50 protein-coding genes, 1 tRNA gene and 1 pseudogene (2 of these 52 cut by a window edge) are annotated in these 56616 nt (G+C 70.3%); 29 read left to right on the top strand and 23 right to left on the bottom strand.

Annotated elements, in window-relative coordinates; genetic code table 11:
- The 4 genes and pseudogenes from ACODT5_RS10985 to ACODT5_RS10970 all read right to left on the bottom strand — a co-directional run.
- Positions 1 to 2656: the 5' portion of an RICIN domain-containing protein gene (locus tag ACODT5_RS10985; protein WP_422518980.1), read on the bottom strand. Its footprint begins 980 nt before the window's first position; the window shows 2656 of its 3636 coding nt (coding positions 1-2656); the start codon lies at positions 2654 to 2656; the stop codon falls past the left edge of the window.
- The gene (locus ACODT5_RS10980; RefSeq protein ID WP_422518979.1) at positions 2599 to 3771 is read right to left on the bottom strand and encodes a hypothetical protein; all 1173 of its coding nucleotides are present in this window, start codon (positions 3769 to 3771) and stop codon (positions 2599 to 2601) included. The genes ACODT5_RS10985 and ACODT5_RS10980 overlap by 58 nt, the downstream gene beginning before the upstream one ends.
- A 913-nt stretch (positions 3772 to 4684) precedes the next feature.
- A pseudogene (locus ACODT5_RS10975) lies at positions 4685 to 4907 on the bottom strand (IS5/IS1182 family transposase); the annotation flags it as partial.
- 620 nt (positions 4908 to 5527) lie between these two features.
- Positions 5528 to 6727, bottom strand: coding sequence for a magnesium and cobalt transport protein CorA (locus tag ACODT5_RS10970; protein ID WP_422518978.1), 1200 nt, complete (start codon positions 6725 to 6727; stop codon positions 5528 to 5530).
- A 153-nt stretch (positions 6728 to 6880) separates the two neighbouring features.
- Between ACODT5_RS10970 and ACODT5_RS10965 the strand changes: the two genes are divergently transcribed.
- Together ACODT5_RS10965 and ACODT5_RS10960 are read left to right on the top strand one after the other, a co-directional pair.
- Complete coding sequence (locus tag ACODT5_RS10965) at positions 6881 to 8059, top strand: winged helix DNA-binding domain-containing protein (protein ID WP_422518977.1); 1179 nt, start codon at positions 6881 to 6883, stop codon at positions 8057 to 8059.
- A 207-nt stretch (positions 8060 to 8266) separates the two neighbouring features.
- Positions 8267 to 9808, top strand: a complete 1542-nt coding sequence (locus tag ACODT5_RS10960) for an AMP-binding protein (RefSeq protein WP_422518976.1) — start codon at positions 8267 to 8269, stop codon at positions 9806 to 9808.
- Between the two features lie 92 nt (positions 9809 to 9900).
- Here ACODT5_RS10960 and ACODT5_RS10955 read toward each other — a convergent pair whose 3' ends face one another.
- Together ACODT5_RS10955 and ACODT5_RS10950 are read right to left on the bottom strand one after the other, a co-directional pair.
- Positions 9901 to 10389 (bottom strand): glutathione peroxidase, encoded by a 489-nt coding sequence (locus ACODT5_RS10955; protein ID WP_422518975.1) that lies wholly within the window; start codon positions 10387 to 10389, stop codon positions 9901 to 9903.
- Between the two features lie 43 nt (positions 10390 to 10432).
- A complete protein-coding gene (locus ACODT5_RS10950; RefSeq protein WP_422519625.1) occupies positions 10433 to 11257 on the bottom strand; it encodes a hypothetical protein in 825 nt (274 codons plus the stop codon).
- Between the two features lie 288 nt (positions 11258 to 11545).
- Here ACODT5_RS10950 and gcl point away from each other — a divergent pair, with 288 nt between their 5' ends.
- Positions 11546 to 13327 carry a glyoxylate carboligase gene (gene gcl, locus ACODT5_RS10945; RefSeq protein WP_422519624.1) on the top strand — a complete coding sequence of 594 codons (1782 nt, stop codon included), beginning with the start codon at positions 11546 to 11548 and terminating at the stop codon, positions 13325 to 13327.
- A gap of 135 nt (positions 13328 to 13462) precedes the next feature.
- On the opposite strand, the gene ACODT5_RS10940 is transcribed toward gcl, so the two are convergent.
- The 4 genes from ACODT5_RS10940 to ACODT5_RS10925 all read right to left on the bottom strand — a co-directional run bounded on the left by ACODT5_RS10940 (position 13463) and on the right by ACODT5_RS10925 (position 18095).
- Positions 13463 to 14026: a DUF4291 domain-containing protein gene (locus ACODT5_RS10940; protein WP_422518974.1), complete on the bottom strand. Its 564-nt coding sequence runs from the start codon at positions 14024 to 14026 to the stop codon at positions 13463 to 13465.
- A 568-nt stretch (positions 14027 to 14594) separates the two neighbouring features.
- The gene (locus ACODT5_RS10935; protein ID WP_266912575.1) at positions 14595 to 16052 is read right to left on the bottom strand and encodes a catalase; all 1458 of its coding nucleotides are present in this window, start codon (positions 16050 to 16052) and stop codon (positions 14595 to 14597) included.
- Between the two features lie 244 nt (positions 16053 to 16296).
- Positions 16297 to 17187 carry a 2-hydroxy-3-oxopropionate reductase gene (locus ACODT5_RS10930; protein WP_388497615.1) on the bottom strand — a complete coding sequence of 297 codons (891 nt, stop codon included), beginning with the start codon at positions 17185 to 17187 and terminating at the stop codon, positions 16297 to 16299.
- A 74-nt stretch (positions 17188 to 17261) separates the two neighbouring features.
- Positions 17262 to 18095: a TIM barrel protein gene (locus ACODT5_RS10925; protein WP_243339126.1), complete on the bottom strand. Its 834-nt coding sequence runs from the start codon at positions 18093 to 18095 to the stop codon at positions 17262 to 17264.
- Positions 18096 to 18276: 181 nt separating this feature from the next.
- On the opposite strand from ACODT5_RS10925, the gene ACODT5_RS10920 reads away from it, so the two are divergent.
- From ACODT5_RS10920 to ACODT5_RS10890, 7 genes are all read left to right on the top strand, one after another.
- The gene (locus ACODT5_RS10920) at positions 18277 to 18534 is read left to right on the top strand and encodes a YkoF family thiamine-binding protein (protein ID WP_385367571.1); all 258 of its coding nucleotides are present in this window, start codon (positions 18277 to 18279) and stop codon (positions 18532 to 18534) included.
- Positions 18531 to 18950, top strand: coding sequence for a helix-turn-helix domain-containing protein (locus ACODT5_RS10915; RefSeq protein ID WP_422518973.1), 420 nt, complete (start codon positions 18531 to 18533; stop codon positions 18948 to 18950). Before ACODT5_RS10920 ends, ACODT5_RS10915 begins: the two co-directional genes overlap by 4 nt.
- A gap of 154 nt (positions 18951 to 19104) precedes the next feature.
- A complete protein-coding gene (uraD, locus tag ACODT5_RS10910; protein ID WP_422518972.1) occupies positions 19105 to 19620 on the top strand; it encodes a 2-oxo-4-hydroxy-4-carboxy-5-ureidoimidazoline decarboxylase in 516 nt (171 codons plus the stop codon).
- Between the two features lie 8 nt (positions 19621 to 19628).
- Positions 19629 to 20036 (top strand): hydroxyisourate hydrolase, encoded by a 408-nt coding sequence (uraH, locus tag ACODT5_RS10905; RefSeq protein ID WP_422518971.1) that lies wholly within the window; start codon positions 19629 to 19631, stop codon positions 20034 to 20036.
- A gap of 1 nt (position 20037) precedes the next feature.
- The gene (gene pucL / locus ACODT5_RS10900) at positions 20038 to 20961 is read left to right on the top strand and encodes a factor-independent urate hydroxylase (protein WP_327303532.1); all 924 of its coding nucleotides are present in this window, start codon (positions 20038 to 20040) and stop codon (positions 20959 to 20961) included.
- Positions 20962 to 21178: 217 nt separating this feature from the next.
- Complete coding sequence (locus ACODT5_RS10895) at positions 21179 to 22582, top strand: 8-oxoguanine deaminase (protein ID WP_243339131.1); 1404 nt, start codon at positions 21179 to 21181, stop codon at positions 22580 to 22582.
- Positions 22583 to 22972: 390 nt separating this feature from the next.
- Positions 22973 to 24394 (top strand): nucleobase:cation symporter-2 family protein, encoded by a 1422-nt coding sequence (locus tag ACODT5_RS10890; RefSeq protein WP_422519623.1) that lies wholly within the window; start codon positions 22973 to 22975, stop codon positions 24392 to 24394.
- Between the two features lie 238 nt (positions 24395 to 24632).
- On the opposite strand, the gene ACODT5_RS10885 is transcribed toward ACODT5_RS10890, so the two are convergent.
- Positions 24633 to 25706: an Lrp/AsnC family transcriptional regulator gene (locus ACODT5_RS10885; protein WP_422518970.1), complete on the bottom strand. Its 1074-nt coding sequence runs from the start codon at positions 25704 to 25706 to the stop codon at positions 24633 to 24635.
- A gap of 103 nt (positions 25707 to 25809) precedes the next feature.
- On the opposite strand from ACODT5_RS10885, the gene ACODT5_RS10880 reads away from it, so the two are divergent.
- Positions 25810 to 27900 carry an ATP-binding protein gene (locus ACODT5_RS10880; RefSeq protein ID WP_422518969.1) on the top strand — a complete coding sequence of 697 codons (2091 nt, stop codon included), beginning with the start codon at positions 25810 to 25812 and terminating at the stop codon, positions 27898 to 27900.
- Between the two features lie 26 nt (positions 27901 to 27926).
- On the opposite strand, the gene ACODT5_RS10875 is transcribed toward ACODT5_RS10880, so the two are convergent.
- A complete protein-coding gene (locus tag ACODT5_RS10875) occupies positions 27927 to 28424 on the bottom strand; it encodes an Mth938-like domain-containing protein (RefSeq protein ID WP_422518968.1) in 498 nt (165 codons plus the stop codon).
- A gap of 86 nt (positions 28425 to 28510) precedes the next feature.
- Here ACODT5_RS10875 and ACODT5_RS10870 point away from each other — a divergent pair, with 86 nt between their 5' ends.
- Together ACODT5_RS10870 and tnpB are read left to right on the top strand one after the other, a co-directional pair.
- Positions 28511 to 29089, top strand: coding sequence for an IS607 family transposase (locus tag ACODT5_RS10870; protein WP_422518967.1), 579 nt, complete (start codon positions 28511 to 28513; stop codon positions 29087 to 29089).
- Positions 29086 to 30543: an IS607 family element RNA-guided endonuclease TnpB gene (gene tnpB / locus ACODT5_RS10865; protein ID WP_422518966.1), complete on the top strand. Its 1458-nt coding sequence runs from the start codon at positions 29086 to 29088 to the stop codon at positions 30541 to 30543. The genes ACODT5_RS10870 and tnpB overlap by 4 nt, the downstream gene beginning before the upstream one ends.
- A 70-nt stretch (positions 30544 to 30613) precedes the next feature.
- Here the strand turns inward: tnpB and ACODT5_RS10860 are convergent, their stop codons facing one another.
- The 5 genes from ACODT5_RS10860 to ACODT5_RS10840 all read right to left on the bottom strand — a co-directional run bounded on the left by ACODT5_RS10860 (position 30614) and on the right by ACODT5_RS10840 (position 35348).
- Positions 30614 to 31045: a 3'-5' exonuclease family protein gene (locus ACODT5_RS10860; RefSeq protein WP_422518965.1), complete on the bottom strand. Its 432-nt coding sequence runs from the start codon at positions 31043 to 31045 to the stop codon at positions 30614 to 30616.
- Between the two features lie 162 nt (positions 31046 to 31207).
- Positions 31208 to 32395: a GDSL-type esterase/lipase family protein gene (locus tag ACODT5_RS10855; protein ID WP_422518964.1), complete on the bottom strand. Its 1188-nt coding sequence runs from the start codon at positions 32393 to 32395 to the stop codon at positions 31208 to 31210.
- Between the two features lie 292 nt (positions 32396 to 32687).
- Positions 32688 to 34307, bottom strand: coding sequence for a malate synthase A (aceB, locus tag ACODT5_RS10850; protein WP_422518963.1), 1620 nt, complete (start codon positions 34305 to 34307; stop codon positions 32688 to 32690).
- A 262-nt stretch (positions 34308 to 34569) separates the two neighbouring features.
- Positions 34570 to 35211, bottom strand: a complete 642-nt coding sequence (locus tag ACODT5_RS10845; protein WP_422518962.1) for a nucleotidyltransferase family protein — start codon at positions 35209 to 35211, stop codon at positions 34570 to 34572.
- Positions 35212 to 35222: 11 nt separating this feature from the next.
- Complete coding sequence (locus ACODT5_RS10840; RefSeq protein WP_422518961.1) at positions 35223 to 35348, bottom strand: hypothetical protein; 126 nt, start codon at positions 35346 to 35348, stop codon at positions 35223 to 35225.
- Positions 35349 to 35436: 88 nt separating this feature from the next.
- Between ACODT5_RS10840 and yczR the strand changes: the two genes are divergently transcribed.
- A complete protein-coding gene (yczR, locus tag ACODT5_RS10835; RefSeq protein WP_422518960.1) occupies positions 35437 to 36927 on the top strand; it encodes a MocR-like transcription factor YczR in 1491 nt (496 codons plus the stop codon).
- On the opposite strand, the gene ACODT5_RS10830 is transcribed toward yczR, so the two are convergent.
- From ACODT5_RS10830 to ACODT5_RS10820, 3 genes are all read right to left on the bottom strand, one after another.
- On the bottom strand, positions 36924 to 37400 hold the full coding sequence (locus ACODT5_RS10830; RefSeq protein ID WP_422518959.1) for a hypothetical protein: 477 nt from the start codon (positions 37398 to 37400) through the stop codon (positions 36924 to 36926). The two genes, yczR and ACODT5_RS10830, sit on opposite strands and share 4 nt — an antisense overlap.
- Before the next feature lie 357 nt (positions 37401 to 37757).
- On the bottom strand, positions 37758 to 38393 hold the full coding sequence (locus ACODT5_RS10825; protein WP_254381158.1) for a response regulator: 636 nt from the start codon (positions 38391 to 38393) through the stop codon (positions 37758 to 37760).
- Positions 38390 to 39577: a sensor histidine kinase gene (locus ACODT5_RS10820; protein ID WP_422519622.1), complete on the bottom strand. Its 1188-nt coding sequence runs from the start codon at positions 39575 to 39577 to the stop codon at positions 38390 to 38392. Before ACODT5_RS10820 ends, ACODT5_RS10825 begins: the two co-directional genes overlap by 4 nt.
- A gap of 182 nt (positions 39578 to 39759) precedes the next feature.
- On the opposite strand from ACODT5_RS10820, the gene ACODT5_RS10815 reads away from it, so the two are divergent.
- On the top strand, positions 39760 to 40848 hold the full coding sequence (locus ACODT5_RS10815; protein WP_422518958.1) for an ABC transporter permease: 1089 nt from the start codon (positions 39760 to 39762) through the stop codon (positions 40846 to 40848).
- Positions 40845 to 41537, top strand: coding sequence for an ABC transporter ATP-binding protein (locus ACODT5_RS10810; RefSeq protein WP_422518957.1), 693 nt, complete (start codon positions 40845 to 40847; stop codon positions 41535 to 41537). Before ACODT5_RS10815 ends, ACODT5_RS10810 begins: the two co-directional genes overlap by 4 nt.
- Before the next feature lie 165 nt (positions 41538 to 41702).
- On the opposite strand, the gene ACODT5_RS10805 is transcribed toward ACODT5_RS10810, so the two are convergent.
- Entirely contained in the window at positions 41703 to 42503 is an 801-nt protein-coding gene (locus ACODT5_RS10805) for an IclR family transcriptional regulator (protein ID WP_385367555.1), read from the bottom strand.
- A gap of 337 nt (positions 42504 to 42840) precedes the next feature.
- Here ACODT5_RS10805 and allB point away from each other — a divergent pair, with 337 nt between their 5' ends.
- The 6 genes from allB (at position 42841) to ACODT5_RS10775 (ending at position 49052) form a co-directional block, all read left to right on the top strand.
- Positions 42841 to 44175: an allantoinase AllB gene (gene allB, locus ACODT5_RS10800; RefSeq protein WP_422519621.1), complete on the top strand. Its 1335-nt coding sequence runs from the start codon at positions 42841 to 42843 to the stop codon at positions 44173 to 44175.
- A gap of 2 nt (positions 44176 to 44177) precedes the next feature.
- The gene (gene alc, locus ACODT5_RS10795) at positions 44178 to 45296 is read left to right on the top strand and encodes an allantoicase (protein WP_266903494.1); all 1119 of its coding nucleotides are present in this window, start codon (positions 44178 to 44180) and stop codon (positions 45294 to 45296) included.
- Between the two features lie 210 nt (positions 45297 to 45506).
- Positions 45507 to 45962: a pyridoxamine 5'-phosphate oxidase family protein gene (locus ACODT5_RS10790; RefSeq protein ID WP_422518956.1), complete on the top strand. Its 456-nt coding sequence runs from the start codon at positions 45507 to 45509 to the stop codon at positions 45960 to 45962.
- Between the two features lie 146 nt (positions 45963 to 46108).
- Positions 46109 to 46723 carry a dihydrofolate reductase family protein gene (locus tag ACODT5_RS10785; protein WP_422518955.1) on the top strand — a complete coding sequence of 205 codons (615 nt, stop codon included), beginning with the start codon at positions 46109 to 46111 and terminating at the stop codon, positions 46721 to 46723.
- Positions 46724 to 46885: 162 nt separating this feature from the next.
- A complete protein-coding gene (locus ACODT5_RS10780) occupies positions 46886 to 47812 on the top strand; it encodes a DMT family transporter (protein WP_422518954.1) in 927 nt (308 codons plus the stop codon).
- Positions 47813 to 47867: 55 nt separating this feature from the next.
- Positions 47868 to 49052 (top strand): cytochrome P450 family protein, encoded by a 1185-nt coding sequence (locus ACODT5_RS10775; protein WP_422518953.1) that lies wholly within the window; start codon positions 47868 to 47870, stop codon positions 49050 to 49052.
- Between the two features lie 98 nt (positions 49053 to 49150).
- On the opposite strand, the gene ACODT5_RS10770 is transcribed toward ACODT5_RS10775, so the two are convergent.
- Positions 49151 to 50155: a Gfo/Idh/MocA family protein gene (locus ACODT5_RS10770; protein ID WP_422518952.1), complete on the bottom strand. Its 1005-nt coding sequence runs from the start codon at positions 50153 to 50155 to the stop codon at positions 49151 to 49153.
- A 181-nt stretch (positions 50156 to 50336) separates the two neighbouring features.
- Between ACODT5_RS10770 and ACODT5_RS10765 the strand changes: the two genes are divergently transcribed.
- From ACODT5_RS10765 to ACODT5_RS10750, 4 genes are read left to right on the top strand one after another with little or no spacing between them, the layout of a single operon-like run.
- A complete protein-coding gene (locus ACODT5_RS10765; RefSeq protein ID WP_479685661.1) occupies positions 50337 to 51356 on the top strand; it encodes a sugar ABC transporter substrate-binding protein in 1020 nt (339 codons plus the stop codon).
- Entirely contained in the window at positions 51353 to 52408 is a 1056-nt protein-coding gene (locus tag ACODT5_RS10760) for an ABC transporter permease (RefSeq protein WP_422518950.1), read from the top strand. Before ACODT5_RS10765 ends, ACODT5_RS10760 begins: the two co-directional genes overlap by 4 nt.
- A 2-nt stretch (positions 52409 to 52410) precedes the next feature.
- Positions 52411 to 53316: an ATP-binding cassette domain-containing protein gene (locus tag ACODT5_RS10755; RefSeq protein ID WP_422518949.1), complete on the top strand. Its 906-nt coding sequence runs from the start codon at positions 52411 to 52413 to the stop codon at positions 53314 to 53316.
- A 16-nt stretch (positions 53317 to 53332) separates the two neighbouring features.
- Positions 53333 to 54496 (top strand): ROK family glucokinase, encoded by a 1164-nt coding sequence (locus ACODT5_RS10750; RefSeq protein ID WP_422518948.1) that lies wholly within the window; start codon positions 53333 to 53335, stop codon positions 54494 to 54496.
- Between the two features lie 12 nt (positions 54497 to 54508).
- Here ACODT5_RS10750 and ACODT5_RS10745 read toward each other — a convergent pair whose 3' ends face one another.
- Positions 54509 to 55618, bottom strand: a complete 1110-nt coding sequence (locus tag ACODT5_RS10745) for an RNA-guided endonuclease InsQ/TnpB family protein (protein WP_422519620.1) — start codon at positions 55616 to 55618, stop codon at positions 54509 to 54511.
- Positions 55619 to 55707: 89 nt separating this feature from the next.
- Here ACODT5_RS10745 and ACODT5_RS10740 point away from each other — a divergent pair, with 89 nt between their 5' ends.
- From ACODT5_RS10740 to ACODT5_RS10730, 3 genes are all read left to right on the top strand, one after another.
- Positions 55708 to 56298, top strand: coding sequence for a hypothetical protein (locus ACODT5_RS10740; protein ID WP_422518947.1), 591 nt, complete (start codon positions 55708 to 55710; stop codon positions 56296 to 56298).
- Between the two features lie 57 nt (positions 56299 to 56355).
- Positions 56356 to 56430, top strand: a tRNA-Trp gene (locus ACODT5_RS10735).
- A gap of 35 nt (positions 56431 to 56465) precedes the next feature.
- A protein-coding gene (locus tag ACODT5_RS10730) for an MBL fold metallo-hydrolase (protein WP_422518946.1) crosses the window boundary here: on the top strand, positions 56466 to 56616 show its beginning. It continues 482 nt past the right edge of the window; only the first 151 of its 633 coding nucleotides appear in the window; its start codon is at positions 56466 to 56468; its stop codon lies beyond the right edge, outside the window.

Raw genomic sequence — 56616 nt, 5'->3', positions numbered from 1 at the left:
AGCGGCCGAAGACGAGGGGCCCGTTCGGTGCCGGACTGTTGGTCTTGCTGTGTTGCCCGGAGCCGATCAGTACGCCGTTCGCATAGAGGCTCATCCTTCCGGTCGTTGCGTTGTAGACGGCGGTGAGTCGCGTCCAGACGTCGGGGTTGACCCGGGCTTGGGCGTTGATGACGTCCGTGTTGTCGTACTGCCAACCGGACGCGGGCTTCGTCGGGTTGGTGAGGGCGAAGCGCCAGGTGCTGCCGTCGGGGTCGGGGTAGAGAAGGAAGTCGCTGCGCTGGGTACTGGTGTTGTCCTGGCTGACGATCACACCGCCCGCGCCCGAGGCCTTTGCCCAGGTACTGATGGTGAAGCTGTTACGGGTGTCGATCACCGACGTGGCTGTGGTGAGCGTCGACTGCGGGCCCTTGAACGCGGCGTAGTTGGTGCGGCGTCCGTCGATGACCCCTGTCGGCCAGCTGAGATTGGCAGCTGTCGCCGGGAAGGAGCCTGAGCTGCTGACCACGGTGCCGTCGGCACTCTGGCCGGTCAGTTCCCAAGCCGCCGACGGCCTGTTCAGATTGCCCTGAGGCGTTACGGCTGTGGCGAGGCTGGTGACATCAGGGTGGGGAGCCTCCGTGGTGGGGGCGACGCCGATGCCCTTCCAGGAGACGAGCTGCCGATTGGTGTCCACGGCCCACAGATCCGGAATACGGTCGCCGGTGAGGTCGCCGTCAGAGCCGACGCGCGGGAAACGCGCGGGATCGATGGTGGCCAGGGCAACGCCCTGGGCGGGGTTCGTGAACCCGGTCAGGTCGGGAGCCGAGGGCGTCCCCTTGACAGGAAGGACGCGGACGGTGCCGCTGGACTTGGAGCGGACCCACAAGGTCGGCAGGTCGGTGCCCTCGGCGCGGCCCGGGGTGATCAGCTCGTAGCCGTCCCACTTCTGGTCGTTCGCGGAGAGCAGGAAAGCCTTGGAAGCGAGCTGGTTGGTGGTGCCTGCCAGGGCGAGCCACAGCCGCCCGTTTTCCACGAACAGTACGGTGGAGCGGTGGAGGACGTACCCGCCGGTGGCGGCCGGTACGGCGGAGTCGCCGTCGAGGGCGCCGAAAGCGGCGATCTGGGTGACCTTCGACCAGTCGGTTCCATAGCCGTGCTCGGTGCAAGGCAGGCTGGTGGTGCCGTCCGATGCGACGCAGTTGGTGGGCTTCGCCACGACGCTCCGGGCTTGGCCGTCAAAACGTCCGCTCTTGGGATCGTTGGGGTAGACATAGAGCTTCTCGCCACCCGGCTGGTGGGCCAGCAGGTCGTCGACGAGGTTCACGAACCCGAGACTGCCGCGATGCGTGATCTGGGTGTTCACCCAGCCGTTCCCGGTCGGAGACGCCTTGAAGCCGGCCCGGGGGTCGGTGTCGTCGGCCGTCTTGAAAGGTGCGTTGGGAGCGGTGTTGGGATCGGTGCCGCCGCCGATCCGGCGCAGATCGCCCGCGGAGTCGGACAGCAGGACATCCGGGAAGTTGTCACCGCTGACGTCGCCGAAGACCGGCTTGGTGGGGTTCTTCGGATTGGACGGTGCGTAGTAGCTGTACACGGCGGGCTGGGACATGTTGCCCGCGTCGTCCTGCGTCTGTAGGTAGAGGAAGTTCGTGCCCCACTGGGCGGGTGTGACACTGATGGCGGCCGTTCCGCCGGTCAGCTTGACGATGCCCGCAGTGGTGTCGGTGCACTTCCAGCCAGTCGCCGCGGCCTTGATCGGGTCGGTGGTCCACCGGGCGCAGGCCAGTCCCGAGGAACGGCCGCCGCCGACGGGGCCGGGATCGGTGCCGGTCAGGGTGAAGGTGCCGGCCTCTCCGGCGTACTTGAGCGGCTTGGCGTTGAGCGTGCCGGAGGCGGGGAAGTCGATGGATGCCACGGCGGCGGTGGGCGGCGTGCGATCGACTTGGACGAAGCAGGGGGTGGTGACGTCACTGGTGAGCGTGTCATCCGTGGTCTTCGCCTGCCAGCCATAGCGATGGCCGTCGGTCAGGGCGCCGGCGTTCACGGTGACGTCGCCGCTGGCCGTCCACCCGGTCACGAAGTTCGACGTGCTGTTGCCGTTGTCGTTGTCCCAGAGCTTGAACGTGGTGCTGAGGGTCTGCTGGGTGGGCGAGTTGGCGTTCACTGTGAGAGCTGTATCGGCGTTGGCGCCGAGCCAGCCGGCACTGTCCCATGGACTGCAGGGGATGAAGCTGCCGGTGCTCGCGAATCCGGGCGTCGGCCTCGTGCGCGGATTGGTCGCGGTGGGCTCGATGTCGTACGTGATGACGAGGTGCGGAGCCTCGCCGCTCTTGGAACTGAAGCGCTGGCGATAGTACTTGTTGTACTCATCGTCGGGGGCGAAGCCAAAGGTGAAGTTGGGCCAGCCATTGGCGACAGCTGTCTTGATGGTGTCGCGGACGCCGTAGTCGATCTCGCCGGTGCCCGACACCCACAGCGTCCCGATGTTCCTACAGCCCGCCATGACGGAACCAGTGCCGCACGGCTGGTGGTTCCAGCTGGTCGGGTTGCTGATGGTGCCGGTGTCGTAGAGACTCATCGGTGTCTGTGTGGACGGGCTGGAGGAGGAGACGATGGTCGCCTTCAGCCGCGCTTCCAACACCACCGCGGATCGGTCGTGGAGGAAACTCTCGATGCCCACCTGGAAGTAGGCGCGGGTACGCCCCGTGGGTGAGCAGGCGGGTTCGGAGTTGATGTAGCCGCAGTAGCCGGTGGCTGGTTTGTCCTGGCCGTACTGCGTGCCGTTGTACTCGTTGGTGGTCGGGTACCCCTCCTGGACCTGAGCCCAGGCCTGCACCCGTTGCTGTCCGTCGTCGGATTCCAGCCCGGGTCGATGAACCACGGACCGTTGCCCTGGCCGAGGAGGCTGATGTCGGGGACGAGATCGATGCCTCGACTGGTGGCGGTGGTAGTGACCTTGGCGACGGTGGCGCCCGCGCCAGGCCCGTCAGAGGTGGATGGGACGGTTTGGTCGTCTGCGGACATAGCGGGGGCGGAGAGACCGGCCGGGCCCTTCTGGGGGGCAGCCTGCGGGGCGGAATCCCACATCACCGGTGTGGGGGCGCTGAACCGGGCTTTCCCGTCGGTGTCGACTGCTCTGAGGTTGCCCGCCGCGTCCGCACTCACCGTCAACCCGTCGGCCACCACGTCGAGGTGCAACTTCCTGACCGTGGGGTTCGCTGCGGCCTGCGCGGTACGGACCACCAGGACCTGGCGCCAGCCGCCGAGCGTGGTGGCGGTCAGTTCCAGGTCGACATCGGGCAGAACGTCCTTGTACAGGGCGCTGTCGCCGTTGAGTACGGGCTTCGGCAGAGCAAACGGTGCCTTGAGGGCCAGCTTCTTGCCGTCACCCGTGGTCATGGTGGCCATCGGCCCGTCACCGCCACCCGAGAACGACAGTTTTGACGGGACGGCAGTCGGCGTGATCGTGCCGTCGGAGTTGGTGGCGAGCGTGGGGTCGACGTCCTGCCATGCGCCATCGGCCTTGCGTACTCGCTGCGGAGCAATCGAGGCATCAGTGCTGAGAGTGCCGTCGGGGTTGGCGACGGTCGCAGAAGTCGCCGTGGTCAGAAAGCCGACGATGACGGGCTTGCCCGTGCTCTTGGCCTGGGTCCGTGCTGCATCGAGGGCGGTTTCGTCGGCGGTCCGAGTCTTGGGGGGTGCGGCGGGCCAGTCGGTATCGGCGGGGCCAAAGGTGCGGTCGCCGGCGGCTGCGGCAGTCGGCACCGCCAGAAGACCAAGGCCCAGGGACAGCACGGCTACACCGGCAACCGGACGCAACCGCGCCCGGAACAGGTGATCGCGTCGCGAGGCCCCCTGTCTGGGTAGCCACGAAGGGGGAAATAGTGGCCTCAAAGTGGAGGTCCTCGCTCTGAGTTATGAACGGATGAAATTCAGACCTACTTTTCCTTCGTGGAGATCTGCTTGTCAACGAATCCAGAAGGCGATCGCCCGATTTGGTCGGTCTTTTGACTGGTATGCCTCCGTGATGCTGATCACTCCTCAATCGAAAGCTCGATGTGTCTAATGAGGGTGCATCGGATGTGGCCTCATGGTATTGGTCGCGAGTGACATGGGGTCGGCGGGTCGGCGTCGACGGAAAACCGATGAGAGAATTGTTCCAAGTTCGGCAGGGACTCGATCATTTGGGAGGATTTAGTCAGGGCCCGCCCTCTCTGAATCGGCTTGAGCTGCGCCGTAGTGTGTGCGGGTGGCTGCCGATCTGTGGCCGGATTTCGACACAGAGCGGGCGCGATGAAACCGGTGGCCAAGAAGTGGAATCGGAGCGACCGGGGCGGCCCCGAATTGGCTGCAGCGGGACCCGGTCAGGGTGCGATTAGTGGTGATAGCTTCCTTCTCCTTGTTCCGGGCGGGTGTGGGGGTTCGTCGGTGGTGAAGTGGCTGTGGGTGCCGGCCGGTTTCTCGGCACACTTTCGGTCCACGATGAAGGGCCATGAGGTGGGAAGGTATCGGTTGTCGCGACCCTCGATGGCTTCTGCGGGCCTGCGTGCGGGTGGGGAATGCAGGTAACCCTTCATGTATTCACCTGCTTTGGTTATGTGGCCTGCTACGGCGGTTGTGGTGAGTCACCGGACGCCAATCGCTGAGGCTAAGGGGCGTTGCAGAAGGTCCGGCGCGGGTAGGCGTGAGCGGTGTTTGACCTTCTCTTTCACCCGGTCAGAGCGAGGTTGTGCAGAGTGGCGAACGACAGCCTGGACAGCGTGGTGAAGGCCGTCGCCCTTCGGGCGGCTGTCGCGGCCGTTCATGCGGGCGAGGGTGTGCTCGACGCGTCGGTGTTCGGCATTGTCCACTTCCTGGCCGCGCAGGAGGGGGCGTCCGGCTCGTCTGCGGTTCGGGACGATCAGACCGGTGCCCAGGTAGGCGCCGTCGGTGCCGGCTCCAACAGCAGCAGTCGCCGAAGGTGTTGGATGACTCGGCAGACGGTGGCCGGGGAGATCCCGAAGAGTTGGGCGAGCTGACTTGATGGCAGTGACCAGTTGGCGCACGTCGTGGATGCGTCGGCCTCCCAGCGGATCAACGGCAGCGTCCGGCCATCCCACTGACATCACTGTCCGTGAGCCTCCACAAGAAATGGACCAGAGCCCCTTGAAGTGAACAAAGCCAGCGTGGCGAGTTACTGAAGCCTCGCGACTGCCGTCGCCGGTACATACGACACGTGAGCCAGGTCGGGCATTCTGACCCCGGGGTCTGGCGGGGACGGCGACCGCATGGAGGCCACTGTCTGTGATGCGCCGCGGGGTCGGCGGCTCGACGGGGGAGCGCTGAACAGGAAGCCGAGCGGGCTCGTTGCGCCGATCACCATCCATTCCTCCCCGGATTCCCCCCAGAGCTTGCCGACGCGCAAAAATGCCTGGTCACAGCCTTGCCGGGAGAGGGCGAGGAGATCACTCGCATCTATTCCCCCCAGGGCCCCCCCATGGCCGCTTCTGGGCCGATCTGTGAGTGATGCGAAAGCGAAGTGCGAAGGGTGACTGAGCGTCACGCGAGGGGCCTAGAGCCAGTCCCGTCGCTTGAAAATTACGTACAAACTGACGCAGACCATCCCCATGAGGCAGATCGCAAGGGGGTATCCGAGGCTCCAACCCAGCTCAGGCATGGACTCAAAGTTCATGCCGTAAATCGTTCCGACGAGTGTGGGTGCAAACAAAATGGCAGCCCATGAGGAAATCTTCTTGATCTCCTCGTTCTGTTCGAAGCCGGCTTCTGCCAGGGCTCGCATTTCGGCGTTCTGTTGTTGGGAGACCAGGGTGGCGTTGACCGTGAGGATCTCTGTGAGGGCCTGGCGGAAGCCGTCGACGCGTTCGCTGGTGTGGGTGACGTGGTCGGCTACGTCGCGGAGGTAGCGCTGGAGTTCCTCGTCCGTGCCGTACTTCGCGAAGCCGGCCATCAGGCTGTGGAGCATGCCGACCAGCGGGCGGGTCGCGCGTTGGAACTCGACCATTTCACGAGAGAGTTCGTAGATGCGGCGGGAGACTTCCGGGTCGCCGCTGAAGACCTCGGTCTCGATCTCGTCCATGTCGATCTGGACGCCCTCGACGACCGGGGCGTAGCCGTCGACCACCGCGTCGAGGATGGCGTACAGGGCGGCTTCCGGGCCGAGGGAGAGGAGTTCGGGGGACTCCTCCATGCGGCGGCGGACCGCCGAGAGGTCCGGGGCCGCGCCGTGGCGGACCGTGATCAGGAAGTCGGGGCCGACGAAGATGTGGAGCTCGCCGAAGTCGACCTCCTCCAGGGCGTCCAGGTAGCGGGCCGCCCGCAGGACCACGAAGAGGGTGTCGCCGTAGCGCTCCAGTTTGGGGCGCTGGTGGGCTTCCAGGGCGTCTTCGATGGAGAGCGGGTGGAGGTTGAACTCGTCGGCCAGGGAGTGGAGTTCCGGTTCCGTTGGGCGGTGCAGGCCGATCCAGGCCATGCCGTCGGGCTGTTCGCGCAGCCGGCGGAAGGTGTCGGCGAGGGTGGCGGGGGAAGCGACCCGGACGCCGTCGCGGTAGACCGCTGAGTCGACCACGCTGCGGTGGTCCGCGGGGGTGGGGGCCGGCGGGGGCGGCTTCGGGGCCCGTGGGGGTGTGGTGGGAGGGGTGGGGGGAGGTGCGGCCGGGCGTCGCCATCCCCCGCGCTTCGCGGGCGCGGAGGCGGGTGTGGGCGCGGAGGCGGACGGGGGCGAGGGGCGGCGGTCGTCTGGTCGCTCCGACATCGCAGGTCAGCTCCCGGTCGAACGGGTGTTTACGGGCAAGGTGCAGGATATCCGGGTGAATGGGCCCAGGGGTCCACGCGGGTCCGGCGCGCGGGTACGACCGGTCCGGAGTTGCGGACAGAAGGTGTCCGCATGGGCCGCTACGTTGCTGTCATGGCCTCCAAGATGACGCGTCCCGTACTCGACACCCGTGCGCTGAACCGTGCCACGCTCGCCCGTCAGCTGCTCCTGACCCGCGCCGAGATGTCCGCGCAGGACGCCACGCAGCACCTGCTGGGACTGCAGGCACAGAACGTGAAGCCGCCCTACTTCCAGCTCCACGCCCGACTCGCCGCATTCGAGCCGGCCGAACTCGCCGGGCTGATGGAGTCCCGTCAGGTGGTCCGGATGGTCACCATGAGGTCCACCATCCACACCCACACCGTCCACGACGCGCTCACCCTGCGCCCGCTCGTCCAGCCCGCCCGCGACCGGGAGATCAACTACTTCCGCAAGGGCCTGGTCGGCGTGGACCTGGACAGGCTGGCCGAGCGGGCGCGGGCGTTCGTGGAGGCCGAGCCGCGGACCATGGCGGAGATACGCGAGGAACTGCTCAAGGAGTGGCCCGGAGCCGACCCGCAGTCGCTGTCCGTCGCCGCGCGCTGCCGGCTGCCGCTCGTCCAGGTCACCCCGCGCGGGGTGTGGGGGAAGAGCGGGCAGGTCCGTCTCACCACCTTGAGCGAGTGGGTCGGAGGGGAGGAGGGAGAGCGTGGGGAGAAGGGAGAGAGTGGGGAGACCCCGGCGATCGATGAGGCCGTGCTGCGGTACCTCGGGGCCTTCGGGCCCGCTTCCGTCAAGGACATGCAGACGTGGGCCGGGCTCACCCGGCTGCGCGAGGCCTTCGAGCGGCTCAGGCCCGGCCTGGAGGTGTTCCAGGACGAGAACGGCGTAGAGCTCTTCGATCTGCCCGACGGGCCCCGCCCCGATGCCGAGCAGCCCGCGCCGCCCCGCTTCCTTCCCGAGTTCGACAACCTGCTCCTCTCCCACGCCGACCGCTCCCGGGTGATCGCGCCCGAGCTGAAGGGCAGCACCTGGTCCGGGAACCAGGCCCACTGCACCCTGCTCCTCGACGGCTTCCTCGCCGGGCTCTGGAAGCTGGACGGTGGGAAAGATGGAGGGAAGGGCGGCGGGAAGGACAGCGGGACGCTCACCGTCGAGCTGTTCTCCTCCGTGTCCAAGGCCGACAAAGCGCAGATCGTGGCCGAGGGGGAGGCGCTTCTCGCGGAGATGGGCGACGGGGTGGGTGCAGGCTCTGCGGGCGGGGCCGTCCGCTTCGGGTCCATCCGCGGCTGAGCCACGCCGCGGCTGAGCCACGGCCCGGGCGACCCCGTCCCGCCGCGCTCTGGTGGCCCGTACGCCGGACACGGCACGATGCCTGGCACGACCGAGATCGCCCGCGATCGTTCTCGTTCGTGGCGGGCCCCTCGGCCATCGGCGGAGCGCGGCGCGTCATCCAGGCAAGGCAGCAGCTGTTCGGGATTCGGGACCTAGGAGAGAGCAATGCGGATTCCCATGACCGTCACGGACTTCCTCGACCGGGCGGAGCTGGGGTTCTCGTCCAGTCCGGGCGTGGTGGACGAGCCGGATCAGCCCGGTCCACCGGTCCCCGATTCGACGTACGGGAGGCTCGGCGAGCGCGTACGGGCCTGGCAGGCCGGATTCGACGCGCTGGGGGTCGGCGAGGGCGAGCGCGTGGCGGTGGTCAGCCACAACTCCGCCCGGATGCTGGAGCTGCTGTTCGCGGTGCCGATGAGCGGGCGCGTCTGCGTACCGGTCAACTTCCGGCTGAAGCCGGAGGAGGTCGACTACGTGGTCCGGCAGAGCGGGGCCTCGGTGCTGCTCGTCGACCCGGAACTGGACGAGGCGCTGTCGGGCGTCAAAGCCCGCCACCGCTTCGTCCTCGGGGCGGAGACGGACGCGGCGCTGATGCGCTTCGGGGTGGAACCGCGCCCCTGGTCGCACCCGGACGAGGACGCGACGGCGACGATCAACTACACCTCGGGCACCACCGCCCGCCCCAAGGGGGTGCAGCTGACCCACCGCAACATCTGGGTGAACGGGCTCACCTTCGGCCTGCACACCCGGGTCTGGGAGCGTGACGTCTACATGCACACGCTGCCGATGTTCCACTGCAACGGCTGGGGCATGCCCTTCGTGATGGCCGGGCTCGGCGTCAAGCAGGTCGTGCTGCGCAAGGTCGACGGCGCCGAGATCCTGCGCCGGGTCGAGGAGCACGGCGTCACGCTGATGTGCGGTGCGCCCGCCGTGTGGAACACGGTGCTGGACGCGGCGGCGACCTGGGAGGGCGGGATCCCTGGCCGCGACCGGGTACGCGTCGTCTGCGCGGGCGCCCCGCCGCCGAGCCGGACGATCCAGCGCATGGGCGAGGAGCTCGGCTGGGAGTTCACGCAGATCTACGGCCTGACCGAGACCTCTCCGCTGCTCACCTTCAACCGGACCCTGCCCGCCGACGCGGAGCTGCCGGCCGGGGAGCGGGCGCACAGGCTGTCGCGCGCGGGGCTGCCCGCGCTCGGGGTCAAGCTGCGGGTGTCCGAGGACGGCGAGGTGCTGGCCCGGTCGAACGTCGTACTGGAGGGGTACTGGGACAAGCCGGAGGAGACCGCGGCCGCACTGCGCGACGGCTGGTTCCACACCGGTGACGGCGGCACGGTCGACGAGGCCGACGGCCACCTGACGATCTCCGACCGGAAGAAGGATGTGATCATCACCGGCGGCGAGAACGTGTCCTCGATCGAGGTGGAGGACGCGATCTTCAGCCATCCGGCGGTCGCGGAGGTCGCCGTCATCGGCGTGCCGCACGAGAAATGGGGCGAGACGATCAAGGCGCTCGTCGTCCTCGCCGAGGGGGAGTCCGTCGAGGAGGCGGAGATCATCGCCCACTGCAAGGAGCGATTGGCCGGGTACAAGGCCCCGACGACGGTCGAGTTCCGCGCCGGCATCCCGCGCACGGCCACCGGCAAGATCCAGAAGTTCAAGCTCCGCGAGCCGTACTGGTCGGGCCAGGATCGGCAGGTGAACTGACAGCAGGGCCCCGGGGAAGGACACGGGGAACGACCGAGGGCCGGTACGGGGCTGCGCGCGCAGCCCCGTACCGGCCCTCGGCCCAGGTGGTGCTAGGCCGGCAGCAGGGCCTCGATCGCCGCGACGACCTCGGCGGCCTCGGGCTCCGTGCGCGGGCGGAAGCGGGCCACGACCTCGCCGGCGGGGGAGATCAGGAACTTCTCGAAGTTCCAGGTGATGTCACCGGCCTCGCCCTCGGCGTCCGGGACCTTCACCAGCTCCTCGTAGAGCGGGTGGCGGTTCTCGCCGTTGACGTCGGACTTCTCCAGCATCGGGAAGGTGACGCCGAAACCGGCCGCGCAGAACGTCTGGATGTCGTCGGCGTTGCCCGGCTCCTGGCCGCCGAACTGGTTGCAGGGCACACCGATGACGGTGAAGCCCTTCTCCTCGTACTTGAACTGCAGACGGGCCAGGCCCGAGTACTGAGGGGTGAGACCGCACTGCGAGGCGGTGTTCACGAGCAGGATCGCCTTGCCCTTGTGCGCGGCGAGGCTGGTGGGCTCGTCGGACAGGGTGGTCAGCGGGATGTCGTACAGGCTCATCAAGCTCTCCTCGGCAGGCAGACGCACGTCATACCCCCCGAGCCTAGGCCCCCATGCCGAGGAGGTCCTCCGCCGGGTCGTTGACCGGCTGGGGCATGCCCGTGAGGTCCATGACGAAGAGGGGTATTCCGAGGTCGTCCGCGCGGTCGCGCGCGTCCTGCGTGTATCCGGCGAGGGCGAAGTAGACGCTGGTCGCGCAGGCCGTGAGCCCGTTCAGCCAGACGCACTCCACCGCCCGCAGCCCGGCCGGGGCCGTGGTCGGGTCCACCTGGGCGACCAGACCGGGGGCCCGCAGGTCCACCGCCGTCGACGGGAGCGGCCGACCGTCGGGCTGGCGCACGTCCTGGAAGCCGAGCCAGCGCAGGTACAGCGCGGCGGTGACCACCGCGTCCCGGGCGGTACGGATGGTCACGGGCCGGAAGGCGGGGCGGGGCACCGCGGGGTCCGGGGCGGCCGGGGCGGCCGGGGAAGCATGAGGAGCCGAGGGGGCAGGGGAAGCAGGGGTCCCAGGCGGCGTAGAGGGAGTGGAGGAAGCAGGGAAGGCCGCCGGCGGCTCCGCCGCACGCGGGGGAGTCCGTACCTCCCCGAGCCCGCCGGCCGGCGCCAGCGGATGCACCGGAACCAGCACCACCGTCCCGCAGGAGGTGCACCCCACCTCCGGATGCGGCCACTCGCTCTCCCGGCCGCAGGCCTCGCACCGCACGGTGACCCAGCTCTCCGTCCAGGTGCGGTGGGTCAGCTCCCGGGGCGGTGACGCCAGGTCCAGGGGAGGGATGACCGGGTTCCCGCAGGCGCAGGGGAAGACCGGGGCGGCGTAGCCGTTCTCGCGCAGGCACGCCGGGCAGCGCACCGGTACCGCATCCGCCATGAGGGCCGGACCCCCTTCGTCGTTCGTCTCGCCGCTCTTCGTCGCTGTGAGTAGGCCCATGGTCCACCACCTGCCACCGGCGGGGTGGGCAGACCCCCGATTTTTGGCCGGGCACTGGATTTTCGTACAACTCACTGCCCCATCGGCGGCTTTTGGTGCGTTCCGGGGTGCCGTACCGCCTTGACGTTGTGGGGAGTCGCCGCTTAGTTTGTTCCGTATAGCAGAACAAAACTTCCGGATTACGGAAAAGCCTGACCGCCAGACCCGCAGGAGAACTCGATGCCTCGTATGACAGCCGCCGCCGCTGCAGTGGAGATCCTCAAGCTCGAGGGTGTCGAACAAGCGTTCGGCGTCCCCGGTGCTGCGATCAACCCGTTCTACCGCGAGCTCAAGAACGTGGGCGGAATCGCACACACCCTGGCCCGCCACGTCGAGGGTGCCTCGCACATGGCCGAGGGTTACACCCGCGCCAAGGCCGGCAACATCGGCGTCTGCATCGGTACCTCGGGCCCGGCCGGCACCGACATGATCACCGGCCTGTACTCCGCGATCGCGGACTCCATCCCGATCCTGTGCATCACCGGTCAGGCTCCGGTCTCGAAGCTCCACAAGGAGGACTTCCAGGCCGTCGACATCGCCTCGATCGCCAAGCCGGTCACCAAGAAGGCGACGACCGTCCTGGAGGCCGCCCAGGTTCCGGGCGTGTTCCAGGAGGCCTTCCACCTGATGCGCTCCGGCCGTCCGGGCCCGGTCCTGATCGACCTCCCGATCGACGTCCAGCTGACCGAGATCGAGTTCGACCCCGAGACCTACTCGCCGCTGCCGGTCTACAAGCCGGCCGCCACCCGCGCCCAGGCCCGCAAGGCCCTGCAGTTCCTGCTCGAGTCCGAGCGTCCGCTGATCGTCGCCGGTGGCGGCATCATCAACGCCGACGCCTCCGACCTGCTGGTCGAGTTCGCCGAGCTGACGAACGTCCCGGTCATCTCCACCCTCATGGGCTGGGGCGTCATTCCGGACGACCACGAGCTGGCCGCCGGCATGGTCGGTGTCCAGACCTCGCACCGCTACGGCAACGCGACGTTCCTCGAGTCGGACTTCGTCTTCGGCATCGGCAACCGCTGGGCCAACCGTCACACCGGTTACAACCTCGACGCCTACACCAAGGGCCGCAAGTTCGTCCACGTCGACATCGAGCCGACCCAGATCGGCAAGATCTTCGCCCCGGACTTCGGCATCGCCTCGGACGCCAAGGCGGCCCTGGAGCTCTTCGTCGAGATCGCCAAGGAGCTCAAGGCCGAGGGCAAGCTGCCCGACTTCAGCGCCTGGGCCGCTTCCGCCCAGGAGCGCAAGGCGACGCTGCTGCGCCGCACGCACTTCGACAACATCCCCATGAAGCCGCAGCGCGTCTACGAGGAGATGAACAAGGCGTTCGGCCCCGAGACCCGCTACGTCACCACCATCGGTCTGTCCCAGATCGCCGGTGCGCAGATGCTGCACGTCTACAAGCCGCGCAACTGGATCAACTGTGGCCAGGCCGGCCCCCTCGGCTGGACCATCCCGGCCGCGATCGGTGCCGCCACCGCGGACCCGGAGACCCCGATCGTCGCCCTGTCCGGCGACTACGACTTCCAGTTCATGATCGAGGAGCTGGCGGTCGCCGCCCAGCACAAGGTCCCCTACGTTCACGTCCTCGTGAACAACGCCTACCTGGGCCTGATCCGTCAGGCGCAGGGCGGCCTGGGCATCAACTTCGAGGTCAACCTCGAGTTCGAGAACATCAACACCCCCGAGCTGGGTGTCTACGGTGTCGACCACGTCAAGGTCGCCGAGGGCCTGGGCGTCAAGGCGATCCGCGTCACCGACCCGGACAAGCTGGGCGAGGCCTTCGAGACGGCCAAGAAGTGGGCCCAGGAGCACCAGGTCCCGGTCGTCGTCGAGGCCATCCTCGAGCGCATCACCAACATCTCGATGAGCAAGACGGTCGACATGAGCGACGTCACCGAGTTCGAAGAGGTCGCGACCGAGCTGGGTCACGCCCCCACCGCGCTCCGCAACACCCTGCCCGCCTAGTCCCATCAGGCTGGTCTAGCACCACCGAACGGCCCCCGTCCCTCCGCCAGGAGGAACGGGGGCCGTTCCGCGCCCCCTACGGGCCCCGGGTCCCGCAGCCGTTCCACCAGGCGGCACGGCGCACGGGTCGGAGGCCTACATCGGCGAAAGGTGCTCTTCCATGCTCCGGCTCAGCGGGTAGACGCGCTCTGCCGGCATAAGTCGCCGAGCCTGGGCGGCGTGTCCGTTCCGGACCAGCGTCGCGGCCTTGTGGACCTGCGGCGTGAGGTCGGTGAGGCTGACGACCCAGTCCTCGGCGAACGCGCGGATCAGGTGGCGACCGATGCCGACCTGGATGCTGTAGTGGTTCAGAGCCGCGCCACGTACCGAGCGCTCGGGGTCCCACTGGAGGTGCACGGCGGCTCGAGCCACCGCCGTCGGGATCGCGGTCGTCCGTACGGCCTGGGACAGAATCTGCTCCCAGCCTTCTCGTGTCATCCGCACTGCGAGTACGCGCTCCTGCCCCGGCTTGCGGGCCCAGTTGCTGCGGTGCATCAGCCACGGGAACGAGGGCTTGATCCACGTCATCCGCTGGAACGAGAACGGCGGGACGAAGCGCCCCGCCCGCAGTGCGGCGTCAGCGATCGCGGACGAGTACGCCTGGTAGACCACGATGGTACGGGCGTCGTAGTCGGCGCGGATCTGGTACTGCGGCGTCATGCACCGCACCCTGTCATCCGCCGTGCCGGTGCCGCCAACGGTTTCCCACCGCATGACAAAGAGCCGAGTCACGGGACCGTCCGTGACTCGGCTCTTTGAGTGTGTGTTGCTTGTTACCGCCCGACGGTACGAGGCTGGCGCGACAGGACGTTCGCACCGCCGGGCGGAGTTGTGGTGGCGTCGGGCGGAACCCGACGGCCGGAGGCCGGCGCAGCCGGCCCGATGCCCGCGCAGCGGTGTGAGGACGGCGTCCAGGAGAGGACGTTCGCACCGCCGGGCGGAGAGGGTGGGGGAGGTTCTCTTCTCCGTACAGGGGGCTCTGTGCGTGGCCCCTGTATATAGAGGAGAGGATTTGGCTGGGACCGTGGCGAACGGCGACGAGAACTTCGGCTTCGTCTCCCTCAGGTCAAGAGACGGGCCTCGGAACCCATTACCACCGCACTGGCTCGCACGCTCGCCACGGTCCTCGTCCTGCCCGCACCGCGTACCACCCCTCATCCGGGTCCGCAGTGTGGGCTCAGCACCCGGATCCTGACCTCCCGTCAGGATCCCGGCGCAGCTTGTGGGCTCAGGCGTCGCGCAGGGCGCGGACGGCCTCCTCGACGCGCTTGCCGTAGTCGGCGTCCGCGGCGTGGAAGTGAGCCAGGTTCTTCTCGATGACGTCCTCGAGGGTGACCTGAGACAGGCCGCCGGCGATGGTCGCCACCAGACGCTGCTTCTCGGCTTCCGACATCAGGCGGTAGAGCTCACCGGCCTGGAAGAAGTCGTCGTCCTTGGTGTGGGCCGGAGCCTCGTGGGTGCCCGTGTAGCCGGAGACGGCCTTCGGGGCGCCCAGCGCCAGACCGGTCTCGGCCGGACCCTGGTGCGAGTTGGGCTCGTAGTTCTTGTCGTAGCGCGAGCCGTTGCGCAGCGCCATGACACCGTCGCGGCCGTAGTTGTCGGCCTTCGTCGCCTTCGGAGCGTTGACCGGGATCAGGGTGTGGTTCACACCGAGGCGGTAGCGCTGGGCGTCGGCGTACGCGAAGAGGCGGCCCTGGAGCATCTTGTCCGGCGAGGCGGTGATGCCCGGGACGAAGTTGTTCGGGGAGAACGCGGCCTGCTCGACCTCGGCGAAGACGTTGTCCGGGTTGCGGTCGAGGACCAGACGGCCCACGCGCTGCAGCGGGTAGTCGCTGTGCGGCCACACCTTGGTGAGGTCGAACGGGTTGAAGCGGTAGTCCGCGGCCTCGGAGGCCGGCATGACCTGGACGTACAGGGTCCAGCTCGGGTTCACACCGCGCTCGATGGCCTGCAGCAGGTCGGTCTGGTGCGAGTTGGCGTCGGAGCCGACGAGCTCGGCGGCCTGCTCGCCCGACAGGCAGCGGATGCCCTGGTTCGTCTTGAAGTGGTACTTGACGAAGAAGGCCTCGCCCTGGGCGTTGGTCCACTGGTACGTGTGGGAGCCGTAGCCGTTCATGTGACGGTACGACGCCGGGATGCCGCGGTCACCCATCAGCCAGGTGATCTGGTGCGTCGCCTCGGGGGCGTGCGCCCAGAAGTCCCAGACGTTGTCCGCTTCCTGCTTGCCCGTGAAGGGGTCGCGCTTCTGGGAGTGGATGAAGTCGGGGAACTTGATCGGGTCCTTGATGAAGAACACCGGGGTGTTGTTGCCGACGAGGTCGTAGTTGCCCTCTTCGGTGTAGAACTTCAGCGCGAAGCCGCGCGGGTCGCGGACGGCGTCCGCGCCACCCAGCGAGTCGGCGACGGTGGAGAACCGCAGGAAGGTCTCGGTCTTCTTGCCGACCGTGTTCAGGAACGCGGCGCTGGTGTACGCGGTGACGTCGTCGGTCACCTCGAAGTGGCCGTACGCGGCGGAACCGCGGGCGTGCACCACGCGCTCCGGGATGCGCTCGCGGTTGAAGCGGGCGAGCTTCTCCAGGAGCTGCTGGTCCTGGATCAGCAGGGGGCCACCGACGCCGGCGGTAGCGGAGTTCTGGTTGTCGGCGACCGGGGCGCCAGACTCGGTCGTCAGCGTGCGCTTCGACATGGTGACCTTCCGTACGGGGAACTGCTGACGGAATTCGTCTTCCGTCATGCGGAACAGCCTAATTTCGGCATGAACTCGACGTCAACGGTTTGTTGAAAGAAAGAGTGGAGGAGAGGTGATCCGGACGGTGCCGGCACTTGGGCGCGACAGGACAGGTGTCAGCACCGGCACCATCCGGAAACTCAGGGCCCCGAGAGCGGGGCGGGTGGCGGCCCGGTGAGCGGGCCGCCTATCCGAGCGGAGCTCAGATCTGGGCGCCGGAGAGGCGCTCGACCGCGCGGAGCAGCGCGGAGTGGTCCAGGCCACCGTCACCCTGGGCGCGCAGCGAGGCGACCAGCTGGGCGACGACCGCGCCGACCGGGAGGGCCGCACCGACGTTGCGGGCGGCGTCGGTGACGATGCCCATGTCCTTGTGGTGCAGGTCGATCCGGAAACCGGGCTTGAAGTCGCGGTTCAGGAAGTTGGCCTTCTTGCGGGTCAGGACCGTGGAGCCGGCCAGACCGCCGTTGAGCACGTCCAGAGCGGCTTCGAGGTTCACGCCCGACTTCTCGAGGAAGACGACGGCCTCGGCGCACGCCTGGATGTTCACCGCGACGATGAGCTGGTTGGCAGCCTTCACCGTCTGGCCGGAGCCGTGCGGGCCGCACAGGACGATGACCTTGCCGAGGGCCTCGAGGATCGGGAGGGCCTCGTCGAAGTCGGCCTGCTCGCCACCCACCATGATCGACAGGACGGCCTCGATGGCACCGGCCTCGCCACCGGACACCGGGGCGTCGATGACGCGGATGCCCTTGGCGGCGGCGTTCTTCGCCAGGTCGATCGAGGTCTGCGGGGTGATCGACGACATGTCGATGATCAGCGCGCCGGACTTGGCGTTCTCGAGGATGCCGTTCTCACCGTAGGAGATGGCCTCGACCTGCGGGGAGGCGGGCACCATCGTGATGATGACGTCGGCGTCCTTGACGGCCTCGGCGATCGAACCGGCGGCGCCGCCACCGGCCGCGGCCAGGCGGTCCAGCTTGTCCTGCTCCAGCGTGAAGCCGGTGACCGAGTAGCCGGCCTTCAGGAGGTTCTCGGCCATGGGGGAGCCCATGATGCCGAGACCGATCCACGCGATCTTGGGGAGGTTGCTCATGATGAGGGTCCTTCTCTTAATGCTTCGTACGAAAAGTTCGTCAGGTGCCTGGCTGTTCGCCCGGACTTTTCCGCTTACTTCGCGGCGCGGGCCTCGGCCGGCAGCCATGCGAAGGAGGCGGCGGCGTCGGCGGCCTTGTACTCGAGACCGACAAAGCCCTGGTAGCCGGCCTTCTGGAGCTGGTCGAGCAGCTCTTCGAGGGGCAGCTCGCCGGTGCCGGGGGCACCTCGTCCCGGCTTGTCCGCAATCTGGACGTGTCCGGTCTTGGCGGCGTACTTTTCGATGACCTCGGAGAGGTCCTCATCGTTCATCGCCAGGTGGTACAGGTCGAGCAGGAACTTGGCGTTCCCGAGGCCGGTGGCCTCGTTCACCTTGTCCACTACCTCGATGCCGGCCGGGGCGCTCACCAGGGGGTAGAGCGGCGACTCGGGCTTGTTCAGGGTCTCGATCAGGAGGATCGCGCCGACGCGGTCCGCGGCCTGAGCCGCCACGACCAGGTTCTTCAGCGCGAGCTCGTCCTGAACGGCCGGGTCCACGCCTTCGACGCGGTTGCCGTACAGGGCGTTGAGCGCCTTGCAGCCGACCGAGGCGGCGAAGTCCGCAGCCACGTTGATGTTGGCGTTGAAGCGCTCCGACTCCTCACCGGGAACCGAGACCGCACCGCGGTCCGGACCCGGCAGCTGGCCGGCGTAGAAGTTCAGGCCCACCAGCTGGGTGCCGGCGTCCTCAAGAGCGGTCTTGAGGGCGTCGAGCTCCTCCTGAGCGGGGGTGGGGGTCTCGATCCAGGGCCACCACAGCTCGACCGCCGTGAAGCCCGCTGCGGCGGCAGCCGCGGGACGCTCCAGGAGCGGGAGTTCCGTGAAGAGGATCGAAAGATTTACATCGAAGCGCTGGTCCGTGTATCCCATGAGGGGTGTGCGCTCCTTCCGTATTGCGGAAGTTAGTTTCTGCCTGATGGAAGACTGCAAGCAGGGCGGCCCGGTTGTCAAGTACCGCCTCCCGAAAAGTCCGGCCCGCCCGTCGCCCGACCGCCACCCCTCAAGGGGGCGCTATCGCGCCACTCCTTCTGGTCCGGGTAGCTTGAGCGGCGTGCGATTGAGAGTGGAGTTCACGACCGAGCCCTTCGATCTAGAAGAGGCCCCTGCCCATGCCGTAGCCGCTCGCGAGGTCATCCAGACGGCCCAGCTGGACGCGGTGGATGTCGGCCCGTTCGGCAACACGGCCGAAGGGGAGTCCGAAGCGGTGCTGACCGCGGTCGCCGCGCTGCTGCGCAACTCCCTGGAAGCCGGAGCCACGCGCGTCTCGCTCCAGGTCAATGTGATCGGGACCGGGGAGGACACGCCATGACCGAGCCCAGGGATCACCCGTTCGTCGCCGCGGTCAAGCCGCTGGTGGACGCGATGGGCGGCGAGCTGATGGATCCGTCCCTGGCCCAGCCCGACGACGTCGTGCTCGCCTGGGAGGGTCAGGACCTGCTCGCTGTACGGCTTCCGCAGCTCTCCGACTCGCTGGACCACATCCTGGCGGCGCTGGAGCGCCGGCACGGCGTGCCGTTGTCCCAGCTCGACCGGAAGTCCAAGCAGGACGTCGTGCGGATACTGGAGGCGCGCGGCGCCTTCTCGGTCCGGCACGGTGTGGAAACGGTCGCCGGCGCCCTGGGCGTAAGCCGCTTCACGGTCTACAACTACCTGAACAGGGACTCAAGCACTCCGAAGGGCTCCGGTGAGGCTCCCAAAGGGTCCGCCGGGACCAACCCGGAGTGAATCCTGAGTGACCCACCGTGACGAGCCGCCGCCCAATTCACCCGGGCGGCGGCTTTTGTGTACGGGAAGTTTCAACAAAGTGTTGACGCCGTGTTGTCGAAGGCGTTAGCTATGCGCAGCCCGTCAAAGCAACAACAGGCCACGGAGGCCTACCGTGACTTCGAGTCCGACCCCGGGTCTCACCCGGTTCAACGCCTTGGACGACAGCGCGGCCACGGCCGAGCTGCACGAGGTGTGTGCCAGCTCGGCATGGGGCAGCAAGCTGCTCGCCCAGCGCCCCTTCACCAGCGTCGACACCCTGTTCTCCGCGAACGAGGCCGCCATGGCCGAGCTCACCGCGGAGGACCTGGGCGAGGCGATGGGTGGACACGCGCCGATCGGCCGGCCGAAGCCGGGAGACCCGACCTCCGCCCGCGAGCAGCGCGGCATGGCCGGTGCCTCTGAGGAGCTCAAGACCGAGCTCCTCGAACTGAACCTGGCCTACCAGGACAAGTTCGGCCACGTCTTCCTCATCTGCGCCACCGGTGCGACCGGTGAGTTCATGCGGGACGCGGTCAAGGTCCGGATCGAGAACTCGCCGGAACAGGAGCGGGAAACCGCTCGTGGCGAGCTCGTCAAGATCAACCGGATTCGCCTGACCCGCCTCGTGGAATCCGTAGAAGGAGAGTAAGACCGAGCATGAGCACTGAGACCACCGCGTCGGTGTCCACGCACATCCTGGACACCAGCATCGGAAAGCCCGCCGAAGGCGTCGCGATCTCCCTGTCGGCCCGTACGGGTCTCGACGGCGAGTGGGCGGCCCTGGGCGGATCCGCCACCGATGCCGACGGGCGCTGCAAGGACCTGCCGGCGCTGCCGGAGGGCATCACCCACGTGCGCCTCGACTTCGAGACCGAGACGTACTTCTTGAATAAGCACAGTTCCAAGAAGCAAGCCGCCGAGGCACAGCAGGACGCCCCCCGCGTAAGGGACAGCGGTGCGTTCTTCCCCGAGGTCACCATCACCTTCGCGGTGAACCCGGGCGAGCACTATCACGTACCGCTGCTGCTCAACCCGTTCGGCTACTCCGTTTACCGAGGGAGCTAGCATGGCCACCATTCTGGGCCAGAACCAGTACGGCAAAGCAGAGAACCGCGTAGTCAAGATCACGCGGGACGGCGACACCCACCACATCAAGGACCTGAACGTCTCGGTCGCCCTCTCGGGCGACATGGACGACGTCCACTACTCCGGCTCGAACGCCAACGTCCTTCCGACGGACACCACCAAGAACACGGTGTACGCGTTCGCCAAGGAGTACGGCATCGAGTCCGCCGAGCAGTTCGGCATCCACCTGGCGCGCTGGTTCGTCAACAGCCAGGAGCCGATCCAGAAGGCCCGCATCCGGATCGAGGAGTACTCCTGGTCCCGGATCGCGACCTCGGACGCGAACTCCAAGTTCATCGGCTCCGACGAGGTGAACCACTCCTTCGTCCGCGAGGGCATGGAGACCCGCGTCACCCAGATCACGTACGACGGCAAGAACTGGGAGGTCATCTCCGGCCTCAAGGACCTCGTCGTCATGAACTCCACGAACTCCGAGTTCTGGGGTTACGTGAAGGACAAGTACACGACCCTGAAGGAGGCCTACGACCGCATCCTGGCGACCCAGGTTTCGGCTCGCTGGCGCTTCAACTGGTCGGATGACGAGCAGCGCATGCCCAACTGGGAGAAGTCCTACGCCGAGACCCGGAAGCACATGCTCCAGGCCTTCGCGGAGACCTACTCCCTGTCGCTGCAGCAGACCCTGTACCAGATGGGTTCGCGCATCATCAACCACCGTTCGGAGATCGACGAGGTCCGCTTCTCGCTCCCGAACAAGCACCACTTCCTCGTCGACCTCGAGCCCTTCGGTCTCAAGAACGACAACGAGGTGTACTTCGCCGCGGACCGTCCCTACGGTCTGATCGAGGCGACGGTCCTCCGCGACGGCGTAGACGCCCAGATCCCCGTGGACATGACCAACCTCTGATGTGGCACGCCCGTCCCGGGGCTCCGCAGTGGCCCCGGGGCGGCGCGACACCTGTCAGCACCCTCCACACCCGCAACACTCTGAACTTCCTGAATCGGCACCCGGACGCACCACACGGGGCGGCAGTACTGTCAGCTGTCAAGGCCCCCGGCTCCGGCACTCAAATCCCCTGGGTTTTGCCGTGCCCGCACCGCCACTGAAAGCACGAGGAAGTCCCATGGCAGCATCGGCAGCCAATGACAGCGCCGTAGAGCGCATCGTCATCGAAAACTGTGCGATTGCGACCGTCGACGCCAACGACACCGAGTACGCCTCGGGTCACGTGGTGCTCGCCGGTAACAAGATCGAGTTCGTCGGCGCGGGCAAGGCCCCCGAGAACCTCGAGAACGTCGTCCGCCGCATCGACGGCACCGGGCACCTCGTGACCCCCGGTCTGGTCAACACGCACCACCACTTCTACCAGTGGATCACGCGTGGCCTGGCCACCGACCACAACCTCTTCAACTGGCTGGTCGCGCTGTACCCGACGTGGGCGCGCATCGACGAGCAGATGACGTACACGGCCGCGCAGGGCTCCCTCGCCGCGATGGCCAAGGGTGGCGTCACCACCGCGATGGACCACCACTACGTCTTCCCCAAGGGCTCGGGCGACCTCTCCGGGTCGATCATCCGCGCCGCGTCCGAGATGGGCGTCCGCTTCACCCTCGCCCGCGGCTCGATGGACCGCAGCGAGAAGGACGGCGGCCTGCCGCCGGACCACGCGGTCGAGACCCTCGAAGGTGCCCTCGCGGACACCGAGGCGACCGTGAAGAAGTACCACGACGCCTCCTTCGACGCGATGACCCAGGTCGCCGTCGCCCCCTGCTCCCCCTTCTCGGTCTCCACCGAGCTGCTGAAGCAGGGCGCCGAGATGGCCCGCCGCCTGGGTGTGCGCATGCACACGCACGGCTCGGAGACCGTCGAGGAAGAGCAGTTCTGCAAGGAACTGTTCGGCATGGGCCCGACCGACTACTTCGAGTCGACCGGCTGGCTCGGCGAGGACGTGTGGATGGCGCACAGCGTCCACATGAACGACTCCGACATCGCCGCGTTCGCCCGTACCAAGACCGGTGTCGCGCACTGCCCGTCCTCCAACGCCCGTCTGGCCGCCGGCATCGCCCGCGTCCCGGACATGCTGGCCGCCGGTGTACCGGTCGGCCTCGGCGTGGACGGCACCGCCTCGAACGAGTCCGGTGAGCTGCACACCGAGCTGCGCAACGCGCTGCTCATCAACCGCCTGAACCCGGTCCACCGCGAGCGTGCCCTGAACGCCCGCCAGGCCCTGCGCCTCGGTACGTTCGGTGGCGCCCAGGTCCTCGGCCGCGCCTCGAACATCGGTTCGCTGGAGGTCGGCAAGTGCGCCGACCTGGTGCTCTGGAACCTGAACACCCTCCTGCACTCCTCGATCGCCGACCCGGTCACCGCGCTGGTCTTCGGCGCGGCGGCTCCGGTCACCGCGTCGTTCGTCAACGGCAAGCAGATCGTCGAGAACAACCGTCTCCTCTTCGCCGACGAGGACGCCATCGCCGTGTCCACGCGGGAAGAGGCCCAGCGCCTCGCGCGGATCTCCGCGCAGGCCTGATCCCACGGAGTCCGGCCGGGGGGGACGGCCCCCGGCCGGCGGCCGCGGACCCGAGCGGGGTCCGCGGCAGCTGTTCCCGGGTAGCGCCCGAGGATTCTTCCTCGGGCGCCCCGGGGGCGGTGACTCGTGCAGGCTGCTCCGCAGCTCGTGCCACCGGCCCCGCAGCTCGTGTCATTCGCTCGGCAGCCCATGTACCGCGCCACTGCTACGGCACCGCCAGCTCATTTTCCGATTTCAGCGTGGAACGACTCGGGCGAACCGTTTCCGCACCCCTTGGGACAAGCATTCGCAGCACCCACAACTCCATAACGGCTCGACTCGTACAGCTTTCGCATCACCTCCCAGACACATCACGTCCCTGCCGGCGTGTTAAACAGTTCGGAGGAAGCCGTGGCCCAGGCGCCCAGGTTTCGCAAAGACGCAGACGCAGTCGCAGTACCGCAGGTCGCAGACGACTCAGACGACTCAGGGGTGAAGCACCCGGTCGACGAGACCCTGCCGCCGCTGAAAATGTTCACCAGCGGTCTCCAGCACGTAGCCGCCATGTACGCGGGTGTGGTTGCCCCGCCCATGATCGTCGGCCCGGCCGTGGGACTCTCCGCCACCGAGACCGCCTTCCTGATGGGCGCCTCGCTCTTCACCGCAGGGCTCGCCACCCTCCTCCAGACCCTCGGGTTCTGGAAGATCGGCGCCAAGCTCCCCTTCGTCAACGGCGTCTCCTTCGCCGGCGTGACCCCGATGATCGCCATCGGAAAGGGTGAGGGCGACAACGCCATCCCGATCATCTTCGGCGCGATCATCGTCGCCGGAATCCTCGGCTTCTTCGCCGCCCCGTACTTCGGGAAACTGGTCCGGTTCTTCCCCCCGGTCGTCACCGGTACGGTCATCACCCTCATCGGCGTCTCGCTGCTCCCCGTGGCCTTCAACTGGTCGCAGGGCGGGAACAGCACCGCCACCGACTACGGCTCGATGAAGAACATCGCCATGGCCGCGGTCACCCTCGCGATCGTCCTGCTGATGCGCAAGTTCCTGCGCGGCTTCCTCCAGCAGATCTCCATCCTCCTCGGCTTGGTCGTCGGCACGCTCATAGCGCTGCCCCTGGGCATGACGAACTTCGACGCCGTCCGGAACGCCGACATCATCGGCTTCCCCACGCCGTTCCACTTCGGGGCGCCGCAGTTCCAGGTCGCCGCGATCATCTCCATGTGCATCGTGATGCTGGTGTGCATGACCGAGTCCACCGCCGACATCCTCGCCCTGGGCAAGATCGTCGGCCGTCCGGCGGACGCGAAGACCATCGAGGGCGGCCTGCGCGCCGACACCCTGGGCAGCGCGCTCAGCCCGCTGTTCAACGGGTTCATGTGCAGTGCCTTCGCGCAGAACATCGGGCTGGTCGCCATGACCAAGGTCCGCAGCAGGTTCGTCGTCGCGGCCGGCGGCGGCATCCTGATCCTGCTCGGCCTGTGTCCCCTCGCCGCCTCCGTCATCGGAGTCGTACCGCTGCCGGTCCTCGGCGGCGCGGGCATCGTCCTCTTCGGCTCGGTCGCCGCCAGCGGCATCCAGACCCTGGCCGGCGCGGCCATGGAGAAGGGCGAGAACGCCCTGATCGTCGCCGCCTCGCTCGGCATCGGCCTGATCCCGATCGCGGCGCCCGGCTTCTACCACGCCTTCCCCGAGGACCTGTTGGTCGTCCTCGACTCCGGCATCAGCACCGGCTGCGTCGTGGCCATCCTGCTGAACCTCGCCTTCAACCACCTCGGTGCCAGGAAGGGATCGGCCCCGGCCGCCCCGGATCCGGTACTGGTGCACTGACCGGGCTGGTCCCGGTCCGTGCGCGGGATGCGGCGGTGCGTACGTCACCCACTGCGGGGTTGGCGTCCGCACCGCCGTACGCGTTTCCGCGCTGCTGCAACTGCCCTGCGGGCAGGCTCCGGCCGAGGTTCCCGGGGCTCCGCCCCGGACCCCGCGCCTCAAACGCCGGCGGGGCTGGAAATGTCCAGGACTCCGCGCCTTGCATGCCGGCGGGGCGGAAATGCCCGGATCCCGTGCCCTACACGCCGGCGGGGCTGGACATGTCCAGGACCGGGTCCGACCAGATGTCCGGGCAGACCGTACGGACCCGGTGGCCGCGGCGGTCCAGTTCCTGGGCTTCCGCCTTGCGGACCTGCAGGGCCACCGCCGAGTCCGTGATGCGCAGGCCCGGCAGGCGCCGGGTGAGCTCCGCCGTGTAGCGGGAGAGGTCCTCCACCGTGCGCAGCCGGGCGCTGATCATGAAGTTCCAGGGGCCGCTGACGGACATGCAGATACGGGTCTCGCGCAGCCCCGCGGCGACCGCCGCGCAGTCGGCGAGCTCGAACTCGGACGCTTCCGCCCACAGCGTCGCCGACACCGGCCAGCCCGACAGCCCGGAGGCCAGCGCGCAGCTGTAGCGCAGGCTCAGCCCGGCCTCCAGCCGCGCCAGCCGGCGCCGTACGGTCGACTCGCTCATCGCGAACTCCCGGGCCAGCGAGGCCACGCTGCGCCGCGCGTCCGAGGCCAGGGCCAGGACCAGCGGCCGGTCCTCCTGCTGGAGCGGGGCCACCGCCGGCCGGTCCGGGCCGGCGGAAGCCGCCGGCCGCCGGGTCCGCCTGTTCAGCAGGCCGATCTGAGCCGGGGTCAGCTGGTCCAGGCGCCAGCGGTCGGGGGCGTAGTGCACCGCCGTCACCATCGAGGTGCGGGTGCCGAGCACGCCGGGGATCCGCTGCACCCGGGAGGACAGGTAGGAGTACAGCGTGGGCAGGTCGGGGACGGCCACGAAGACGAGGAGGTCCCGGCTTCCGGTGGTGTGCTCGACCCCCAGCGCGTGCGGATCCGCCACGAGGACGTCCCCGACCGAGGACGAGGTGCCCGCGGTGCACGTGACCTCCACCCACGCCATGCAGGGCTTCGTGACGCCGGTCCGCAGCCCGAGTCCGCTCAGCCACGCCTCGCCGGACCCGGTGAGCCGCTCCCAGCGGCGCGCCAGGGTGTCCGGGCGCGCGCCGAGGACCGGACCCAGCAGCTCCCAGCTCGCGCGGGGTGCGAGCTGGAGTGCGTGGACCAGCGCCCGGTCCGTGTCGTCGATGGCGGAAATGGCCGAGTTCATACCCTCCCCTTGGTGGATCTCCCGGTCGGTGACGGGACAACGGGATTATGAGCCGATCATCTCTCTTTGTGCGTTCAACTGTTGACCACATGACGGTGCGCACGTGTCGGACACAGCAGGAGGACGTGTGGGGGAGGCCGGCTCGGGCGTGCGGCAGGCGGTGCCCGCCGAACTGTCGAGCTTCATCGGGCGGGAGCGGGAACTGACCGCCCTCGCCTCCCTGCTCGCGACGCAGCGCCTGGTCACGCTCACCGGACCGGCCGGCATCGGCAAGACCCGGCTCGCGGTGCGCACCGTCCGCACCCTGGGCGACCGGGACGGCCTGGACGCCGTCTGGGCGGATCTCGGGACCCTGCCCGAGCACTGCTGGGACCGTCTCGCAGGAGAGCTCTCGGACCGCCTCGCGGGCCGTGAGGCACTGCTCGTGCTCGACGGCTGCGAACAGCTCGGGGAGGCCGGAGCGGGACTCGCGGCCGAGCTGCTGCGGCGCCTGCCCGGGCTGCGCATTCTGGCCACGTCGCAGCGGCGGCTGCGGCTCGCCGGGGAAGCGGTGCTCGCCGTACCGCCGCTGTCGGTGCCGACCGAGCCCTCCTTGCAGCCGCTGTCCGCGGAGCCGTCGGCCTTGCCGGGGCAGGCCGTGCCCGACCCGCCCCGGCGGTTCCCGGTGGCCGACGTCGCCGGCTACGCGGCCGTACGGCTCTTCGAGGAGCGGGCGCGCGGCGCGGACCCCTTCTTCGAGCTGACCGACCGCAACGCGGGCGCCGTGGCCGCGCTGTGCCGGGCGCTCGACGGGATCCCCGGGGCCCTGGAGCTCGCGGCGGGGCGCTCGCACCAGTACGCGCCCGCGCAGGCGCTCCGCAGACTCGGCTCCGACCCGCTGGGCTTCCTCGCCGGCGGCGCCGGCCGCAGCACCCGGGTCGACGCCGAACGCTCGCTGCGCCTGGCCTCGCCCGCCGAACGGCTGCTCTGGGAGCGGCTCTCCGTCTTCGCGGGCTCCTTCGACAGGGCGGCCGTGGCCGAGGTGTGCGGCTTCGGGGCGCTCACCCCGGACACCGCAGTCGAGGCACTGCTCCGACTGGCCCCGGGCCTGCTCGCGGACGCCGGGCCGGGCCGCTACCGACTGCCCCTGTCCGTACGGGCGTACGCGGCCCGGAGGCTCGCGCACGGACCCGCCGGGGACGGCGCGACGACGGCCCGGCGCCACCGCGAGCGCTGCCGGGTGGTGGCGGAGCGGGCCGCGCGGCTGTGGCACGCCGGCGCGCAGCGGGAAGCGCGCGCCCTCGCCCTGCGGGAACTCCCCGAGCTGCGCGCGGCGATGAACCCGCTCGCCGCCGGGGGGCCGGGCGCCGCCCTGGAGATCGCGGTGTCCCTGTGGTTCCTGTGGTCCGCGTGCGGGATGGCGGCGGAGGGGCGCAAGCACGTGGAGCGCGCCCTGGCCGTGCACCCCGCGCCCCGGCCCGCGCGGGCACTGTGGCTCGCGGCGTGGCTGGTCGCCGCCTTCGGGGAGGCCGACGGCGCCGACCCCCTGCTGGTGGAGGCGTGGACCGAGGCCGTGCACGAGGGGGAGGACGCCTGCCTGGCGTACCTCGCGCACCTGCGCGGCACGATCGCACTGTGGGAGGACCGGTACGAGGACGCCGCGGCGGAGTACCGGGAGGGTCTGGAACTCCTCCCGGCGGATCCCGGGTTCGGCCCCGGCCGGGAGGCCCTGCGGGCCGCGCAGACCCTGGCGGCCGCCCGTACGGACCCGGCCTCGGTCCCGGTCTCGGTCTCGGTCTCGGCCGAGGAGGCCCCGCCGGGCGGCCCGCCGAGTGGCCCGCCGGACGGGCCGGCAGACCTGTGGGCCCGCTCCTGGGTGAGCTACGCCCACGCCCTGGTCCGGCGGCACGAGGGCCGGCCGGCGGCGGCCCGCAGCGAACTGCTCGGCGCGCTGCGGACCCAGTTCGCGCTGGACGACACGCTCGGGCAGGCCTTCTCGGTGGAACTCCTGGCCGAACTGGAGGCGGACCAGGGCCGCTACGCCGAGGCCGCCCGGCTCCTCGGCGCCGTCTCCCGCACCCGCCCGCGCGCGGCCGCGGCCCCCCGCGTCCAGCACACGGTCCGCACCCGCCTCACCCCGCAGGCCTTCCGCGCGGCCTACACCTCCGGCGCCCGGACACCACTGCGCGAACTGCTGCCGGAACTGGCGGGCTGAGGCGCGGAGTCCACGGGGTCGTTCCCTCAGCAGGTCGAGTGGAAGAGCCCGCCGACGCGCTCGGTCGCGGCCAGCCGGTTGTAGAGCGCGACCGCGGCGGGCGTCTCCTCGACGTGCACCTCCACCCCGGCGTCCCGGAGCAGCCGCAGCGTCTGCGGCATGACGCCGAGCCGCAGCGCCATTCCGCGGCTGAGGACGGCCACCGTGCACCCCCGGTCCAGGAGTTCGGCCACGTCGGCGGGCTGGATGCCCGGCTCGTGCCGGGTGCCGTGCTCGCCCCAGTCCCAGGAGCGGCCGCCACCCGGGTACAGCACGAAGTCCTTCCCGGCCGGGAGGCCCTCCACCTCCATGCGGCCCCAGTCGAGATGCGTGACCAGAGGGGAGCGGACGGGCGGCACCCACGCCATCAGGTTGCTCATCAGCTCGGCCTGCTCGACCGCGTCGTCCAGCGCGTGATGGGTGTGCGGTCGGCGGGAGAGCAGCTCGCGCGGCATGCGCCCCTTGACGACGGCGCGGAGCGGCACCCGCGCCTTGGCCGCGTAGAGGATTGAACAGCAGTTCCTATTTCTTTCAGTGGATATCCAATATCCTCAGCGAATAACTTGGCGTCGTGAAGCTTTCCGAGTGGGCGGCGCGTAACGGCGTGCATTACCAGACCGCGTGGACTTGGGCGAAAGAGGGCCGTATGCCGGTCCCGGTCGTCCAGACGCCGTCGGGTACATGGCTCGTGACCGAGCCCGCCCCGCGGGTCGCTGGGCGGGTCGTGGTGTACTGCCGTGTCTCGTCCGGTGACCAGAAAGCGGATTTGGAGCGCCAGGTCGCCCGGACCGTACAGGGTGCAACGTCCCAGGGTCTCACGGTTGCTGACGTGGTGACGGAGGTCGGCTCCGGCTTGAACGGGCGCTGCCGCGAACTTCGCCGGCTGCTTGCCGACCAGGGTGTGGGCACGATCGTGGTCGAGCACCGCGACCGCCTTGCCCGGTTCGGCTTCGAGTACCTCGAAGCCGCCCTCTCGGCCTCGGGGCGACGCCTGGTCGTCCTTGACCCGGCGGAGAGCGCCGACGACCTCGTACGGGACATCACCGAGGTCCTGACCTCGATGTGCGCACGCTTGTACGGCCGCCGCGCCGCGAGGAATCGCGCGGCCCGGGCCATTGCCGTCGCCACCGGCCCGGAGACGGCTGGATGAAGAAGTTCAAGCCGCGGCCGGGGTTCGCCGTCCTTGCGTACAAGCTCGCGCTGGACCCGAACGCCACGGCCAACCGTCATCTGCACTCGCACGGAGGGGCCGCGCGGACCGCGTACAACTGGGCGGTTGCGTACATCACCGCCGTGTGGTGGCAGCGCAAGGCCGAGCAGTCGTACGGCATCCCCGAGGACCAGCTCACCGAGTGGCGGTCGTGGTCGCTGCCCTCGCTGCGGAAGGCGTTCAACGGGGACAAGCGCACCAACGCGCGCTTCACCTGCTGGTGGGGGGAGAACTCCAAGGAGGCGTACAACACCGGCCTGGCCAACGCATCGGCGGCGTTCGAAAACTATGCGAAGTCGAAGAACGGTAAGCGCAAGGGCCCAAAGATGGGTATCCCGCGCTTCAAGTCGAAACGGAAAACGCGCCTGACCTGCCGGTTCACCACTGGCACGATCCGCATCGAGCCTGACGGCAGGCACATCACCCTGCCCAGGATCGGCACGGTCCGCATCCACGAGAACCGAGCCGACCTGCGAGCCCTCATCGACACGGGGAACATGCGGATTCTCTCCGCGACCGCATGCCTGGACCGGGGCCGCTGGTTCGTGTCCCTCCAGGTCGAGCAGAAGCACCAGCTGGTGAAAGTGGCCCGTCCGGACGCGGCGGTCGGCATCGACCTCGGCATCAAAACGCTGGCCGTCCTCGCGGACAGCGACGGCATCCTCAGCGAGGAACCCAACCCACGCCACCTCGACCGCGCACAGAAACAGCTGCGCCGCGCCAGCCGGATCGTCTCCCGTCGCCAGGGCCCCGACCGGCAGACCGGGCAGCAGGCGTCGAAGCGCTGGGAGAAGGCCAACCAGGCTCGGAACGTGATCCATCACCGGGTCACGAACCTTCGCGAGGACACCCTCCACAAGATGACGACCCGCCTCGCCTCCGAATACGGCACGATCGTCGTCGAAGACCTCAACGTCGCCGGCATGGGTCGCAACCGCCGCCTGTCCCGCCGCGTGGCGGACGCCGCGTTCGGCGAGATCCGACGCCAGCTCACCTACAAGACCCGTCGGCACGGCACGCGACTCATCGTGGCCGACCGCTGGTACCCCTCCTCGAAGACCTGCTCACGCTGCGGTGTGGTGAAAGCCAAGCTGCCCCTCAGCATGCGCGTCTTCGAGTGCGACAACTGCGGCCTCGTCCTTGACCGGGACGCGAACGCCGGACACAACCTGGTCGCCCTCGCGACCCGTACGACAGGTACCGGAGTGGCCGGAGACCTGGACCTCGCCAAGGCGGAGTCGAAGCCCCGTGGAGCCGACCGTAAGACCCGCACGACCCGCCCGCGCCGCAAGGCCGGGCCGGGGCGGGCAGGTGGCACAATTCCCAACCCCCGGGCTGGGAAGGAAACGGGAGACCGTCAACAGGCCACCAGGATGCAACTCACGCTCTGGTGACACTGATACGGACCATCCTGGCCGAAACGCCGGGATTGCCGAGATCACTTGATGATCAAAGCAACGGTCTTCATGTCCAGGCAGCCCGGCCCGAGTGCCCGAAGGGGCTGTCGCCGCCGAAGCTCATCAAGTACCAGTACAGGAAGGTCCAGTCGAAGGAGGCCGGATAGGCGCACATCACCGGCTGTGCCCCCGCCGAGACCTCCCGCACCCACGCGCGGAACTCCGCCATGGCGACGGCCGGTTCGGCCCCCTCGCGGAGCAGCCGGTCCCGGTCCAGCCCGCTGACGGCGAGCGCCTCCGGTACGTACGCCTCGCTGATCGGGCGCAACTCCCGGTAGAAGGTGTCCTGTTCCGGATCGGCGGCCGTATACGAAGCCCCGTCCTGCCGCCCCGCCACGGCGGCCCCGAAGCTGATCATCGAATACGGCCCGGGGATGGGCCCGTCGGCCTCGACGTCGACGGAGATGTAGAGACTGGGACGCGCACTGCGGACTGTCATGCGCGAGAGCATGCCAGCCCGCGGCCGGGACGATCACCCGATTTCCCGGCCCTCGACGAGTCCGCGCAGTACGGCACCCCGCCGCGGCGAGGCCGGAGGGGCCAGGCCGCGGCGGATCACCACGACGGAGCTACGGAGCTACAGAACTAGGGAGATTCGGAACTAGGGAGCCGGGGTCAGGTACATCCCGCTCTGGTCGGACCCGGCGGTGTTCTTGCAGCCGAAGCCGCTGCTCGCCGGCTGGGCCACGGCCAGGGCCAGGCAGCGCCCGGCCGCGAGCTGCCCGAAGTAGTTCGGGTGCATGGACTCCTGCACCAGCCCCTGCGTCTCGCTGCTGTCGATCCAGCGCGCCCACTCGCTGGTCTTCGCCGAGGCCGGCACCGTGGTGGTCACCTGCTTGCTCGCCTTCGCGCACACCTCGCGCCCCTGCATCATGTCCTTCAGGTCCAGGAACTGCGCGCCCTTGGCCGCGGCGACCGCCTTGAGCCGCCCGGCGATCTGCGGCACGAGGGAGTCGCGCGCCCAGTCGGAGTCCCTGTTCCAGAAGGGGCACCCGCCGGTGTTGAGTCGGCTCCAGTCGCTCTGGGTGTACCGGTTCTCCGCGCCGCGCGGGATCGGCGACGGGTAGGACTGCAGCACGATCCGGTACGAGGAGTCCGCGTACCCGGCGCCGCGCATGACGGCCCGTACCTCGTCGACGGACTTGCCGACGTTGGCCATGACCCCGTCGATCTTCTGGTCCACGTCCCACTGCTGATCGTCGTAGCAGTAGGAGTTCCAGAGCACGAAGTCGTACGCGCACTCCTTGATGATGTCGGCGAAGCCGAGGTCGTTGCCGCCGATGGACAGCGCGATGACCTTGACGTCGTGGCTCGCGGCCACGGCGGCGAGCTGATCGGCCTGCGGGGCCTCGCCCTTGAAGGCGACGCCTCCGTTGGAGGCGCGGAACACGTTCTGCGAGACCGCCCCGGAGCAGGCCAGGTTGATCGCGACGTCGGCGATGGGCCCGGCGCTCTTCACCTCGGCGGAGTCCGAGCGGTGGCAGCCGCCGGCGGTGGCCCCGTAGACCTTGCCGGGGTCGTAGCTGCTGCCGCTCACCCAGGCCCGGTCGGTCCCGGTCCGGTTCCCGCTGTTGGTCAGGCTGTTGCCCTTCCAGCGTCCGGCCTCGCCGGAGATGTAGCTGTCGCCGAGCGACACCACGGCGGTGGGCCCGTTCCCCGGCCCGGCCACGGCCGTCCCGGCCCCTCCGGTGACCAGGGCCCCGGCGCCGAGCGCCGCCGCCGTCCCGATCCCGGCCAGTCGTCGCACCCGACGGGCCCGGTCCATGCTGTCGTTGCGGAATCCGATCACTGCGGAACTCCTGCGGTCGGCCATGCGGGAGCCAGGAACAACTCCGTCGCATGGCTGGGTAAGTGGGGGTTACCTCCGGCCGGTGGCAATCGGAAAGGTGCCATCCCGCGCGTTGTTACCGCTAGGTACAGGGAAGTTACGAACAAGTAACAACCGATCGGTCGTTCGGCTGGAAGCTGCCGGAGCAGGCCGGGGCCGGCCCGGCGCACGACAGCGCCCCCGGAGCCGGAAGGCTTCGGGGGCGCTGTCGTGGATGTTTCGGCTGCTGTGCGTTTCAGCCGAAGACGGGGTGTCAGCCGATGAGCTGGTCGTACGCGGGGAGGGTCAGGAAGTCCGCGTAGTCCGCGTCCAGGGAGACCTGGAGGAGGAGGTCGTGGGCCTGCTGCCACTTGCCGGAGGTGAAGGCCTCCTCGCCGACCTCGGCGCGGATCGCGGCGAGTTCGGCGGTGGCGACCTCGCGGGCCAGGTCGGCGGTGGCGAGCTTGCCGTTCTCGAAGACCACGCCGGCGTTGATCCACTGCCAGATCTGCGAGCGCGAGATCTCGGCGGTGGCGGCGTCCTCCATCAGGCCGAAGATGCCGACGGCGCCGAGGCCGCGCAGCCACGCCTCGATGTAGCGGATGCCGACCTGGACGGCGTTGCGCAGGCCGTCGTACGTGGGCTTCGCGTCGAGGGAATCGATCGCGATGAGCTCGCCCGGGGCCACGTGCACGTCCTCGCGGAGGCGGTCCTTCTGGTTGGGCTTCTCGCCCAGGACGGCGTCGAAGGAGGCCATCGCGATCGGGACCAGGTCGGGGTGGGCGACCCAGGAGCCGTCGAAGCCGTCGCCGGCCTCGCGGTCCTTGTCGGCCTTGACCTTCTCGAAGGCGACCTTGTTGACCTCGGCGTCCTTGCGGGACGGGATGAAGGCCGCCATGCCGCCGATGGCGTGCGCGCCGCGCTTGTGGCAGGTCTTGACCAGCAGCTCGGTGTACGCCCGCATGAAGGGCGCCGTCATCGTCACAGCGTTGCGGTCCGGCAGGACGAACTTCTCGCCGCCGTCACGGAAGTTCTTGACGATGGAGAAGAGGTAGTCCCAGCGGCCGGCGTTCAGGCCCGCCGCGTGGTCGCGCAGCTCGAAGAGGATCTCGTCCATCTCGTACGCGGCCGTGATCGTCTCGATCAGGACGGTCGCGCGGACGGTGCCCTGCGGGATGCCGACGTAGTCCTGGGAGAAGACGAAGATCTCGTTCCAGAGGCGCGCCTCCAGGTGGGACTCGGTCTTCGGCAGGTAGAAGTACGGGCCCTTGCCGAGCTCGATGAGGCGCTTGGCGTTGTGGAAGAAGTACAGGCCGAAGTCCACGAGCGAGCCGGAGGCCGGGCCGCCCTCGAACTGCAGGTGGCGCTCCTCCAGGTGCCAGCCGCGGGGGCGCATCACGACGGTGGCGAGCTCCTCGGCGGGCTTGAGGGCGTACGCCTTGCCCGTGCGGGCGTCGGTGAAGTCGATGCGGCGCTCGTAGGCGTCGATCAGGTTGAGCTGGCCGAGGACCACGTTCTCCCAGGTGGGAGCCGAGGCGTCCTCGAAGTCGGCGAGCCAGACCCTGGCGCCCGAGTTCAGGGCGTTGATGGTCATCTTGCGGTCGGTGGGACCGGTGATCTCCACACGGCGGTCGTTCAGCGCGGCCGGGGCCGGCGCCACCTTCCAGTCGCCCTCGCGGACCTGTGCGGTGTCCGGGAGGAAGTCGAGCGTGGAAGTACGGGCGATCTCGGCGCGGCGCACGGAGCGGCGGGCGAGGAGCTCGGCACGGCGCGGGGCGAACCGCCGGTGGAGCTCGGCCACGAAGGCGAGAGCCGCTTCCGTGAGTACCTCGTCCTGCCGGGGCAGGGGCTCGGCGTCGACGATGGCCAGCGATGACGGCGCTGGTGCGGACATATCTGTCACTCCTTCAGCGGCGGTGCCTGGCGGCCGCGGGGAATGCTCGCGCTGGACGGCACGCAGTGCCGTCGGGTGTGGAGAGTTCCGGGATACGGTCGCGGGCGCCGTCTGGGGGTTCAGGGCGCTTCTGACCAGTGGATAGTAATTTCCTCATGGTGGAAGTTCAATGGTTTGTTGATGTCGAGATTCTCTGAGTCGACAGATTCCGCTTCCCAGGCGCTTCCTCGTGGCCCTCAGTGCCATCGTGGTCACTGCCCGCTCAGGCGAGTCGTGCCAGGTCGGGAGGGGTGTCGATGTCGAAGGCCTCGGCGATGTCGCCGCACTCGACCAGCGTGAGCTCCGCCGCGTGCGCCGCGAGGTGCACCCGCGCGCCCTTGTCGCCCGTGGCCGTCGCCACGATGTCCGGCCAGCGGTCCGCCCCGAAGAGCACCGGGTGCCCGCGCTCGCCGTCGTAGGCCGCCGCCACCAGGCTCGCCGGGGAACGGTAGGCGGCCCGGACCCGGGCCACCGCCTCCGGGCCGATGCCCGGCTGGTCCACCAGGGAGACCAGGGCCGCGCCCGCGCCCGTACCGGCCAGCGAGGCGAGGCCGACCCGCAGGGAGGAGCCCATGCCCTCGGCCCAGTCCGGGTTGTCGGTCACCACGCAGCCGCTCAGGTCGGCGCGCTCGCGCACCTCGGCCGCGGAGGCGCCGAGCACCACGTGCAGCGGGCCGCAGCCCGCCTCGCGCAGGACCCGTACGGCGTTCTCCACCAGCGGGCGGCCCCGGTAGGTCAGCAGGGCCTTCGGGCGGCCGCCCAGGCGACGGCCGCCGCCGGCCGCGAGGAGCAGGCCCGCGATCACCGGGGGAGCGGAGCGGTCGGCTGCCGCTGGTGTGCTGTGGTGGCTTGTGTGGCGTGACATGTCACCGATTCTCACTCGCGCCGCAGGAGGCGTCGTACGGCGGCCAGCGCCGCCCCCACGCGCAGGGGCCGGGCGATCCGGTTCTCGGCGGCGGCGAGCAGGGCCCGTTCGTCACGGTCGGTCAGCCTCGTCAACATTGCGGCATCTCCTTGCCAATCGGCGGCCAATGCAGCGAGTCTGGACCTTGATTGGCCTGGCAGGCAGAGCCAATCAGGGGAGGTTGGCATGGCAAACGGGCGAGTGGTCCACACGGCGGACAGGATGATCGGCAGCCGCCAGCTCGCGGCCCTGCTCCCGGCGGAGGTACTGGCCCGCCCCGGCTACCGGGCCCTGGCCGACGCCGTCCGCACCCTGATCCTCGACGGCCGGATCGCCCTGCACGTGCGCCTGCCCGCCGAACGCGAGCTCGCCGAGGCGGTCGGCGCCAGCCGGGCCACCGTCACCGGCGCCTACGACCTCCTGCGCGAGAGCGGCTACGTCCGCAGCCGCCGCGGTTCCGGGACCTGGACCGAGCTCCCCGAAGGCCACCGCCCGGTCGGCGCGCACGCCATCGTCGGCGGCGGCTACAGCGCCGACGGCGACCCCGGCATCGACCTCGCCATCGCCGCCATGGGCGCCCCCGAGGACAGCCTCACCGACGCGGTGGCCTGGGCCGCGCCCAGACTCCCGGCCTTCGCCCGCAGCCCCGGCTACCACCCCTTCGGACTGCCCGACCTGCGGACCGCCATCGCCGAGCGGTTCACCCGGCGCGGACTGGCGACCCGCCCGGAGCAGATCCTCGTCACGGCGGGCGCGCAGCAGGCGTTCGCTCTGGTGGTGAGCCTGCTGTGCCGGCCCGGGGATCGGGTGATGACCGAGAACCCGACCTACGCCAACGCCCTGGACGCCCTGCGCCACGCGCGGCTTCGCACCGGGTCGATCGCCGTCTCCGACGCGGGCTGGGACCTGGAGATCGCCGAGTCCGCGCTGCGCCAGACCGTGCCGAGGCTCGCGTACGTGATCCCCGACTTCCACAACCCGACGGGCGCGCTGATGCCGGAGGAGCAGCGGCTGCGGCTGCTGGCGGCGACCCGGCGGACCGGTACCTGGCTGGTGGTCGACGAGACCATCGCCGACATCGCGCTCGACGTGCCGGCGCCCGCCCCGCTGGCCTCGCTGGCGCCGGGCGGGGCCGGCGGAGCCGATCACGTGATGACCATCGGCTCGCTGAGCAAGACGCACTGGGGCGGGCTGCGGGTCGGCTGGATCCGGGCCACCGCCAAGATGATCACGGAGCTCACGGCGGTACGGGTCGCGGCCGACATGACCGGCTCGGTCCTGGACCAGCTGGTGGCGCTGCCGCTGCTGGAGGGGCTGGAACGGACGCTGCCCGGCCGCCTGGAGCGGCTGCGCGAGCAGCGGGCCGCGCTGATCGCCTCGCTGGAGCGGCACACGCCGGAGTGGACCTGGCAGGTGGCGCCGGGCGGCCTCTCGCTCTGGGTGGACCTGGGCGAACCGGTCAGCTCCGCGCTCGCGGACCGGGCGGCGGCGGCCGGGGTCAACATCGGTCGGGGCGCGCGGTTCGGAGTGGACCCCGGGACCTTCGAGCACCGGCTGAGGATCCCGTACACCCTGACGGCGGACCGGCTGGACGAGGGCGTACGGAGGCTGGCGGAGGCCTTCCACGGGGGCGTGCCGCTGCCTTCGGCGGTGGAGCGGCCGTACTGGGTCGCCTAGGCCGTGGCCTGTGTCCTCCGGCGGAAGTAGGCGTTCGACGCCGGTCGGAACATCAGGAACACGGCCGTGAGGACGGCGGCCACATGGACGGCCCGGCTCGCGCCGAAGACCCAGTCCAGGGCGCCGGCCCGGGCGGCCGCGGCCGAGAGGGAGCCGCCGTCGAGTAGGTACCCGAGCGGCTGGAGCACCATCGAGGCCGTGCCGAGGACACCGAGGCCGAGCGCGAGGGCGAGGCGGGCCCATCGGGCGCCGCCGCGCATGCGGCGGGCGACGAGGACGGCGGCCGTGAAGACGGTGAGGCGGACGGCGAGGCCGGTGGCGATCTCCCCGGGGGAGCCGGTGCCGTCGGCGGTCGTCCTGCCGATCGCCAGGACGGTCTCGAACGCTCCGGCGGCGATGGCGGTGAGCCAGAGGGCGTGGGCGGTACGGGTCGCCCGCGGCGCGGTGGCGGCTGGGGCCGTGGTGGTGGTCATGGTGGCTCGCCTTCGGGGGTCGGTTGCTGCGACACCTCGAATGCTGGCGATTTCTGGGCGTGGGCACGCGCCGGGGGGCCGGTGGGGGCGGGCTGGGGGTATCCCCCCGGGTGGGCGGGGGCCAGTGGGTGGGTGCGGGTGGTCGGCCCTGCGGGGCGGAGTCCCCTACCCGCCCTTCCTCCGTTCCCAGGGCTCTGCCCTGACCCGGTCCTCAAGCGCCGGACGGGCTGGAGGGGTACCGGGCTGCGCCCGGACCCCCTGGGGCTCCGCCCCGGACCCCGGTCCTCAAACGCCGGACGGCTGAAAAGCCTCACCTGCCGGACGGCTTGAAAAGCCTCACCCGCCGGACGGCTGGATTTACGGCGTGCGGATCAGGCGGCGGGTTGCTGCCGCGGCTACGGCCGAGGTGCGGGAGTCGACGCCCAGTTTTGCGTAGATGTGGACCAGGTGGGATTTGACGGTGGCCTGGCTGAGGAAGAGCTGTTTGGAGATCTGCTGGTTCGACAGGCCGTCCGCGACCAGTTGGAGGACCTCCAGCTCGCGCTTGGTCAGGGCCTCCGCAGGGGTCCGCATGCGGTCCATCAGGCGCAGCGCCACCGCCGGGGCCAGCGCGGACTGGCCGGCCGCGGCGGTGCGGACCGCCGCCGCCAGTTCCTCCGGCGGGGCGTCCTTGAGGAGGTAGCCCGAGGCGCCCGCCTCCACCGCCGCCAGGATGTCCGCGTCCGTGTCGTACGTGGTCAGGACCAGCACCCGGGGGGACGGGGACCCGGCCGTGATCAGGGCCGTGGCCGCCGAGCCGTGCATGCCTCCGCCGGGTCCGAACTGGAGGTCCATCAGGACCACGTCGACCCCGGCGGAGCCGGCCAGCTCCACCGCGCGTTCCGCCGTCGCCGCCTCCGCCACCACCTCGAAGTCCGGCTCGGTGTCCAGCACCGCGCGCAGCCCGGCCCGGACCACCGGGTGGTCGTCGGCGAGGAGCAGCCGGATCGTCATGACAGGGCCTCCGCGGGCAGGGGAAGGGTGACGGCCACGGCGGTGCCCTGGCCCGGGGCGGATTCGACCGTGAACAGGCCGCTGAGGGTTTCGGCGCGCGAGCGCATCGCGGGCAGCCCGAAGCCGCCGTCACCGGAGGGCGCGGACGTGGGGTCGAAGCCCTTGCCGTCGTCGACGATGTCCAGGGTCACCGAGGAGTCCATGAAGGTCAGGGTGATCTCGGCGCGCCCGGCCCCCGCGTGCCGCACCACATTGGCCAGCGCCGACTGCGCGATCCGCAGCAGCGCCACCTCGTAGGGCGTGGGGAGGGGGCGCGCGGTGCCGCTCAGGGAGAAGCGGACCCGGGGGCCCGGCGCCCCCGAGCACAAGCGTTCCAGCGCGGCCGGCAGCGACCCGTGCTCCAGGTCCGGAGGCGTGAGGGCCCGTACGAAGCGACGCGCCTCGGCGAGGTTGTCCTGGGCGGCTTCCCGGGCCCGGCCGATGTGCGGGAGGGCCGCCGAGTCCCCGGGCAGGCTGCGCTCGGCGGCCCGCAGGAGGAGCTGGATGGAGGACAGGCCCTGCGCCAGGGTGTCGTGGATCTCCCTGGCCAGGCGCTCCCGCTCCGCCAGGATCCCGGCGCTCCGCTCGGCCGCGGCCAGCTCGGCCCGGGTGGTGATGAGCTCCTCGATCAGCTCGCGGCGCCGCTCGCTCTCCCGGTACAGCGCCTGGTAGCCCAGTACGGTCGCCACCGCCACGGCCCCGCCCAGCAGCGGCCCCAGGAAGGCCCCCGGGGTCACCGCGCCGCTGTGCGCGAGGAAGCCGCCGATCGCGGCCGCCGCCGTCACCGCGACGGCGGTCACGCCCCACCGCAGCCGCAGCAGGTGCAGCTCCAGGAAGTACAGCGGGAAGGCGATCCACAGCCCTTCGGGGGAGACCACGAGCAGCGCGGCCCAGGCCGCGCCCAGGGCGGCCAGCCACACCGCCCCGGCGCGCGCCGAGCTGTGCACCGCGGGGGTCCGTACGCCCGCCAGGTACACGGCGGCCAGCACCGCGCAGGCCGCGACCACCCAGCCCGCGCGCGGCGCGGAGTCGGCGACGGCCCGGCCGGCGGCGAGGGCGAGCAGGCCGAAGAGCAGCGCGTGCAGGCACAGCCGCAGGACGCGGGAGACGGGGGTGAGGGCGCGGGCGCCGGGGGCACCGGGCATGGCGGGCGGGGGGAGGGCGGGCGCCGGGGGCGGGAAGGGAGCAGTCATGGCCTGACCAGCGTAAGTCCGGGCCCGGAGGCCCCGGTCAACCAAAGGATTGATGTCTTGGTGCGTCCTTCGATACGAGGATCACTACTGTGGCGCGATGCCTTGTGTCCACGCGGAAGACCAAGGTGGGGAACATGTTCGTCGCATGGAGAGATCTACGGTTCGCGAAGGGCCGCTTCGCCCTGATGGGCTCGGTGGTGCTGCTGATCACGCTGCTGGTCGGCCTGTTGTCCGGGCTCACCGCCGGCCTGGCCCGGGAGAACATCTCGGCCATCACCGGCCTGCCCGCCACCACCCGCCTCGCGTTCGCCGCGCCCACCGGGGACCAGAAGGTCTCCTTCACCAACTCCCAGGTGCCCGAGAAGGCCTGGCTGGCCTGGCGGGAACAGCCGGGGGTCACCTCGGCGCATCCGCTGGGCATCCGCACCACCAACGTCGTCTCGGGTGAGCGCACGGCCGGCGTGTCCGTCTTCGGCGTGGATCCCGCGGGCTCCCTCGCGCCCCGGGGGAGCGGGCTCGCCCAGGGACAGGTGGTCCTCACGGAGAAGGCCGCCAAGGAGCTCGGCGGGCTGACCGCCGGGGGCAAGCTCAGGATCGGCCAGGTCGAGCTGACCGTCGCCGCGGTCTCCGGCACCGCCGCCTACAGCCACACCCCGGTCGTCTGGATGGACCTCAACGACTGGCAGCGCGTCGGGAACCCCGGCACCTCCATCGACACCCTCGCCACCGTCGTCGCCCTGGACGGCTCCGGCGTCGACTGGGCAGCCGGGGACGAGGCCACGGGCACCGAGGCCCAGACCATCGACGGGGCGCTGAGCGCGATCGGCTCCTACACCTCGGAGAACGGCTCGCTCCAGCTGATGCGCGGGTTCCTCTTCGCCATCTCGGCCCTGGTCATAGGGGCCTTCTTCACCGTGTGGACCATCCAGCGCAGCGGGGACATCGCCGTGCTGAAGGCACTGGGTGCCTCCACCCCGTACCTGCTCAAGGACGCCCTCGGGCAGGCCGTGGTGATGCTGGCGCTCGGCACCGGTGCGGGCACCGCGCTCGCGGCCGGCTTCGGAGCGCTGATCAGCGGCGGTGACGTGCCCTTCGTCCTCGACGCCGCCACCGTGCTGGTCCCGGCCGCCGTCATGATCGCGCTCGGCGCGCTGGGCGCCGCCCTGTCCATCCGGCGGATCACCGCCGTAGACCCCCTGACCGCTCTCGGGAGCGCCCGATGACCCTGCTCGTGCACGACGTGACGCTCACCTACCCGGACGGCGACGGCCGCCTCACCGCGCTGGACGCGGTCGGCCTGGAGGTGCCGGCCGGCACCCTGACGGCCGTGGTCGGACCCTCCGGATCCGGGAAGTCCAGCCTGCTGGCGGTCGCCGCCACCCTCGTCACGCCCGACGCGGGACGGGTGGTCGTGGCCGGGCAGGACACCTCGGCGCTCGGCGCGGGCGAGAAGTCGGCGCTGCGCCGGGAGAAGATCGGCATCGTCTTCCAGCAGCCGAACCTGCTGGCCTCGCTCACCGCCGCCGAACAGCTCCAGGTCATGGCCCACCTGTCCGGCCGGCCCGCGCGCACCCTGCGCCGGCGGGCCCTGGAGCTGCTGGACGCGGTGGGACTGGCCGACAAGGCCGACAAGCGGCCGCACCAGCTCTCCGGGGGGCAGCGCCAGCGGATCAACATTGCCCGCGCCCTGATGAACGACCCCGCCGTGCTGCTGGTCGACGAGCCCACCAGCGCCCTCGACCACGAGCGCGGCGCCGCGATCCTGGACCTGCTGGTCACCCTCACCCGGGAGCGCTCCACCGCCACCGTCCTGGTCACCCACGACCACGCGCACCTGGAGCGGATGGACGCCACGGCGACGATGACCGACGGCCGCCTCACGCAGGGTGCGCGGTCCGTCCCGGCGGCCTGACCGGCGAGATCTCCTCCTCAGCCCCTCCGGCGGCCCGGCCGGAGGGGCTCCCCTACGTAGCCCGGGCGGTCCCGGCCGCCGGAGGGCCGGGGGAGTACGCGAGAGCCCGGCGCCCCCCTGGAGGGGGCGCCGGGCTCTTTCTCGGGTCTACCGCCCGGCCAGGGCCTACGCCGGGTTCTGGCTCTGCAGGGCCACCGACAGCTCGGCCGCGACGCCCTGGAGGATCGGCACGAAGGACTCGGCCACGGCCTCGGTCACCCGGCCGGCCGGGCCGGAGATGGAGATCGCGGCGGCGGTCGGCGAGTTCGGCACGGAGACCGCCAGGCAGCGGACTCCTATTTCCTGCTCGTTGTCGTCGACCGCGTAGCCCACCCGCCGGACGACCTCCAGGGCCTCCAGGAAGCCCTCGGGCGTGGTGATGGTCTTCTCGGTCGCGGCCGGCATCCCGGTGCGCGAGAGCAGGGCCCGTACCTCGTCCGCGGGGGTGTAGGCGAGCAGCGCCTTGCCCACGCCGGTGGAGTGCGGCAGCACGCGGCGGCCGACCTCGGTGAACATGCGCATGGAGTGCTTGGACGGCACCTGGGCGACGTAGACGATCTCGTCCCCGTCGAGCAGGGCCATGTTCGCGGTCTCGCCGGTCTCCTCCACCAGGCGTGCCAGGTAGGGGCGGGCCCAGGTGCCCAGCAGACGCGACGCGGACTCGCCGAGGCGGATCAGCCGGGGTCCGAGGGAGTAACGTCGGTTGGGCTGCTGCCGGACGTAGCCGCACGCCACGAGGGTGCGCATGAGGCGATGGATGGTGGGCAGCGGCAGACCGCTGGCGGCGGAGAGCTCGCTGAGGCCGACTTCGCCTCCGGCATCGGCCATGCGTTCGAGCAGATCGAAGGCGCGCTCAAGGGACTGGACGCCACCGCTGGCGGTGGGCTTGGTGGAGGCGTCGGTGGTGCTGGCGCTGGACGTCGGCACGGGCGCGGTCCTTTCGGTGCTGGCAGGCAAGCAAGCAGCCTACCGGTCGGTCTGCGTCGGCCCTAGAGCCGGGGCAATGCCGTCCCCGCCGGTCAGAGGCGGTTTGTCCTGGTGGTGGACGTCCTCGGGAAGTCGCCCGTCCGGTTCCCGGTGGCGGTAGCTACATTCTGCATAGCGAAATCTTAATTCCATCCTGTGGAAACCTCCAATTGCGATACGCCGCCGTCAGTGGTCCGTCCGGGCGCTCTTGACTGGTTCCGGATCGACGGGAAGACTCCGTCAACAGAACGTTGAATTTCGCTCTGTGGAAGTAGATGGGGAGGTTCCGGTGTCCGACCTGGCTGTGGAACTGGTACTGCGCTCGACGCGCGTCATCACCCCCGAGGGGACGCGTGCCGCTTCGGTGGCCGTCGCCGGCGGGAAGATCGCGGCCGTGCTGCCGTACGAGGCCGACGTACCGGCCGGTGCCCGGCTGGAGGACTTCGGCGACGACGTGCTCCTCCCCGGCCTGGTCGACACCCACGTCCACGTGAACGACCCCGGTCGCACGGAGTGGGAAGGCTTCTGGACGGCCACCCGCGCCGCCGCGGCCGGTGGCATCACCACCATCCTCGACATGCCGCTGAACTCCCTGCCGCCGACCACGACCACCGCCAACCTGGTGGTCAAGCAGGACGTCGCCCGGACCAAGGCGCACGTGGACGTCGGCTTCTGGGGCGGTGCGCTGCCGGACAACGTCAAGGACCTGCGCCCGCTGCACGACGCCGGCGTCTTCGGCTTCAAGTGCTTCCTGTCGCCCTCCGGCGTCGACGAGTTCCCCCTGCTCGACCAGGAGCAGCTGGCCGCCTCGCTCGCCGAGATCACCGGCTTCGGCGGCCTGCTGATCGTGCACGCCGAGGACCCGCACCACCTGGAGTCCGCGCCGCAGAACGCGGGCCCCAAGTACGCCGACTTCCTGGCCTCCCGCCCCCAGGACGCCGAGAACACCGCGATCCAGAACCTGATCGACCAGGCGAAGCGACTGAACGCGCGCGTCCACGTCCTGCACCTGTCCTCCGCCTCCGCGCTGCCGCTGATCGCCGCGGCCAAGGCCGAGGGCGTGCAGATCACCGTCGAGTCCTGCCCGCACTTCCTCACCCTCACGGCCGAGGAAGTCCCGGACGGCGCGACCGAGTTCAAGTGCTGCCCGCCCATCCGCGAGTCCGCCAACCAGGACGTCCTGTGGGACGCGCTCGCCGACGGCACGATCGACTGCATCGTCTCCGACCACTCCCCCTCCACCGCGGACCTCAAGACCGGCGACTTCGCCACCGCGTGGGGCGGCATCTCCTCCCTCCAGCTCGGCCTGCCGGCCATCTGGACCGAGGCCAAGAAGCGCGGCCGCACCCTCGAGGACGTCGTCCGCTGGATGTCCGCCGCCCCGGCCGCCCTCGCCGGTCTGGCGAGCAAGGGCGCGATCGAGGCCGGCCGCGACGCCGACTTCGCCGTCCTGGCCCCCGAAGAGACCTTCACCGTGGACCCCGCGGAACTGCACCACCGCAACCAGGTCACGGCGTACGCGGGCAAGACCCTGCACGGCGTCGTGAAGTCCACCTGGCTGCGCGGCGCGCAGATCGCCGACCACGGCACCCCGTCCGAGCCCACCGGCCGACTCCTTGAAAGGCAGAACTGACAGTGGCGATTGAATCCTTCACCGGCAACGCGAACCCGTACGGAGGCGGCGACCCGTACGCGGACTACCGCAGCGCGGACTTCCCGTTCACCCAGTACGCGAACCTCGCCGCCCGTGAGCTCGGCGCCGGTGTCATCGAGGCCAACGACGAGTTCTTCGCCCAGCGCGAGAACCTGCTGATCTCCGAGGCCGCGCACTTCGACCCCGAGGACTTCGGTCACAAGGGCAAGGTCATGGACGGCTGGGAGACCCGCCGCCGCCGCGGCATCTCCGCCACCCAGCCCTGGCCGACCCCCGAGGACCACGACTGGGCGCTCGTCCGCCTGGGCGCCCCCGGCGTCATCCGCGGCATCGTCGTGGACACCGCCCACTTCCGCGGCAACATGCCGCAGGCCGTCTCCGTAGAGGCCACCAACTGGGAGGGCGCCCTCGCGCCGACCCCGGCGGAGCTCCAGGGCGACGACATCAAGTGGACGACCATCGTCGCCCGCACCACCGTCGGCGGCCACGCGGCCAACGGCTTCGAGATCGACGCCGAGCAGCGCTTCACGCACCTGCGCGTCAACCAGCACCCCGACGGCGGCATCGCCCGCCTGCGCGTCTACGGCGAGGTCGTCCCCGACCCCAAGTGGCTCGCGGCGCTCGGCTCCTTCGACGTGGTGGCCCTGGAGAACGGCGGCTCCGTCCAGGACGCCTCCAACCGCTTCTACTCCCCGCCGACCAACACCATCAACCCGGGCCGCTCCCGCAAGATGGACGACGGCTGGGAGACCGCCCGCCGCCGCGACAACGGCAACGACTGGATCCGCTACCAGCTCGTCGCCGAGTCCGAGATCCGCGCCGTCGAGATCGACACCGCGTACCTCAAGGGCAACTCGGCCGGCTGGGCCTCGCTGTCGATCAAGACGGGCGAGGAGGGCGAGTGGACGGAGTTCCTGCCGCGCACCCGCCTGCAGCCCGACACCAACCACCGCTTCGTGCTCGACGCCCCGGCGGTCGGCACGCACGTGCGCATCGACATCTTCCCGGACGGCGGCTTCTCCCGCCTGCGCCTCTTCGGCGCGCTGACGGAGGCCGGCACCGCCGCGCACACCGCCCGTCACCAGGAGCTGGGCGGCTGACGCCACCCTCGTGACCGCCCCGGGAGCCGACACTCCCGGGGCATGCCCGAACACCCCGCAGGGGCGCACCGTTTCGACGGCGCGCCCCTGCGGGCTTCGTGCCCAGCGGCCTTCGTACCCGGCGGACTCGATGCCTCCGCGGGGTCCGCGCCCCGGCCGGACGCGCGCCCGGCTAGCCTGCCGCTACGGCGATCACCCAGGGGGGCCACGATGGCGCAGAGCACACCACGCACGACGGAGCAGCGGCGCAAGGACGCGCTGGCCCGGTTCGAGAGCGACATCGACGTCTGGGTCGCCACCGCGGACGCCGAGGGCGTCGCCTGTCTCGTGCCCCTCTCGTTCCGGTGGGACGGCGAGGCCTTCCTGCTGTCGACCGGACGCACCCTGCCCACCGGACGCAACCTCGCGGCGAGCGGCCGTGCGCGCCTCGCCTTCGGCACGACCCGCGACGTGGTCCTCGTCGGGGGCTCCGTGACCCGGCTGGAGGCGGCGGAGCTCGCGCCCGGCGAGATCGAGGCCTTCGCGGCGCACTCCGGCTTCGACCCGAGCAGCCTCAAGACGCCCTATCCGTACTTCCGGGTCACGCCCGTGTGGATCCAGGCCTGGCGAGAGGTGAACGAGATCGCCGGACGCGACCTGATGAAGGCCGGCTCCTGGCTGACCTGACGGCCCAGGGGGTGTCTTGCCGATCGGAAACGGACCCGTCGTTCGGGCGCGCCGGACCGATGAGTTCCGGGCGGCCCGGGAGTCTGAACCCGTGACAGCCGGCGTACCGGAGTCGTCGGCGTACCGGAGCCAAGGAGCGCAGAGCCATGGGCAAGCTGACCCTCACCACCTTCCTGACCCTCGACGGTGTGATGCAGGCCCCCGGCGGGCCGGAGGAGGACACCAGCGGCGGGTTCTCGTACGGCGGGTGGCTCGTGCCCTTCGCCGACGAGGGCATGGGGGAGTTCGTCACCGAGGTCTTCGACCGGGCCGGGGCCTTCCTGCTCGGGCGCCGGACCTACGAGATCTTCGCCTCGTACTGGCCGCAGCACGCCGACTCCGCCGACCCGGTCGCGAGCAGGCTCAACCGGCTGCCCAAGTACGTGGCCTCGACCACGCTCAAGGAGCCGGCCTGGGGCCCCGCCGCCGTGATCGACGGGGAGCAGCTGCAGAGCGAGGTAGTACGGGTCAAGGACGCGACCGAGGGGGAGCTGCAAGTGCACGGCAGCGGCGCGCTCGCGCAGTGGCTGCTGGCACGGGACCTGGTGGACGAGCTGAACCTGCTGGTCTTCCCGGTCTTCCTGGGCGGCGGACGGCGGCTGTTCCCGACGGGCGGGCTGCCGACGGCCTTCGAGCTGAAGGACTCCCGGACCACCTCGGCCGGCACGGCCATCCACACCTACCGGCCGAAGGGACGCGCCGCGTTCGGCACCTTCGCCTGACACGGGCCCTGGCCTGCGGCTCCACGGGTCCGCGGGCCCGCCGGCGGGCGGCGGCGCCCGGGGATCAAAAGGCTCGACCGGCCGATCACGCTCGGGTAGCTTGGGCCCTTCCCCCGTGCGAGCCGCCGAAGTCTCCACCTGCCTTCTGCCGTTGGAGAACCGGTGTCCACCGTCGCCGCCCCCACCCCCACCCCCGCTCCCGTCGCCTCGCCCCGCAGGGCCTGGCTCGCCGATCTGCCGGTGCTGCTCGTCGCCGTCGTCTGGGGCGGCAGCTACCTCGCCGCCAAGGGCGTCACCACCACGCACACCGTGATCGCGGTGCTCGTCCTGCGCTTCGCGCTGGTCCTGCCCGTCCTCGTCATCGCGGGCCGGCGCCGGCTGCGCGCGCTCACCCCCGCTCAACTGCGCGGCGCCGGAGCGCTGGGACTCGTACTCGGCGGAATCTTCCTGCTGGAGACCTACGGGGTCGTCCACACCTCCGCCACCAACGCCGGGCTCATCATCAGCCTGACCATGATCTTCACCCCGCTCGCCGAGTCCGCCGTCCGCCGCGAAGCGCCCTCGCCCGCCTTCCTCGGCGCCGCGGCCGTCTCCGTCTGCGGAGTCGTCCTGCTCACCCAGGGCGCGGGCTTCACCACCCCGAGCCTCGGCGACCTGCTCATCCTCGGCGCCGCGCTCGCGCGGACGGTGCACGTCCTGCTCATGGCCCGGATCAAGGCCGTGCAGGAGGCGGACTCGCTCTCCCTGACCACCGTCCAGCTCGGGACCGCGGTCGCCGTGTTCGCCGTACTGGCCCTGCTGCCCGGCACCGGCGCGAGCCCGTGGGCCGCCGCCGCCGACTTCGGCCCGGCCGAGTGGGCGGGACTCGCCTTCCTCTCCGTCTTCTGCACCCTGTTCGCCTTCTTCGTGCAGATGTGGGCCGTCCGCCGCACCTCCCCCTCCCGCGTCAGCCTGCTGCTCGGCACCGAACCCCTGTGGGCCGCGGCGGCGGGCATCGCCATCGGCGGCGAGCAGCTCGGCGCGGCCGGGTTCGCGGGGGTCGCGCTCGTACTCGCGGGTACCGCCTGGGGACGGCGCGCGGCTGGCTGAGCAAATGGCCGAAACCCGCTCCGGAGTAGATCAACTCCCGGTCTAGGGTGGCCACATGCCGGTCCTGGACCTCAGTACGATCGCCGAAGACTTCAACGAGAATCCGTACCCCCACTACGCGCGCCTGCGTGCGGAGGGGCCCGTCCACCGCGTGAAGGCGGCCGACGGCCAGGAGGTCTGGCTGATCGTCGGCCACCAGGAGGCCCGCCAGGCCCTCACGCACCCCGCGGTGTCCAAGAACTGGCTGACCGCCGGGCTCTACACCGACCGGGAGCGGACCGAGTCCAGCGCCAACATGATGCGCGCCGACCCGCCGGACCACACCCGGCTGCGCCGACTGGTCTCCCGCTCCTTCGCACCCGGCCGGATCGAGACGCTGCGCCCGCGCATCCAGGAGATCGTCGACGGGCTCCTCGACGGGATGGAGGCCCTCCCGGAGCGCCGCGCCGACCTGATCGAGGCCTTCGCCCAGCCGCTGCCCATGACCGTGATCTGCGAGCTCCTCGGGGTCGGGGTGGCCGACCGCGACGCCTTCCACGGCTGGATCACCGAGATGGTCTCGCCCACCGGGGTCGAGTCCGAGAACGCGGCCGTGCGCGCCATGACCGCCTACACGGCCGGGCTCGTCGACGCCAAGATCGCCGATCCGGGCGAGGACCTGCTCAGCGACTGGGTGACCAGCCGGGGGGACGGGGGAGACCGGCTCTCCCGCCAGGAACTGGTCGCCATGGCCGTCCTGATGATGGTCGGCGGGCACGAGACCACCGTGCACCTGGTCTCCAACGGGATGCGGGCGCTCCTGACCCACCCCGACCAGCTCGCCGCCCTGCGCGCCGACCCGGACGGACTGATCGACGGCGCCGTCGAGGAGATCCTGCGCTACGACGGCCCGGTGGAGACGGCCACGTTCCGCTTCGCCGCCACGGACCTGGAGATCGGCGGCACCTTCATCGAGGCCGGCTCCGGCGTCCTCGTCTGCCTGGCCGCCGCGGACCGGGACCCCGCCCGCTTCGACCGCCCCGACACCTTCGACATCCACCGCACCTGCCGCGGCGGGCACATCGCCTTCGGACACGGCATCCACCACTGCGTCGCCGCCCCGCTCGGCCGGCTGGAGGGCCGGATCGCGATCCGGTCCCTGGTGGAGCGCTTCCCGGACCTCCGGGAGGAGCCGGCCGTCCTCGCATGGTCGCCGGGGACCCTGATCCGCGGGACGACCCGGCACCCGGTGTCCTGGTAGCCGGCGTGGACGGGACGGGAGCCTCGGACGGCTCGGACGGCTCGGACGGCTCGGACGCCTCGGACGGCTTACGGGCCCCGGGGATCCGCCCGCGGCCCTCAGAGGTCCGGGAGCTCCTCCAGGGCCACCCTGCGCCGCTCCCGCCGCGAGAGCTCGCAGGCCTCCGCCACGCGGAACGCGGCGAGCGCCTCGACGCCGTCGCACGGATTGGGGCCCTCGCCCCGCACCAGCCGGACGAAGGCCGCCAGCTCGGCCTCGTAGGCGGGAGCGAAGCGTTCCAGGAACCCGGCCCAGGGCTTGGTCGCCGGGGGCGGTCCCTGCGGTTCGGTCGAGGCGATCGGCGTACGGTCGTCCAGCCCGGTGGAGACCTGGTCCAGCTCCCCGGCCAGCTCCATCCGTACGTCGTACCCGGCGCCGTTGCACCGCGTACCGGTACTGGAGACCAGCGTCCCGTCGTCCAGGGTGAGGACGGCGGAGGCCGTGTCGATGTCACCCGCCTCCCGGAACCGCGGCGGCCCCGCGTCCGACCCCGTCGCGTACACCTCGCTCACCTCGTGCCCGGTCACCCAGCGGACCATGTCGAAGTCGTGCACCAGGCAGTCCCGGTACAGCCCGCCCGAGGTCCGCAGGTACTCGGCGCCCGGCGGCGAGGGATCCGCGGTCGTGGTCCGTACGGTGTGCAGCCGGCCCAGGGCTCCGGAGCGGACCAGCTCGCGCGCCGTCGTGTAGCCCGCGTCGAACCGGCGCATGAAGCCGATCTGGAGCACTCCGCCGGCCGAGGCCACCTCGCGCAGCACCGCCAGGGTCCGCTCCAGGTCCGGGGCGACCGGCTTCTCGCAGAACACCGGCAGCCCGCCGCGGACGGCCCGTACGACGAGGTCCGCGTGCCCCTCGGTGGCGCAGGACACCACGAGGGCGTCCACGCCCCAGGTGAAGATCTGCTCGACGGTGGGCGCGGCGGTGGCCCCGAGCCGGTCGGCGAGGCGCGCCGCCCGCGCGGGGTCGGCGTCGGCGAGCAGGAGCGAGCTCGCGTCCGCCTGGCGGGCCAGTGCCGACGCGTGGAAGGAACCGATCCGGCCCGTGCCGATGATCCCGATGCGCATGCACTCAACGTGGCCCCGTCCGGGGGAGCTGTCAATCTGCCCCGCTGTGTCCGGCACGGTCCGCAATGGCCCCGATGACCTTGCATGGTGCACTGTGACGGATACTGGGCGGCTGCGACTCGAAAGAAACGACCGTTCGGGCGAGCGGGTAGGGCGCGACAAACGAAAGGCACGGGCAGACGTGGCCAGGATTCGGACAGGGGTACGCCTCGTGGGCGCGGTGCTCGCGGCGGTACTGGGTGCCTCCCTCGTGGGCTGCAGCAGTACGGGGGGCAAGCGCGCCGAGGACCGCGCGAAGGCCGATGCGGCGGGCCGCCCCGCCGTTTCCACCCCGCGCTGGACCTTCGCGATGGTCACCCACGCGGGAGACGGCGACACCTTCTGGGACATCGTGCAGAAGGGCGCCAAGGAGGCCGCGGCGAAGGACAACATCAACTTCGTCTACGCCCACGACGACCAGGCGCAGCAGCAGGCCCAGTTCGTCCAGAACGCCATCGACCAGAAGGTCGACGGGCTGATCGTCTCCCTGGCCAAGCCCGAGGCCCTCAAGGACGTCCTCGCCAAGGCCGTCAAGGCCGGCATCCCGGTGATCACGGTCAACTCCGGATCCGCCCAGTCCGCCGAGTACGGGGCGCTCACCCACATCGGCCAGGACGAGGTGATCGCCGGCGAGGCGGTCGGCACCGAGCTGGGCAAGCGCGGCCGCAAGAAGGCCGTCTGCGTCCTGCACGAGCAGGGCAACGTGGGCCACGAGCAGCGCTGCGCCGGAGCGAAGAAGACCTTCGGCGAGTCCGGCGGGACCATGGAGAACCTGTACGTCGAGGGCACCAACATGCCGTCCGTCCAGGCCGCCCTCCAGGCCAAGCTCCAGGCCGACCCCTCCGTCGACGCGATCGTCACCCTCGGCGCGCCCTTCGCCCCCACGGCCGCCAAGGCCAAGGACGCGGCGGGCAGCAAGGCCGAGGTCGACACCTTCGACCTGAACGCCTCCGTCGCCCGCGACCTGAAGTCCGGCGCCCTCGGATTCGCCGTCGACCAGCAGCCCTACCTCCAGGGTTACGAGGCCGTCGACCTGCTCTGGCTCTACCGCTACAACGCCGACGTGCTCGGCGGCGGCCGGCCCGTGCTCACCGGGCCGCAGATCGTCACGGGGGCCGAGGCGGCCACCCTGGAGAAGTTCATCAACCGGGGCAGCCGATGACCACCGCCACCAAGGCCCCCGCTCCCGCCCCCGCCCCGCGCGACGAGCGCCTCGCCCCCACCTCGCTGCTGCGCCGCCTGCTCGGCCGCCCCGAGCTCGGCGCGGTGGTCGGCGCGATCGCCGTCTTCGTCTTCTTCTCCTTCGCCGCCGACAGCTTCCTGCGGGCCTCCAGCCTGAGCACGATCCTGTACTCGGCCTCCACCATCGGCATCATGGCCGTCCCAGTGGCCCTGCTCATGATCGGCGGTGAGTTCGACCTGTCCGCCGGGGTCATGGTCACCTCCTCGGCGCTGCTCAGCTCGATGTTCAGCTACCAGATGACCGCCAACGTCTGGGTGGGCGTCCTCGTATCGCTGCTGGTCACCCTGGGGATCGGGTTCTTCAACGGGTTCATGCTGACCCGCACGAAGCTGCCCAGCTTCATCATCACGCTCGGCACCTTCCTGATGCTGACCGGCCTGAACCTCGGCTTCACCAAGCTGATCAGCGGCTCGGTCTCCACCAAGACCATCGCCGACATGGAGGGCTTCTCCTCCGCCCGCGCGCTCTTCGCCTCGCAGTGGACCTTCGGCTCGGTCACCCTCAAGGTCACCATCCTGTGGTGGCTGGTCCTGGTCGCCGTGGCCACCTGGATCCTGCTGCGCACCCGCGCCGGGAACTGGATCTTCGCCGTCGGCGGTGGCGCGGACGCGGCCCGCGCGACCGGCGTGCCGGTCGTGAAGACCCGTATCGGCCTGTACATGGGCGTCGCGCTGTGCGCCTGGATCTCCGGGCAGCACATCCTCTTCTCGTTCGACGTGGTCCAGTCGGGCGAGGGCGTCGGCAACGAGTTCCTGTACATCATCGCGGCCGTCATCGGCGGCTGTCTGATGACCGGCGGCTACGGCTCGGCCATCGGCTCCGCCGTGGGCGCCTTCATCTTCGGCATGACCAGCAACGGCATCGTGTACGCCCAGTGGAACCCGGACTGGTTCAAGTTCTTCCTCGGCGCGATGCTGCTGGTGGCCACGCTGCTCAACGCATGGGTCCGCAAGCGGGCGGAGGCGAAGTGACGATGACCGAGACCGAGAACGGGCCCGAAGGACCCCAGGCGGGCGCACCCGCCCTGGTGAAGCTGACCGGCGTCAGCAAGTACTACGGCAACATCCGCGCCCTCCAGGACGTCTCCCTGGAGGTCTCGGCCGGCGAGATCACCTGTGTCCTCGGCGACAACGGCGCCGGCAAGTCCACCCTCATCAAGATCATTGCGGGGCTGCACCGGCACGACGCCGGCACCTTCGAGATCGAGGGCGAGGAGACCGTGCTCGCCAACCCGCGCGCCGCCCTCGACCACGGCATCGCCACCGTCTACCAGGACCTCGCCGTGGTCCCGCTCATGCCCGTCTGGCGCAACTTCTTCCTCGGCTCCGAGCCCACGAAGGGCCGCGGCCCCTTCCGCCGCCTCGACGTGGACCTCATGCGCGCCACCACCCGCGCCGAGCTGCTGCGCATGGGCATCGACCTGCGGGACGTGGACCAGCCCATCGGCACCCTGTCCGGCGGCGAGCGGCAGTGCGTGGCCATCGCCCGCGCCGTCCACTTCGGCGCGAAGGTCCTCGTACTCGACGAGCCCACGGCCGCCCTCGGAGTCAAGCAGTCCGGGGTGGTCCTCAAGTACGTGGCCGCGGCCCGTGACGCGGGCCTCGGCGTGGTCCTGATCACACACAACCCCCACCACGCCCACCTGGTCGGAGACCGGTTCGTGCTGCTCAAACGCGGCACCATGGCGGGCAGCCACACCCGCGACTCGATCACCCTGGACGAGCTCACCCGGCAGATGGCGGGCGGCTCGGAGCTCGACGAACTGAGCCACGAACTGGAGCGAGTGGCAGAATCAGGTCCTGACAGCGCATCCGCCTCCCCACCGGCCACTCCATCCGATCCGGCATCCGGCCCCACCCCGGGCCCCGCCGCACCATGAGGGACGACACGACTCGATGAGCACGTACCGGGACTTCACGCTCGCCCACCGGGGGGCGGCGCGAGGCACCGTCCTGCGGACCATCGGGACCCGTGAGCGCCGCTCGCACCTGACCGCACCGCGCGTTCCGACCGTCGGCATCGACATCGGCGGCACCAAGGTGATGGCCGGGGTCGTCGACGCCGACGGGGTCATCCTGGAGAAGATCCGGACCGAGACCCCGGACAAGTCCAAGAGCCCCAAGGTGGTCGAGGACACCATCGTCGAGCTGGTCCTCGACCTCTCCGACCGGCACGACGTGCACGCCGTGGGCATCGGCGCCGCCGGCTGGGTCGACGCCGACCGCTCCCGCGTGCTCTTCGCCCCGCACCTGGCCTGGCGCGACGAACCGCTGCGCGACGCGCTCCAGTCCCGGCTCGCGGTCCCGGTCATGGTGGACAACGATGCCAACACCGCCGCCTGGGCCGAGTGGCGCTTCGGCGCCGGCCGCGGCGAGGACCACCTCGTCATGATCACCCTGGGCACCGGGATCGGCGGGGCCATCCTCGAAGGCGGCCAGGTCAAGCGCGGCCGCTACGGGGTCGCCGGCGAGTTCGGCCACATGCAGGTGGTCCCCGGGGGCCACCGCTGCCCCTGCGGCAACCGCGGCTGCTGGGAGCAGTACAGCTCCGGCAACGCCCTGGTCCGCGAGGCCCGCGAGCTGGCCGCCGCCGACTCCCCGGTCGCGCACAACCTCATCGCCCGGGTCGGCGGCAACGTCTCGGAGATCACCGGGCCGCTCATCACCGAGCTGGCCCGCGAGGGCGACGCCATGTGCGTCGAACTGCTCCAGGACATCGGCCAGTGGCTCGGCGTCGGCATCGCCAACCTCGCGGCCGCCCTCGACCCCTCCTGCTTCGTCATCGGGGGCGGCGTCAGCGCCGCCGACGACCTGCTGATCGGCCCCGCCCGCGACGCCTTCCGCCGCCACCTCACCGGCCGCGGCTACCGCCCCGAGGCCCGCATCGCCAAGGCCCAGCTCGGCCCCGAAGCGGGCATGGTCGGCGCCGCCGACCTCTCCCGGCTCGTCGCCCGCCGCTTCCGCCGCGCCACGCGCCGGCGCGTCGAGCGGTACGAGCGCTACGCGCAGTTCGGCCGGCGCGACACCACCACCGGCCCCGAGGACCAGGAACAGCATTGAATCCTCCCCGCCCTAGAGGACGGGGATTCCTGGCTCACGTTGGCTGTGGACCTGCGGTCCGTCAGCTCTTACACGATCGGCACCAGCCGGGTTGAGACCAGCCCGGACGAGCATCACGTGGGCGGAGTTCTTGTCCCTGGGGGACACGGCTCCGCACGCGGTGCAGGTGTAGGTACGTTCTGAGAGAGGTAGTGCGTGCTTGGTTCTCGCTCCGCACTGCGCGCAGTCCATGGTGGTGTGCGCGGGGTGCACGAGGTGCACGATGCGCCCGTGTTTGCGGGCCATGGTGATCAGCTCGCGCTTGGTCGCGGAGATCGCAGCGTCGGCTGCCTTTCGCGCCAAGGTCGACGCGGCGAGGAACTTCGGCCGGAAGTCCTCCACCGCGAGGGCGTCATGGTCACGAACCACAGACTTCGCCCACTTGCGGGCGGTGTCCTGGCGTTGCCGGACAACCTTCTTGTGGAGCTTCGCCGCCAGCTTCATCGCCGCTCGGTAGCCCCTCGAACCGGGCCTGCCCTTCACCGGCTTCCGTCGCGCCATCATCCGCTGATAGTGGGCGAGCCCGGCCGCAGCCTTCCTGCCGTGCTCGGCGTGCGGGAGGTCGTGGCCGTCGCTGGTGGTGGTCGCGGTCTCCTTCACGCCCCAGTCGATCCCGATCACCGCGCCCGTCTCCGGAAGATGCTGGGTTTCGGTGGGGGCGACGAAGGACGCGTACCAGTGGCCGAGGCTGTCACGGTAGACCCGCACCGACGACGGGACCGCGGAAAGGTCGCGGGACCAGACCACGGTCAGGATGATGCCGCCCGCGAGATGCAGTCGGCCGTCCTTGATACGGAATCCCCGCCGCGTGTAGTTCAGGCTCGGGTCGGCCCTGGCCTTCTTCTTGAACCTGGGCATTCCCGCCCGCTGCCGCATCGGCAGCCGGGCCTTGACGTCCTTCAAGGCTTTGGCGCGGGACTTCCCGAAGTCGCGTACCGACTGCTGCTGCGGGACGCTGCTGCCCTCACCCCACCAGGTGTTGTGGTTGCGTGCTTCGGTCAGCATCTTGTCCAGCCGGGCCGGACCGCACTTTTCCTTCTCGGCCTGGGCCCTTTTCGACCGAGAAACTGCAGGTCGCGACAGATGCGAAGAGAACGCCGGCACTCCGTGCCTACGATGGAGGGACACATTCCTCCCCGGGCCGAAGCCCCGAGCATCCTGGAAGAGATCCGGTGACCCCGCCCTCCCTGCCCCGCCAGGCCCCGTCCCCCGACGAGCGGCCCGGCGCGCCGATGCCCGTCGAGGACCGCAAGCACGTGGTGCGGCGCCGCTGGATCACCGCGATCATCATCCTGCTCCTGGTCGGCGTCCCGGCGGGCTACCTCGCGGTCTCCGCCCAGCAGAGCCGCCAGAGCGGCCGCGACAAGGCCGCCAAGGTCGGCGCCGACACGGTGCGCCCCGGCTGGCCGTCCAAGGTGCAGCGCAGCATCTACGAGGTGCCGATCCCGCCGAAGGCCTGGCGCGTCGGATTCCTGGAGACCAACAACTGGCGCACCAGCCGGCTGTACGCGCAGTTCGCCGTCGTCCCGGAGGACCTGGACGCCTTCCTGTCCTCCGTCGGCACCAGCCGCGAGAAGCTGACCCCCGGGTCGGCGATCTCCGAGCACGACACCTCGGTCGCCGGCTGGACCTGGACGCCCGACATCCAGTGGCTCGGGACCACCCTCGAAGCTGAGGGCTCGCGGCCCACCCGGGACATCACCGTCGACCTCACGGACCCCGACGTCGCCAAGGTGTACGTGGTCTCCACGACCGTGCCGTAGGCCGTCCGGGCGCCGCCGCGCGCCACCCGCCTCGCGGGTAGGGTGCTGTCCGGGGGCGGAGCCGTAGCGCAGAGGTCGTCGCGCGCGGTCTCCAAAATCGCGAGGACGCCGGTTCGAATCCGGCCGGCTCCGCCTTCCCGGGCCCGCCGCGCCGCTAGCCTTCGATCATGAAGCTCACCAAGCGGCTGCACTCCTGCGTCCAGCTGGAGAAGGACGGGCGCGTGCTCGTCATCGACCCGGGCGCCTTCAGCGAAGCGGACGCCGGACTCGGCGCCGACGCCCTGCTCGTCACCCACGAGCACCCCGACCACTTCGAGG

Source organism: Streptomyces tatrensis, from assembly GCF_049310065.1.
In the GTDB taxonomy this organism is placed as follows: domain Bacteria; phylum Actinomycetota; class Actinomycetes; order Streptomycetales; family Streptomycetaceae; genus Streptomyces.
The sequence above is the reverse complement of the archived record's forward strand: the minus strand, read 5'-3'. Positions and strand labels throughout refer to the sequence as shown.

What these genes read in the sequence shown, in the direction of transcription:
- ACODT5_RS10970 (WP_422518978.1), bottom strand. Translation starts at nt 6,727, where the DNA reads ATGTCGGAGCGACCAGACGACCGCCGCCCCTCGCCCCCGTCCGCCTCC.
- ACODT5_RS10965 (WP_422518977.1), top strand. Translation starts at nt 6,881, where the DNA reads ATGGCCTCCAAGATGACGCGTCCCGTACTCGACACCCGTGCGCTGAAC.
- ACODT5_RS10960 (WP_422518976.1), top strand. Translation starts at nt 8,267, where the DNA reads ATGCGGATTCCCATGACCGTCACGGACTTCCTCGACCGGGCGGAGCTG.
- ACODT5_RS10955 (WP_422518975.1), bottom strand. Translation starts at nt 10,389, where the DNA reads ATGAGCCTGTACGACATCCCGCTGACCACCCTGTCCGACGAGCCCACC.
- ACODT5_RS10950 (WP_422519625.1), bottom strand. Translation starts at nt 11,257, where the DNA reads ATGGCGGATGCGGTACCGGTGCGCTGCCCGGCGTGCCTGCGCGAGAAC.
- gcl (WP_422519624.1), top strand. Translation starts at nt 11,546, where the DNA reads ATGACAGCCGCCGCCGCTGCAGTGGAGATCCTCAAGCTCGAGGGTGTC.
- ACODT5_RS10940 (WP_422518974.1), bottom strand. Translation starts at nt 14,026, where the DNA reads ATGACGCCGCAGTACCAGATCCGCGCCGACTACGACGCCCGTACCATC.
- ACODT5_RS10935 (WP_266912575.1), bottom strand. Translation starts at nt 16,052, where the DNA reads ATGTCGAAGCGCACGCTGACGACCGAGTCTGGCGCCCCGGTCGCCGAC.
- ACODT5_RS10930 (WP_388497615.1), bottom strand. Translation starts at nt 17,187, where the DNA reads ATGAGCAACCTCCCCAAGATCGCGTGGATCGGTCTCGGCATCATGGGC.
- ACODT5_RS10925 (WP_243339126.1), bottom strand. Translation starts at nt 18,095, where the DNA reads ATGGGATACACGGACCAGCGCTTCGATGTAAATCTTTCGATCCTCTTC.
- ACODT5_RS10915 (WP_422518973.1), top strand. Translation starts at nt 18,531, where the DNA reads ATGACCGAGCCCAGGGATCACCCGTTCGTCGCCGCGGTCAAGCCGCTG.
- uraH (WP_422518971.1), top strand. Translation starts at nt 19,629, where the DNA reads ATGAGCACTGAGACCACCGCGTCGGTGTCCACGCACATCCTGGACACC.
- pucL (WP_327303532.1), top strand. Translation starts at nt 20,038, where the DNA reads ATGGCCACCATTCTGGGCCAGAACCAGTACGGCAAAGCAGAGAACCGC.
- ACODT5_RS10895 (WP_243339131.1), top strand. Translation starts at nt 21,179, where the DNA reads ATGGCAGCATCGGCAGCCAATGACAGCGCCGTAGAGCGCATCGTCATC.
- ACODT5_RS10885 (WP_422518970.1), bottom strand. Translation starts at nt 25,706, where the DNA reads ATGAACTCGGCCATTTCCGCCATCGACGACACGGACCGGGCGCTGGTC.
- tnpB (WP_422518966.1), top strand. Translation starts at nt 29,086, where the DNA reads ATGAAGAAGTTCAAGCCGCGGCCGGGGTTCGCCGTCCTTGCGTACAAG.
- ACODT5_RS10860 (WP_422518965.1), bottom strand. Translation starts at nt 31,045, where the DNA reads ATGACAGTCCGCAGTGCGCGTCCCAGTCTCTACATCTCCGTCGACGTC.
- aceB (WP_422518963.1), bottom strand. Translation starts at nt 34,307, where the DNA reads ATGTCCGCACCAGCGCCGTCATCGCTGGCCATCGTCGACGCCGAGCCC.
- ACODT5_RS10845 (WP_422518962.1), bottom strand. Translation starts at nt 35,211, where the DNA reads ATGTCACGCCACACAAGCCACCACAGCACACCAGCGGCAGCCGACCGC.
- ACODT5_RS10840 (WP_422518961.1), bottom strand. Translation starts at nt 35,348, where the DNA reads ATGTTGACGAGGCTGACCGACCGTGACGAACGGGCCCTGCTCGCCGCC.
- yczR (WP_422518960.1), top strand. Translation starts at nt 35,437, where the DNA reads ATGGCAAACGGGCGAGTGGTCCACACGGCGGACAGGATGATCGGCAGC.
- ACODT5_RS10830 (WP_422518959.1), bottom strand. Translation starts at nt 37,400, where the DNA reads ATGACCACCACCACGGCCCCAGCCGCCACCGCGCCGCGGGCGACCCGT.
- ACODT5_RS10825 (WP_254381158.1), bottom strand. Translation starts at nt 38,393, where the DNA reads ATGACGATCCGGCTGCTCCTCGCCGACGACCACCCGGTGGTCCGGGCC.
- ACODT5_RS10820 (WP_422519622.1), bottom strand. Translation starts at nt 39,577, where the DNA reads ATGCCCGGTGCCCCCGGCGCCCGCGCCCTCACCCCCGTCTCCCGCGTC.
- ACODT5_RS10815 (WP_422518958.1), top strand. Translation starts at nt 39,760, where the DNA reads ATGTTCGTCGCATGGAGAGATCTACGGTTCGCGAAGGGCCGCTTCGCC.
- ACODT5_RS10810 (WP_422518957.1), top strand. Translation starts at nt 40,845, where the DNA reads ATGACCCTGCTCGTGCACGACGTGACGCTCACCTACCCGGACGGCGAC.
- ACODT5_RS10790 (WP_422518956.1), top strand. Translation starts at nt 45,507, where the DNA reads ATGGCGCAGAGCACACCACGCACGACGGAGCAGCGGCGCAAGGACGCG.
- ACODT5_RS10785 (WP_422518955.1), top strand. Translation starts at nt 46,109, where the DNA reads ATGGGCAAGCTGACCCTCACCACCTTCCTGACCCTCGACGGTGTGATG.
- ACODT5_RS10775 (WP_422518953.1), top strand. Translation starts at nt 47,868, where the DNA reads ATGCCGGTCCTGGACCTCAGTACGATCGCCGAAGACTTCAACGAGAAT.
- ACODT5_RS10770 (WP_422518952.1), bottom strand. Translation starts at nt 50,155, where the DNA reads ATGCGCATCGGGATCATCGGCACGGGCCGGATCGGTTCCTTCCACGCG.
- ACODT5_RS10760 (WP_422518950.1), top strand. Translation starts at nt 51,353, where the DNA reads ATGACCACCGCCACCAAGGCCCCCGCTCCCGCCCCCGCCCCGCGCGAC.
- ACODT5_RS10755 (WP_422518949.1), top strand. Translation starts at nt 52,411, where the DNA reads ATGACCGAGACCGAGAACGGGCCCGAAGGACCCCAGGCGGGCGCACCC.
- ACODT5_RS10750 (WP_422518948.1), top strand. Translation starts at nt 53,333, where the DNA reads ATGAGCACGTACCGGGACTTCACGCTCGCCCACCGGGGGGCGGCGCGA.